At 54.8% G+C, this 57,671-nt stretch carries 55 protein-coding genes and 2 tRNA genes (2 of these 57 only partly in view); 21 read left to right on the top strand and 36 right to left on the bottom strand.

The features are described 5' to 3' along the window. Both rne and BUA49_RS09405 read left to right on the top strand, forming a co-directional pair. Positions 1–263 carry the final stretch of a ribonuclease E gene (gene rne, locus BUA49_RS09410; RefSeq protein WP_072796896.1) on the top strand. The gene continues 2,965 nt to the left of window position 1, outside the view, so the window shows 263 of its 3,228 coding nt (coding positions 2,966–3,228); its start codon lies off the left edge, out of view; the stop codon is at positions 261–263. Positions 264–266: 3 nt separating this feature from the next. Beyond that, positions 267–809 (top strand): YecA/YgfB family protein, encoded by a 543-nt coding sequence (locus BUA49_RS09405; protein WP_072796895.1) that lies wholly within the window; start codon positions 267–269, stop codon positions 807–809. On the opposite strand, the gene BUA49_RS09400 is transcribed toward BUA49_RS09405, so the two are convergent. Further along, on the bottom strand, positions 806–1,684 hold the full coding sequence (locus tag BUA49_RS09400) for a PHP domain-containing protein (RefSeq protein WP_072796894.1): 879 nt from the start codon (positions 1,682–1,684) through the stop codon (positions 806–808). The genes BUA49_RS09405 and BUA49_RS09400 overlap by 4 nt on opposite strands. Positions 1,685–1,813: 129 nt before the next feature. Here BUA49_RS09400 and BUA49_RS09395 point away from each other — a divergent pair, with 129 nt between their 5' ends. The 3 genes from BUA49_RS09395 (at position 1,814) to BUA49_RS09385 (ending at position 3,219) form a co-directional block, all read left to right on the top strand. After that, positions 1,814–2,113 carry a YciI family protein gene (locus tag BUA49_RS09395; protein ID WP_072796893.1) on the top strand — a complete coding sequence of 100 codons (300 nt, stop codon included), beginning with the start codon at positions 1,814–1,816 and terminating at the stop codon, positions 2,111–2,113. A 138-nt stretch (positions 2,114–2,251) separates the two neighbouring features. Next, the gene (locus BUA49_RS09390; RefSeq protein WP_072797800.1) at positions 2,252–2,923 is read left to right on the top strand and encodes a TIGR04211 family SH3 domain-containing protein; all 672 of its coding nucleotides are present in this window, start codon (positions 2,252–2,254) and stop codon (positions 2,921–2,923) included. A gap of 5 nt (positions 2,924–2,928) precedes the next feature. Further along, positions 2,929–3,219 (top strand): PilZ domain-containing protein, encoded by a 291-nt coding sequence (locus BUA49_RS09385; RefSeq protein ID WP_072796892.1) that lies wholly within the window; start codon positions 2,929–2,931, stop codon positions 3,217–3,219. A gap of 27 nt (positions 3,220–3,246) precedes the next feature. On the opposite strand, the gene rraA is transcribed toward BUA49_RS09385, so the two are convergent. Both rraA and ppsA read right to left on the bottom strand, forming a co-directional pair. Next, positions 3,247–3,726 (bottom strand): ribonuclease E activity regulator RraA, encoded by a 480-nt coding sequence (gene rraA / locus BUA49_RS09380; RefSeq protein WP_072796891.1) that lies wholly within the window; start codon positions 3,724–3,726, stop codon positions 3,247–3,249. A 31-nt stretch (positions 3,727–3,757) separates the two neighbouring features. Then, on the bottom strand, positions 3,758–6,130 hold the full coding sequence (gene ppsA, locus BUA49_RS09375) for a phosphoenolpyruvate synthase (protein WP_072796890.1): 2,373 nt from the start codon (positions 6,128–6,130) through the stop codon (positions 3,758–3,760). Between the two features lie 151 nt (positions 6,131–6,281). Here ppsA and ppsR point away from each other — a divergent pair, with 151 nt between their 5' ends. Beyond that, positions 6,282–7,097, top strand: coding sequence for a posphoenolpyruvate synthetase regulatory kinase/phosphorylase PpsR (ppsR, locus tag BUA49_RS09370; RefSeq protein ID WP_072796889.1), 816 nt, complete (start codon positions 6,282–6,284; stop codon positions 7,095–7,097). Positions 7,098–7,152: 55 nt separating this feature from the next. Here the strand turns inward: ppsR and BUA49_RS09365 are convergent, their stop codons facing one another. Beyond that, entirely contained in the window at positions 7,153–10,077 is a 2,925-nt protein-coding gene (locus BUA49_RS09365; protein WP_072796888.1) for an insulinase family protein, read from the bottom strand. A 99-nt stretch (positions 10,078–10,176) separates the two neighbouring features. Between BUA49_RS09365 and BUA49_RS09360 the strand changes: the two genes are divergently transcribed. The 3 genes from BUA49_RS09360 to BUA49_RS09350 all read left to right on the top strand — a co-directional run bounded on the left by BUA49_RS09360 (position 10,177) and on the right by BUA49_RS09350 (position 13,017). Further along, positions 10,177–10,638 (top strand): hypothetical protein, encoded by a 462-nt coding sequence (locus BUA49_RS09360; RefSeq protein ID WP_072796887.1) that lies wholly within the window; start codon positions 10,177–10,179, stop codon positions 10,636–10,638. Positions 10,639–10,751: 113 nt separating this feature from the next. Further along, positions 10,752–11,870 carry an MORN repeat-containing protein gene (locus BUA49_RS09355; RefSeq protein ID WP_072796886.1) on the top strand — a complete coding sequence of 373 codons (1,119 nt, stop codon included), beginning with the start codon at positions 10,752–10,754 and terminating at the stop codon, positions 11,868–11,870. Positions 11,871–11,919: 49 nt separating this feature from the next. Further along, on the top strand, positions 11,920–13,017 hold the full coding sequence (locus BUA49_RS09350) for a response regulator (RefSeq protein WP_072796885.1): 1,098 nt from the start codon (positions 11,920–11,922) through the stop codon (positions 13,015–13,017). On the opposite strand, the gene BUA49_RS09345 is transcribed toward BUA49_RS09350, so the two are convergent. Then, entirely contained in the window at positions 12,977–13,627 is a 651-nt protein-coding gene (locus tag BUA49_RS09345) for a nucleotidyltransferase family protein (RefSeq protein WP_072796884.1), read from the bottom strand. The genes BUA49_RS09350 and BUA49_RS09345 overlap by 41 nt on opposite strands. A 135-nt stretch (positions 13,628–13,762) precedes the next feature. Here BUA49_RS09345 and BUA49_RS09340 point away from each other — a divergent pair, with 135 nt between their 5' ends. Next, on the top strand, positions 13,763–14,614 hold the full coding sequence (locus BUA49_RS09340; RefSeq protein ID WP_072796883.1) for a 6-carboxytetrahydropterin synthase: 852 nt from the start codon (positions 13,763–13,765) through the stop codon (positions 14,612–14,614). Positions 14,615–14,702: 88 nt separating this feature from the next. Here the strand turns inward: BUA49_RS09340 and BUA49_RS09335 are convergent. From BUA49_RS09335 to gltX, 3 genes are all read right to left on the bottom strand, one after another. Continuing rightward, positions 14,703–14,778 (bottom strand) — tRNA-Glu (locus tag BUA49_RS09335). A gap of 7 nt (positions 14,779–14,785) precedes the next feature. Further along, a tRNA-Ala gene (locus BUA49_RS09330) sits at positions 14,786–14,861 on the bottom strand. A 113-nt stretch (positions 14,862–14,974) separates the two neighbouring features. Beyond that, positions 14,975–16,456 carry a glutamate--tRNA ligase gene (gene gltX, locus BUA49_RS09325; RefSeq protein WP_072796882.1) on the bottom strand — a complete coding sequence of 494 codons (1,482 nt, stop codon included), beginning with the start codon at positions 16,454–16,456 and terminating at the stop codon, positions 14,975–14,977. A gap of 184 nt (positions 16,457–16,640) precedes the next feature. Here gltX and BUA49_RS09320 point away from each other — a divergent pair, with 184 nt between their 5' ends. Further along, positions 16,641–17,591: a zinc ABC transporter substrate-binding protein gene (locus BUA49_RS09320; RefSeq protein WP_072796881.1), complete on the top strand. Its 951-nt coding sequence runs from the start codon at positions 16,641–16,643 to the stop codon at positions 17,589–17,591. Here the strand turns inward: BUA49_RS09320 and BUA49_RS09315 are convergent. The 3 genes from BUA49_RS09315 to BUA49_RS09305 form a co-directional block, all read right to left on the bottom strand. Next, positions 17,568–18,482 (bottom strand): AEC family transporter, encoded by a 915-nt coding sequence (locus BUA49_RS09315; protein WP_072797799.1) that lies wholly within the window; start codon positions 18,480–18,482, stop codon positions 17,568–17,570. The genes BUA49_RS09320 and BUA49_RS09315 overlap by 24 nt on opposite strands. 135 nt (positions 18,483–18,617) lie before the next feature. Further along, positions 18,618–19,760 (bottom strand): L-lactate dehydrogenase, encoded by a 1,143-nt coding sequence (locus BUA49_RS09310; protein ID WP_072796880.1) that lies wholly within the window; start codon positions 19,758–19,760, stop codon positions 18,618–18,620. After that, complete coding sequence (locus BUA49_RS09305; RefSeq protein ID WP_072797798.1) at positions 19,757–21,742, bottom strand: bacteriohemerythrin; 1,986 nt, start codon at positions 21,740–21,742, stop codon at positions 19,757–19,759. The genes BUA49_RS09310 and BUA49_RS09305 overlap by 4 nt, the downstream gene beginning before the upstream one ends. 245 nt (positions 21,743–21,987) lie before the next feature. Between BUA49_RS09305 and BUA49_RS09300 the strand changes: the two genes are divergently transcribed. Continuing rightward, entirely contained in the window at positions 21,988–22,389 is a 402-nt protein-coding gene (locus tag BUA49_RS09300; RefSeq protein WP_072796879.1) for a PA2779 family protein, read from the top strand. A 12-nt stretch (positions 22,390–22,401) separates the two neighbouring features. After that, the gene (locus BUA49_RS09295; RefSeq protein ID WP_084063523.1) at positions 22,402–23,247 is read left to right on the top strand and encodes a PA2778 family cysteine peptidase; all 846 of its coding nucleotides are present in this window, start codon (positions 22,402–22,404) and stop codon (positions 23,245–23,247) included. Here the strand turns inward: BUA49_RS09295 and BUA49_RS09290 are convergent. The 7 genes from BUA49_RS09290 to BUA49_RS09260 all read right to left on the bottom strand — a co-directional run bounded on the left by BUA49_RS09290 (position 23,244) and on the right by BUA49_RS09260 (position 33,462). Continuing rightward, positions 23,244–23,789, bottom strand: coding sequence for a DUF5610 domain-containing protein (locus BUA49_RS09290; protein WP_072796878.1), 546 nt, complete (start codon positions 23,787–23,789; stop codon positions 23,244–23,246). The genes BUA49_RS09295 and BUA49_RS09290 overlap by 4 nt on opposite strands. 106 nt (positions 23,790–23,895) lie before the next feature. After that, complete coding sequence (locus BUA49_RS09285; RefSeq protein ID WP_072796877.1) at positions 23,896–24,240, bottom strand: YdbL family protein; 345 nt, start codon at positions 24,238–24,240, stop codon at positions 23,896–23,898. 44 nt (positions 24,241–24,284) lie between these two features. Next, positions 24,285–24,500 carry a YnbE family lipoprotein gene (locus BUA49_RS09280; RefSeq protein WP_072796876.1) on the bottom strand — a complete coding sequence of 72 codons (216 nt, stop codon included), beginning with the start codon at positions 24,498–24,500 and terminating at the stop codon, positions 24,285–24,287. Between the two features lie 24 nt (positions 24,501–24,524). Beyond that, the gene (locus tag BUA49_RS09275; RefSeq protein WP_072796875.1) at positions 24,525–27,227 is read right to left on the bottom strand and encodes a YdbH domain-containing protein; all 2,703 of its coding nucleotides are present in this window, start codon (positions 27,225–27,227) and stop codon (positions 24,525–24,527) included. A gap of 60 nt (positions 27,228–27,287) precedes the next feature. Continuing rightward, complete coding sequence (locus BUA49_RS09270; protein ID WP_072796874.1) at positions 27,288–28,670, bottom strand: sodium-dependent transporter; 1,383 nt, start codon at positions 28,668–28,670, stop codon at positions 27,288–27,290. Positions 28,671–28,766: 96 nt separating this feature from the next. Continuing rightward, positions 28,767–29,948: an amino acid aminotransferase gene (locus BUA49_RS09265; RefSeq protein WP_072796873.1), complete on the bottom strand. Its 1,182-nt coding sequence runs from the start codon at positions 29,946–29,948 to the stop codon at positions 28,767–28,769. Then, positions 29,941–33,462 carry an indolepyruvate ferredoxin oxidoreductase family protein gene (locus BUA49_RS09260; protein ID WP_072796872.1) on the bottom strand — a complete coding sequence of 1,174 codons (3,522 nt, stop codon included), beginning with the start codon at positions 33,460–33,462 and terminating at the stop codon, positions 29,941–29,943. The genes BUA49_RS09265 and BUA49_RS09260 overlap by 8 nt, the downstream gene beginning before the upstream one ends. Before the next feature lie 156 nt (positions 33,463–33,618). On the opposite strand from BUA49_RS09260, the gene BUA49_RS09255 reads away from it, so the two are divergent. Further along, the gene (locus BUA49_RS09255; RefSeq protein ID WP_072796871.1) at positions 33,619–34,098 is read left to right on the top strand and encodes an Lrp/AsnC family transcriptional regulator; all 480 of its coding nucleotides are present in this window, start codon (positions 33,619–33,621) and stop codon (positions 34,096–34,098) included. Positions 34,099–34,106: 8 nt separating this feature from the next. Here the strand turns inward: BUA49_RS09255 and BUA49_RS09250 are convergent, their stop codons facing one another. Together BUA49_RS09250 and BUA49_RS09245 are read right to left on the bottom strand one after the other, a co-directional pair. Beyond that, on the bottom strand, positions 34,107–35,276 hold the full coding sequence (locus tag BUA49_RS09250; RefSeq protein WP_267283709.1) for an MFS transporter: 1,170 nt from the start codon (positions 35,274–35,276) through the stop codon (positions 34,107–34,109). A gap of 117 nt (positions 35,277–35,393) precedes the next feature. Next, positions 35,394–36,320 carry a DMT family transporter gene (locus BUA49_RS09245; protein ID WP_072796869.1) on the bottom strand — a complete coding sequence of 309 codons (927 nt, stop codon included), beginning with the start codon at positions 36,318–36,320 and terminating at the stop codon, positions 35,394–35,396. A gap of 114 nt (positions 36,321–36,434) precedes the next feature. Here BUA49_RS09245 and BUA49_RS09240 point away from each other — a divergent pair, with 114 nt between their 5' ends. Continuing rightward, complete coding sequence (locus tag BUA49_RS09240; RefSeq protein ID WP_072796868.1) at positions 36,435–37,298, top strand: LysR substrate-binding domain-containing protein; 864 nt, start codon at positions 36,435–36,437, stop codon at positions 37,296–37,298. A gap of 27 nt (positions 37,299–37,325) precedes the next feature. On the opposite strand, the gene BUA49_RS09235 is transcribed toward BUA49_RS09240, so the two are convergent. From BUA49_RS09235 to BUA49_RS09165, 15 genes are all read right to left on the bottom strand, one after another. Next, a complete protein-coding gene (locus BUA49_RS09235) occupies positions 37,326–38,549 on the bottom strand; it encodes a CaiB/BaiF CoA transferase family protein (RefSeq protein ID WP_072796867.1) in 1,224 nt (407 codons plus the stop codon). A 23-nt stretch (positions 38,550–38,572) separates the two neighbouring features. Further along, on the bottom strand, positions 38,573–40,036 hold the full coding sequence (locus tag BUA49_RS09230) for an NAD-dependent succinate-semialdehyde dehydrogenase (protein ID WP_323807515.1): 1,464 nt from the start codon (positions 40,034–40,036) through the stop codon (positions 38,573–38,575). A gap of 27 nt (positions 40,037–40,063) precedes the next feature. Continuing rightward, on the bottom strand, positions 40,064–40,756 hold the full coding sequence (locus BUA49_RS09225) for a TetR/AcrR family transcriptional regulator (RefSeq protein ID WP_072797797.1): 693 nt from the start codon (positions 40,754–40,756) through the stop codon (positions 40,064–40,066). Between the two features lie 45 nt (positions 40,757–40,801). Beyond that, positions 40,802–41,506, bottom strand: coding sequence for an ABC transporter ATP-binding protein (locus BUA49_RS09220; RefSeq protein ID WP_072796865.1), 705 nt, complete (start codon positions 41,504–41,506; stop codon positions 40,802–40,804). Next, positions 41,503–42,285, bottom strand: coding sequence for an ABC transporter ATP-binding protein (locus tag BUA49_RS09215; RefSeq protein WP_072796864.1), 783 nt, complete (start codon positions 42,283–42,285; stop codon positions 41,503–41,505). Before BUA49_RS09215 ends, BUA49_RS09220 begins: the two co-directional genes overlap by 4 nt. Then, the gene (locus BUA49_RS09210; RefSeq protein ID WP_072796863.1) at positions 42,282–43,229 is read right to left on the bottom strand and encodes a branched-chain amino acid ABC transporter permease; all 948 of its coding nucleotides are present in this window, start codon (positions 43,227–43,229) and stop codon (positions 42,282–42,284) included. Before BUA49_RS09210 ends, BUA49_RS09215 begins: the two co-directional genes overlap by 4 nt. After that, a complete protein-coding gene (locus BUA49_RS09205) occupies positions 43,226–44,095 on the bottom strand; it encodes a branched-chain amino acid ABC transporter permease (RefSeq protein ID WP_072796862.1) in 870 nt (289 codons plus the stop codon). Before BUA49_RS09205 ends, BUA49_RS09210 begins: the two co-directional genes overlap by 4 nt. Positions 44,096–44,173: 78 nt before the next feature. Next, the gene (locus BUA49_RS09200; RefSeq protein WP_072796861.1) at positions 44,174–45,397 is read right to left on the bottom strand and encodes an ABC transporter substrate-binding protein; all 1,224 of its coding nucleotides are present in this window, start codon (positions 45,395–45,397) and stop codon (positions 44,174–44,176) included. A gap of 91 nt (positions 45,398–45,488) precedes the next feature. Further along, positions 45,489–47,102, bottom strand: a complete 1,614-nt coding sequence (locus BUA49_RS09195) for a long-chain-fatty-acid--CoA ligase (protein WP_072796860.1) — start codon at positions 47,100–47,102, stop codon at positions 45,489–45,491. 3 nt (positions 47,103–47,105) lie between these two features. Beyond that, complete coding sequence (locus tag BUA49_RS09190; protein ID WP_072796859.1) at positions 47,106–47,471, bottom strand: DUF6285 domain-containing protein; 366 nt, start codon at positions 47,469–47,471, stop codon at positions 47,106–47,108. Beyond that, the gene (locus BUA49_RS09185) at positions 47,468–48,493 is read right to left on the bottom strand and encodes a phosphotransferase family protein (protein ID WP_072796858.1); all 1,026 of its coding nucleotides are present in this window, start codon (positions 48,491–48,493) and stop codon (positions 47,468–47,470) included. Before BUA49_RS09185 ends, BUA49_RS09190 begins: the two co-directional genes overlap by 4 nt. Positions 48,494–48,498: 5 nt before the next feature. Continuing rightward, positions 48,499–49,698 (bottom strand): acyl-CoA dehydrogenase family protein, encoded by a 1,200-nt coding sequence (locus tag BUA49_RS09180; protein ID WP_072797795.1) that lies wholly within the window; start codon positions 49,696–49,698, stop codon positions 48,499–48,501. Positions 49,699–49,711: 13 nt separating this feature from the next. Continuing rightward, the gene (locus tag BUA49_RS09175) at positions 49,712–50,512 is read right to left on the bottom strand and encodes an SDR family NAD(P)-dependent oxidoreductase (protein ID WP_072796857.1); all 801 of its coding nucleotides are present in this window, start codon (positions 50,510–50,512) and stop codon (positions 49,712–49,714) included. 90 nt (positions 50,513–50,602) lie between these two features. Then, positions 50,603–50,827 (bottom strand): ROK family protein, encoded by a 225-nt coding sequence (locus BUA49_RS09170; RefSeq protein WP_228704438.1) that lies wholly within the window; start codon positions 50,825–50,827, stop codon positions 50,603–50,605. 5 nt (positions 50,828–50,832) lie between these two features. Beyond that, positions 50,833–51,384 carry a hemerythrin domain-containing protein gene (locus BUA49_RS09165; RefSeq protein ID WP_072796856.1) on the bottom strand — a complete coding sequence of 184 codons (552 nt, stop codon included), beginning with the start codon at positions 51,382–51,384 and terminating at the stop codon, positions 50,833–50,835. A gap of 415 nt (positions 51,385–51,799) precedes the next feature. On the opposite strand from BUA49_RS09165, the gene BUA49_RS09160 reads away from it, so the two are divergent. Beyond that, on the top strand, positions 51,800–52,723 hold the full coding sequence (locus BUA49_RS09160) for a 5'-nucleotidase (protein WP_072796855.1): 924 nt from the start codon (positions 51,800–51,802) through the stop codon (positions 52,721–52,723). A gap of 92 nt (positions 52,724–52,815) precedes the next feature. Here BUA49_RS09160 and BUA49_RS09155 read toward each other — a convergent pair whose 3' ends face one another. Continuing rightward, positions 52,816–53,163, bottom strand: coding sequence for a hypothetical protein (locus BUA49_RS09155; protein WP_217650403.1), 348 nt, complete (start codon positions 53,161–53,163; stop codon positions 52,816–52,818). Positions 53,164–53,340: 177 nt separating this feature from the next. On the opposite strand from BUA49_RS09155, the gene dusA reads away from it, so the two are divergent. From dusA to BUA49_RS09130, 5 genes are all read left to right on the top strand, one after another. Further along, on the top strand, positions 53,341–54,411 hold the full coding sequence (gene dusA / locus BUA49_RS09150) for a tRNA dihydrouridine(20/20a) synthase DusA (protein ID WP_072796853.1): 1,071 nt from the start codon (positions 53,341–53,343) through the stop codon (positions 54,409–54,411). A gap of 139 nt (positions 54,412–54,550) precedes the next feature. Further along, positions 54,551–55,519: a transaldolase gene (gene tal / locus BUA49_RS09145; RefSeq protein WP_072796852.1), complete on the top strand. Its 969-nt coding sequence runs from the start codon at positions 54,551–54,553 to the stop codon at positions 55,517–55,519. A 32-nt stretch (positions 55,520–55,551) separates the two neighbouring features. Continuing rightward, positions 55,552–56,001, top strand: a complete 450-nt coding sequence (locus BUA49_RS09140; protein WP_072796851.1) for a tellurite resistance TerB family protein — start codon at positions 55,552–55,554, stop codon at positions 55,999–56,001. 24 nt (positions 56,002–56,025) lie between these two features. Continuing rightward, positions 56,026–57,153, top strand: coding sequence for a 3-deoxy-7-phosphoheptulonate synthase (locus BUA49_RS09135; RefSeq protein WP_072796850.1), 1,128 nt, complete (start codon positions 56,026–56,028; stop codon positions 57,151–57,153). Continuing rightward, on the top strand, positions 57,150–57,671 hold the 5' portion of the coding sequence (locus tag BUA49_RS09130; RefSeq protein ID WP_072796849.1) for a glycerophosphodiester phosphodiesterase. It continues 276 nt past the right edge of the window; the window shows 522 of its 798 coding nt (coding positions 1–522); its start codon is at positions 57,150–57,152; its stop codon lies off the right edge, out of view. Before BUA49_RS09135 ends, BUA49_RS09130 begins: the two co-directional genes overlap by 4 nt.

Raw genomic sequence — 57,671 nt, 5'->3', positions numbered from 1 at the left:
AGAACAAAGCAGCTCCTGCGAAGAAGCAAAGATCAGCACCCGCCAGAAGCCGGAGCAAAACTGCAGCGACGGATACATCTGCAGAGAAAATGCCTGCAGATAAGCCTGAGGCGGCGCAAAGTAATTCTGCTCCCGAAGCTGAAGAAAAGCCTGCAGCGGAAACACGCACTCCGGTAACACCCGGGCGCGCCTACAATGACCCCCGTGAGGTTCGTAAGCGCCAGCGAGCGGCCGAAGAAGCCAAAAAATCCGGGAGTAACTAACACATGCTGTCCAATTCCGACATTGAAGCACTGGAAGACATTCTGTTTGCCGAACCTTGGGGCGACGATGCCCTGGACTTTTTCGGCTTCCACGGCGCTGTTTGCGCCAGCGTCGTCGGGCCGGTCAAGCTGAGCGTAGAAACTGTCTTCCGTCTTGTTACAGGGGCCGATGAGACACCCGGTGGTGGCATTCCCGAAATCTTCCGCCAGTGCGTCACGCAACTGGCGGGAGACATGGCCCAGGCACTCGACATGGGCCAGGCCCTGGAGCTTCCGGAGCCGGAAGACGGCGAACCAATGAACGCACTTGAAAATTGGTGTGCGGGCTTTGTGGACACGTTTCTGGAGAATGAGGATGAGTGGCTGGACGCCGTCAGCGAAGAAGACACCGCCGATCTGATGGTGCCCATGCTGACATTGTCGGGCCTATTTGATGATGAAGACTTCCAGAACGTTCGCAATAGCGAAAAATTGTCACGTGAGATGGCAGACGCTATCCCCGACTCCCTGACTGACCTGTACCTGCTGTTCCACGCACCGGATTAAACTGGCGCCTCAATACCAGGAACCTGCCTGAAATGATGCCAGACCGGCTCCAGCCCGTCTGGCATTTTCATAATCCGGCCCAGCTCACACCAAGGGGCACCCGGAAAGTGAAAATCACTGCCCTGAGACGCCAGCAGCTTCTCCCGCACACATAATTCAGTCAGAAATCCGAGATCCCCGCTGGATTGTCCAGACGTAGACACCTCTATGGCCTGCCCGTCAGCACGGCGAAAATCAGCCGTCAGCTCCCGCAGCTTCGTTGCAGTCAGCTGGTATTTACGGGGGTGAGCCAGCACCGCAAGCCCGCCCGCCGAATTGATCCACTGAACGACCTCCTGCAACTCCGGCCAGTAAGCCTTAACATCACCTGTTTTGCCGGCACCGAGGTATCTCTTGAAGGCTTGAGCCGCGTTCTTTACGATACCCGACTCAACCATCACCCTTGCGAAGTGCGGGCGCCCGGGAACGCCCCCACCGGCCTCGGTGGTCGCGCGCTCCAGCAGATCTGGAATCGCAAGCTTACTCAAGCGTTCGGCGATCATAGCCGCCCTCGCCCAACGGTTGCGGTTCTGCCGCTCGAGCGCTTCGCGAAAATCAGCGTTGTCGATATCAAAATCCAGACCAACAATGTGTATTGTATGGCTGCGCCACAAACAGGAAAGTTCAATACCCGATATCAGCACTACATCGTTGGTTTTCGCTGCGGCCTGAGCCTCAGCAAGGCCTTTAACAGTATCATGGTCAGTCAGGGCAAGATGCGTAACCTTTTGTTCTGCAGCGCGTGTCACTAGCTCTGTGGGCGTGAGAGCCCCGTCTGAAGCGGTGCTGTGGCAATGCAGGTCAATGCACAAAAGAGGGTCTTGCGGTATAGTCACAAAAATTCCCGAGTGAAGTGAGTGGCAATACAAATCTGAACCAGACTGCGCTGGCCAGAGAGCTCAGTGTACCAGCCATTCCACTCCTTGCATTATTTAACAAGATCCGCCACAGAACCGGAGACCCTCATGTACTACGCCATTATCAGTGAAGATGTCGATAACAGCCTGCCCCTGCGCCAGACAGCTAGGCCCGCTCACGTCGAGCGGCTGCAGCAGCTGAAAGCGGAAGGTCGGCTGCTGGTGGCAGGGCCTCACCCTGCTATCGATACCGCCGACCCCGGAGACGCAGGCTTTTCAGGCAGCCTCGTCGTAGCAGAGTTCGATTCTCTGGACGCAGCTCAGGCATGGGCAGACGGCGACCCCTATGTGGATGCCGGTGTTTACCAGAAAGTTACCGTTAAGCCGTTTAAAGTCGTGCTGCCCTGAAAGCGCTCAACTTACTCCATGAGCTTTTTGTAATGACAGCTCGCTTGAACGACCAGGTATCTGTGACAAAATTGCGGCTTAGACAACAACATGCTTTTTAATCCGCTTTCTAACTTGAACACCGTGGGAATCTTGCCAGTGACGCTTTTTCGCCTTGCTATCAGTGCGCTTTTTATACTGTCTTCCATTGCCGCTGCTCAGGCGAAAACCGCCTGGGTTGACGATCAGCTCTATCTTCCCGTGCGGTCTGGTGCCGGCTCGCAGTACCGTATCATTGAGAATGCGGTTCCCAGCGGCACCGCACTGGAAGTTATTGAAACGTCAGATTCGGGCTATACTCGTGTACGCACCCCTAAAGGCAATGACGGCTGGGTCTCAAGCCAGTATCTCAGTGACACCCCGATTGCTGCAGACAGACTGAAAACCGTGAGCCGGCAGCTTGAGCAGGCCCAGACCGAGTTAGCCGCCCTGAAAGGGCAGCTTAACGAAGTCTCCAGCGAAAGAGACTCGCTGAGCAACGCAGAGTCCTCACTGTCTATACGTTCAGAGGAGCTGCAGCAGGAACTCAGACGTATTAAGAATATTGCCTCAGATTCGATTAACCTTAAGCGACGGAATGGTGAGCTACTGGAGGACAACCAGAAACTGCGCAACGATCTGGAAGTGCTGACCGCGGAGAACGAGCGTCTGGAAGCCAGCAAGGAGTCTGACTTCATGCTGGTGGGCGCCGGCCTCGTACTCGGAGGGGTACTCCTCGCTTTGGTTATTCCCATGCTCAAACCCACAAGAAAAACCGATAACTGGGCATAAACATTATGAAAGACTATTCGGAGAAGCGCGATTTCCATCGCATGCAGGTTGAGTCGGAGATTGAGATCACAGACAGCAAGGGGAATATCTTTAAAGGTACTTGCAAGGATCTCAGCGCAACGGGAATGCAGCTGCTTGTAAGGAACCCTGTGATGGTTGGAGAAGAACTGAGCACGGTGCTGCATCCGAGCAGTGATCAGTTCCCTCCATTGGAGACGATCTGTGAGGTAATCCGGTGCGAGCCGGAGGGTGACGGCTTTTTGCTGGGAACCAACATCAGCGAAGTCACCCGCTAGCCTACTGTCCTGACACTATACCAGGAGCTAAACCAAGGGCTTTTCTGACACAACGATGCCATTGTTGTCAGCGTATACGTAGCGGCCCGGGTGGAAGGTCACGCCGTGGAAGGTCACCGCAACATCCAGGTCGCCGAGGCCGCGCTTTTCACTTTTCCGGGGATACGTGGCCAGCGCCTGAACCCCCAGATCCGTTTTGCCGATCTCATCAACATCCCGCACACAGCCATAGATAATCAACCCGGCCCAACCGTTGCTCGCCGCTTTTTCAGCGAGCATATCGCCCAGCAGTGCATGCCGCATTGAGCCGCCGCCATCGACCACCATAACGCGGCCTTTGCCGGGCAAGCCGACCTGCTCCTTGACCACGGAATTGTCTTCAAAGCACTTTACGGTGACGATCTCGCCACCAAATGCCTTTACTCCGCCATAATTATTAAAGCCAGGTGCGACTACCTGAACTTCCGGAAACTCATCGCACAGGTCCGGGGTAATAATCGTTGTCACCTTATCGCTCTCCTTACGTGCAGAAATAAACTCAGTCGATTTTTTCGTCGGCCAGGAAGAACCAGGTATCCAGCACCGAATCCGGATTGAGGGATACAGTATCAATACCCTGATCCATCAACCATTTTGCAAGATCCGGATGATCAGAAGGGCCCTGGCCGCAGATGCCAATATATTTGCCTGCCTTTTTACACGCCTGAATGGCATTGGACAGGAGGACTTTCACAGCATCATTACGCTCGTCGAACAGGTGCGCAATAATGCCTGAGTCCCGGTCAATGCCCAGAGTCAGCTGAGTCAGATCATTTGAGCCGATGGAAAAGCCATCGAAGTGCTCAAGGAACTGATCTGCCAGCAACGCGTTGCCCGGCAGCTCACACATCATGATCACACGCAGGCCGTTGTCACCACGCTTGAGCCCGTTCTCTGCCAGCAATTTGACCACCTGCTCTGCTTCACCCACCGTGCGGACAAAAGGCACCATGACTTCTACGTTGGTCAGCCCCATTACATCCCGCACTTTTTTGAGCGCACGGCATTCCAGCTCAAAACAGTCACGGAAGGTTTCCGAGATGTAGCGCGATGCGCCCCGGAAGCCAAGCATCGGGTTTTCTTCATCCGGCTCGTACAGGGTGCCGCCAATCAGGTTGGCATACTCGTTGGATTTGAAGTCAGACAGCCGCACGATCACTTTCTTGGGCGCGAACGCGGCTGCCAGGGTGGAAATCCCTTCAACCAGCTTGTCCACATAGAAGTCAACTGGCGAGCTGTAACCGGAGATACGCTTTTCCACTGCCTGCTTGATGTCCCGGGGCAGGCCGTCAAAGTTCAGAAGGGCTTTCGGGTGCACACCAATCATGCGGTTGATAATAAACTCAAGGCGCGCCAGACCGACACCTTCGTTAGGCAGTGACTGAAAATCAAAGGCACGATCCGGGTTACCTACGTTCATCATAATCTTGAACGGAATATTCGGCATTGAATCCACGGTGTTTTCACGCAGTTCAAAGTCCAGTGCGCCTTCATAGATCAGGCCGGTATCACCTTCCGCACAGGATACGGTCACTTCCTGGCCATCCTTCAGTAGCTCTGTTGCGTCACCACAACCGACGACCGCAGGGATTCCAAGCTCGCGGGCTATAATGGCTGCGTGACAGGTACGGCCACCGCGATCGGTCACAATGGCGGAGGCCCGCTTCATGACCGGTTCCCAGTCCGGATCCGTCATGTCGGTTACCAGCACATCGCCGGCCTGCACGCGGTCCATTTCCTTGATGCTGGTAATGATCTTGACCGGGCCTGCGCCGATCTTGTGGCCGATACTGCGGCCTTCCACCAGCACCTTACCTGTTTCTTTCAGCAGGTAACGCTCCATAACGTTGGCCGAAGCCCGGCTTTTGACCGTTTCAGGGCGGGCCTGAACGATATAGATCCGGCCGTCGTCACCGTCTTTCGCCCACTCGATATCCATGGGCCGCTCATAGTGCTTTTCGATGACCATGGCCTGCCTGGCCAGCTCTTCCACTTCTGCGTCTGTGATACAGAAGCGGCTGCGCTCTTCCTGATCCACTTTCACGGTTTCCACAAGCTGGCCTTCACCAGGCTCAGAGTGGTATACCATCTTGATCGCCTTGCTTCCCAGATTACGGCGCAGCACAGCTGGCCTACCCGCTTCGAGGGTGGGCTTATGAACATAGAACTCGTCGGGATTAACGGCGCCCTGAACTATCGTTTCGCCAAGGCCATAGGAGGCAGTAATAAATACGACGCCCCGGAAGCCTGATTCAGTATCCAGCGTAAACATAACGCCGCTGGAGGCGGTTTCACTGCGCACCATCTTCTGGATGCCGGCAGACAAAGCCACAAGCTTGTGATCAAAGCCATGATGAACACGGTAGGAAATCGCACGGTCATTAAACAGGGAGGCAAACACCTCCTTAACAGACGTGCGTATCTGCTCAAGCCCGACAACATTCAGGAAGGTTTCCTGCTGACCGGCAAAGGAAGCATCCGGCAAATCTTCAGCCGTTGCCGAGGAGCGCACCGCCACGGCCATCTTCTCATTGCCGTTGAGTATTTTGCCGTATGCATCCTTGAGCGCGACTTCCAGGGCTTCCGGGAAGGGCGTATCAATAATCCATTTACGTATCTTCGCCCCTACACGGGCAAGTTCGTTTACGTCGTTTATATCGAGACTGTCGAGGACGTTATCAATCTTGTCCTTCAGGCCGTCTTTGGCCAGAAACTCACGGTAGGCGTGTGCAGTCGTGGCGAAACCACCTGGAACCGTTACACCTGCACTGGCGAGATTACTGATCATTTCACCGAGGGAGGCATTTTTGCCGCCTACCCGGTCAACATCGGACATTCCCAGGTGATCAAACCAGATTATGTAATCTTCCAAAGCGTGTCTCCCTTGAATCTGTAAGGCTAAGAATAAAACCGGGCCAGCGGTATCAAGCGTAAAAAGCGGACAACAACCACTGCGGAGTCTCGAACTTGGCGTGTATGATACTGTAACCTTCGGATTTTACCTAGGGAGCCGGACCAACACCATGAAACGTACAGCCTTCTTCATTTCCGACGGCACCGGCCTGACAGCCGAAGCACTCGGGCACAGCCTTCTGGCCCAATTCGAAAAAATTGAATTTGAGCGAGTTACCGTACCCTATATTGACGATGTTGAAAAAGCCCGGAACATGGTCAAACGCATTAACAGCGCAGCTGAAGCCGACGGCGCCCGGCCCCTTGTCTTTGACACCATTCTGGATGGCGCTATCCGCGAAATCATCACTGATGCACAAGGGTTCATGGTGGATATTTTCGGGACATTCCTGAGCCCGCTGGAACAGGAACTGCAGTCATCTTCGTCCTATTCCGTGGGTAAATCCCATGCCATCAGCAACGAAGGCGTCTATGAGCGGCGCATCCACGCCGTGAACTTCGCCCTGGACAACGATGACGGTGCGCGCACCCGGCATTACGATGAAGCAGAACTCATTCTGGTAGGCGCATCCCGCAGTGGTAAAACCCCCACCTGCCTTTACCTCGCACTCCAGTACGGTGTTAAAGCTGCCAACTACCCGATTACCGAAGAGGATCTTACCGACCAGCAGATGCCCAAGGCTCTCAGACCCCACAAGGAAAAGATCTTTGGCCTGACGATTGAACCCGAGAGGCTGGCTACCATCCGCAACGAACGGCGCCCCAACTCCCGCTATTCATCCATTCAGCAGTGCATGCACGAAATCGAAGAGATTGAGCTGATGTATCGAAGGGAGCGTATTCCATTTCTGAATACGACGGCCTATTCCGTAGAAGAAATTGCGACGCGTATCATGGTCGCCACCGGTTTGAAGCGGAACCGCTAAAGAACCCCTTACTGAACCATGCAGGCAGGCCATTAGCGACCTGCCTGCTCTTTACCTACAATTCCTGAATATTCAGACCAAGCCCTTCAACAAGATTGCGATGCTCGGGGCCCGTCACTACGGCGGTGCTGGCTTTTTCGGGCACCAGCCAGGTAGCAGCAACCCTCTTAAGGTCATCAAGCGTTACTGACAACACCCTTTCACGGAAACGTACCCGTTGCTCAGGACTGCGCCCGAACAGCTTGTTGTGAAACGCGTGACGCGCTGCACCAGCCGGCGAACGCGGGCGGTCGAGCTGGCCAATAACCCCGAGGATGGACTCTTCCAGCTCCTGATATTCATGGTCAGTTTCCTGAAGCCATACCAGCGACTTGTCAAAATCATCAAGAGTTTCAGCCAGACGTGGATCCCGGTAGGAGAAAAACCGGAAGTTGCCATTCACGCTGTCCTGGGAAGCTCCGCCACCATAGGCGCCACCTTTCTCCCGAATGGCTCTGTGCAGATAGCCATTGCGCAGGAAGCCACCGAGCACGGTGAGCGCAGCCGCATCGGGATGGTCAACCGGCACAGTGCTATATGCGCGAGCGCAGAAGCTTACCTGGGTGGACGTCAGCCATGCTTCGCGGGTTACGAAACTCACCGGCTCCAGCTTCCAGAGGGATGATTCGACACCATTATGACCCTGCCAGCAGGACTTAAGGTCGTCGATTAATGCTGGAAGCTGTTCTTCCTCACCGATGACCAGGAACTCGCGCGCCTGCTGACGAATCCTGCCATGCAGGTCCGTCAGTTTCTGGCAGAAAGCATCAAGTGCTGCAGGATCTTTCAGGGACTGATCCAACTCTTTGGTGCTGCGAATTCCGGCAAGGCCACCAAGACGGAAGGCCAACCAGGCTCCGGGGCTCACGCCCTGGGCTGCCGCACCCATGGCCAGCGCGTGACCACTGCCTGTTACCGCCTGCTCCCGGCGGGCGCGAATCTGGGCAACCAGTTCCCGGATACGACCTTTTTCATCAAACCGGGCGTTGGTGTATACGTCCCGAAGCAGCTTGGTCATCACCGTTCGATTACGTGACAACGCCTTGCCGCTGAAGATCATATAGCCAGTAAGATCCTGAACATCATCAATGCGACCTTTGGCGGTGAACGAGGCACCAATACCACCGGACTCCGCAGAGATTCGCTCCTGCATCTGCAGATAGTCCAGATCACCGCAACCAACTTCTGAAATCAGGGTGCCGTAATACGGCAACAGCGACAGCTCTTCTTCGGTCAGATCCGGCAGAGGAAGTACCACCTGCTCGTAAACCAGCCCGTTGGTACCCCGCGCAAAGACGGTTGCAGAAATATCGCCATCAAAGCTGGCTTCCGGCTCCGGCATTTGCAGCGGCACGTCGGTTAGATCCACTTTCGGCAGAATGGAATCGTCATCCTTACGCATCTGGCGATCTTCCAGCGCCTTGGCACGATCGACGATCTGCGCGATTTCCTCGCTGGTAAGCTCAGATTTGCGCTTGGCGAGAGCTTCGCGAATAGCCTGCTGGCGCCGCGCATCCAGCTTGTCATCCGGACGTAGAGTGAGCGTTACCCGGTGCGGGTTATCCAGCAGCTTGCGGCGAATAAGGCCAGGGATGTACTGCGGATCATGGATTTTCTCACGCAGGGTTTCCAGAACCGGGTCCAGATCAAGCAGCTCAACCGGGTCGCCACCGTGAACCATAGGTGCAATCGCACTCATGATCAGCTGAAGGCCGTAAGGGAAACTGTCGCCGGCAATTTCGCGCTGATGCAGTTCGAGCTGGTGAAGGATTGCTTCCAGGCGTTCCTCGCTGACGCCCTCATCCGCCACTTTCTGAAGCGTGCTCTCAATGAGCGCCTCCAGTTCTTTCTGCTTCTCCGGTTCGCTACCTTCAATGCCACAAAGAAAGGTCATTTCCCGGTTGGAATCTTCCAGCCCGCACATGGGTGAGGGCGCCTGGCCGATATCGGTTGTTTCCAGCGCCCGCATCAGCGGAGACGCGCTGTTTTCCAGCAATACAGCGGACAACAACTGCCCTTCCAGGTTTTCCTGCAGATCAAAACTGTGGCCTAGCAGCCAACCCATAACAATGTGGGTTTTGTTGGCGGTGTCTTCGCCCTCATTGACCCCGTAGCCCTGGTCCACACGAACCGGCGCGTACATGCGCTTTTCATCGCGCACAGGCAGTTCAATATCCAGTTTGTCAAAGCGCTTGAGTGCAAGCTCTTCAAACCGTTCATGGTGCTCGTGAGCCGGAATATTACCGTAGGTCGCAAAAATTGCGTTACTGGGGTGGTAGTGGTGCCGGTAAAAACCGATAAGATCTTCGTAGCTCAGATCAACGATATGATCCGGCTCACCACCACTGTTGTAGTGGTACGTGGTGGTCGGGAACAGGTGGCTGCTCAGATTCTGCCAAAGCTGTGAGGTGGGCGCACTCATGGCCCCTTTCATCTCGTTGTACACAATGCCCCGATACACCAGCTCCGTACTTGGATCGTCCGGCTTGTCAAACTCCAGCCGGTGGCCTTCCTGGGCAAAGTCCAACGGATCCAGTTTGGAAAAAAAGACCGAGTCCAGATAGACGGACAACAGATTATCAAAATCTTTGCGATTCATACTCGCGAAGGGATAAGCCGTCCAATCGCTGCTGGTGAACGCGTTCATAAACGTATTTAGAGAACGGCGAATCATCATGAAAAACGGATCGCGAACAGGGTAGCGCTCACTGCCGCACAGGGCCGTGTGCTCAAGAACATGAGCAACGCCAGTCGAATCCATCGGGAAGGTTTTGAGCGCAACAAAAAACACATTTTCCTCGTTATCCGCCGCGAGATGAAGATGGCGGGCACCGGTTTTTCTGTGGCGATACTCTTCGACGTCGAGATTAAGCGAATCTATCCGGTGACTGCGAAGCTTCTCAAAAGCCGGATGGGTTGCGTTATCGATCACTGCAGCCATTCAAACTATCCTGTCGTTAACAATTGGAGAATTACAGGGTAACACGTAGTATCAATTATCATGTATCCGTCCCCCAGCGATAAGGTAGCCCCCAGATCCATGAGCACATCTTCAGGCCCAGAAAGAGCCGCGCAAGCGCCCGAAATCGCAGCCTATTGGGCAGAGCGACGCCGGTACCTTGAGCGCATCCGGAAATCCCCGGAGGTAAGGCAGCGTTTCTGGCGCGAAGTCGCCATCTATCTGGCGCGCCGCCTGCTCTGGTCGTTCGGCTTCTTCCCTGTATTCATGGCCTTCTGGGTGCCGCTGGTACTGGCCAGTTTCAATCCGGTGGTCCTGGCGTCTGAGATGATCCCCCTACTCCAGGACTTCGTGAACTCAAACCCCGAAGTACAGGCCACAACACTCAGCACTTTTGCCATCGCCTGGGCGTCGGTTGGTTTTTTCTTTCTGATCTTCGATTTTGTTCTAACGCCTTTCAAGTCGCCTTACAAATACGAAGCCGATGTGTACATGAGCGCATGGGAGCAGCTCAATCATGATCAACTTCCGGCCAAAGTGTGATTTAGCCGGCATTCTCATCAAGTTCAGACACTTTCAGTTACATAATTCAGCTCTCGCTGGGTAAGATAAATCCGCAACCGAATTTGTAGAATGCAGGATCAAGAGGTTCCGCCATGGTCGATTTCAGACCACTTCTGTTTTTGAATGCTCTGGCCCTTATGCTTCTGGTGACGGCCGGTTTTGCTTCGGTTCGTGATGGACAGCCCGTCACTGAAGCTCCGACGCCTTCGACTGAAGCTGTTGCAGAGGCTCCGATACCCGCAATTGAGGGTGTTGCAGAGGCAGCGGCCGAACCGGAAGTGTCATCCGCGCCACCGGAGGTGCACACCGAGCCTTTCCGCATTGCCAAACTGCCGGAGGAAACCCTGGTGGTTGCCTCTGCCGAGCCGCCAGCAGCTCTGGCCACCTATACTGCCGATGCAGTCGAGCCCGCCCCGAAAACAGGCGCCCTTACCCTGCGGTCAAACGTGGCAGGTGATCAGGTGGAAATCAATGGTAAAACCTATGGCGCAACGCGTCTGGATCTTGAACTGGCTCCCGGCAAGTATGACATCACCATAAGCAAAGCCGGTTTCCGGCCCTGGCAGCAAAGCGTCGCTCTCGATGCCGGCAGTGAGCTGACGCTGGTGGGCAAACTGGAAGCCTATACCACCGTCAATTACCAGAACGGCGCCTGGACGGGTGGCGTAAAAACCGGTGACGGAACCTATGAAGACAGCGATGGCCTTCGATACGACGGCCATTTTGTGAATGGTGCGTTTCACGGCCAGGGCACACTCACTCTGGATAATGGTGACATCCTGACCGGAGAATGGTCGCAGGGGCAGCTTAACGGCCACGGCTCCCTGACGACGGCCGACGGCATGCTTTACGTAGGCGGCTTCCGCAACAACGACTTTCACGGGCACGGCACCCTCACCTATCCGGATGGCCGCAATTACGAAGGCGATTTTTCCAATGGAACCTTCCACGGCAAAGGCTCGGAAGTGTTCGCCAACGGCAAAAAATACGAAGGCGAATACATCGAAGGTAAGTTCCACGGAAATGGTTTGCTGCGCAACCCGAATGGCAGCTCCATCGAGGCGACATTCCGCCACGGTGAACCCTATGGACAGGTTCGCCTGACCACAGCGGCCGGTGAAGTATTCACTGCCCGCACCACAGAGCCCGGCGTGTGCTATCGGGACAAGAGCTACCGGGCAACACAGTGCCCGACACTGGAAGGCTGGTAATACCAGCCAAACAACCAACGCGATTGACGTAACAGTTTGAGGTAGTTAGATGGCGATCAAGAATGCTCTTCTGGTGGACGATTCCAAGGTAGCCCGGTTCGCTCTAAGCAAGCTGCTGGAAGGCCGCGACATGCATGTCAGTATGGCCGTCTCTGCCGAAGAGGCCCTGGAGTTTCTCCGCAGCCGCGAGCATCCAGACGTCATCTTTATGGATCATCTGATGCCCGGGATGAACGGCGTGGAAGCCACCAAAGCCATCAAAAGCAACCCGGAGACTGCCAACATACCCATCATTATGTGTACTTCCCAGAAGTCTTCATCGTTCACAAAAGAAGCGAGAAACTTCGGGGTTTATAACATCCTGACCAAGCCTACACAGCCTGACGGCCTCGGTCTGGTGCTGGATCAACTGGCAAACGACGTTACGCGAGGCACCCTGCCAGAGCCCCCTCAGATCGATCTGGAACCCGATACAGACGAATATCTGGCCGAAATGCCAGACAACGCAGCGTTAAAGATGTCACCAAAGCAGTCCGGAAACGAAACAGCCCAGAATGGCAGCAATCCGCCCAGCGTTGTCCCATTGACGAGCGATCTGATTGAACAGATTTCACGCTCCGCTGTGAAAACTCATATTAACAATCGCCTTCATGAGCTTCTCAACTCACTATTTGACGAACAGTTTGACCACCTGAAGCGCGCACTGGATGAGTCGCGCGGCAAGCAGGAAAATGCGATTGAAGAGCGCCTGACCGCAATGAGCGAGATGGTAGAAGAGCGCACCCGCAACCTGCGGGACGAAGTTGCAGCGGAGGTAAACCTCAACCTGAGCAGGGAGCTTGCGGATCTCAAAAAAGACCTCTCACGCAACTCCGGCTTCACCAGCAATCATATGGCCGAGCTGAAGGACCATATTACCAGCGTACAGACGATCGACACCGAGTTCTGGCAGACACTGCAGTCTGAAGCCATACAGCAGGCCCACGAGATTTCCCGTGAGACAGCTGAAGACATTGCCCAACGAACCATTGACCTTTTTGTGTCGCAGCAGCGTTCTGCATCATCAAAAATCTACACTATCGGGCTGGCCCTGAGCCTTGGAGTATTTAGCCTTGGAATTGCCTGGCTTGCAGGCCTGTTCGGGTAATTGCCTCACGAATCCTGCGCCAATCTTCAGGAGTGTCTATGTCGTCATGGACACCCGGGATATCCAGCCGGGTTGCATTGGCTTCAGTCAGTAGACGACCTGCGCCCTGGTCACCTTCCAGTGCCAGCACATCGGGCCACAGCCAGCGAGGCAGATAGGCCGGTACTCCCGGGCGATGGCCATAGCCCGCAGCAGCAGCCTGCGCGGGGAAACATCGCGCCGTCTCACCAAAAGCTCTAAGAGCCTCCCTGTCCAGCAGCGGCTGATCCGCAACCAGCACAAACACACCTTTCGCATGCGGGCCAAGGCTGCGAATACCCGCCGCCAGCGAGGCCGCCATACCCAATTGCCAGTCCGCCACAGGCACCCATCGAGACGGCTGCGCGCGGCAGCGAAAGCGAACCAGCGGATACCAGGCGCCATACACAACACGCACGTCCCGGCTTAGCAACCTGCCCTGACCAATGGCACAATCCAGCAGCGTGCGGCTCTGCCCACGCTGCTCACTCAGAGTTAATAAGGCTTTCGGGCGCCCAAACCGACGGGACGCACCCGCCGCGAGAACAAGTGCTGGAAAATCCTGATCGCGGTCTTGGCAAGAGGCAGTTATGATTTCGCTCCTGATAGAGAGATGAAAATGGAAATAGTGGCAAGAATCGACTCAGGCCAATAGCCTGACAGGTCACTCATCCGGGATTTTTGCTAGAATCCCCAGATCATTCAACCATACCCGCCCGGAAATTTAATGAATCATCTGTTTGTAGACAATCTCACCGTTATTGATTTCGCTTACCTGGATCCCACCCGCGGATTAGTAGGGGAAAGCTGGATTGCCGACGTTGTGCTTGGCGGCGAGCTTGATGACCAGGGCATGGTATTCGATTTCAGCAATGTGAAGCGCACCATCAAGCGCATTATAGACGAGCGCGTGGATCACCGGCTGGTCATACCCAGGGGCTACGAAGGCCTCTCGTGGAATCAGGACACGCCCGATACGTTTACCTGGAGGCTCAATGACGGCAGCCACATTGTGCACCGCTCGCCGGACGAGGCCATCGTATGGCTTTCGTCAGAACGCGTTGTTCCATCGGCGGTTGCGACCCTGCTTGAGCGTGAACTGATGGCGGTGCTGCCCGCGAATGTCACCTCAGTAGAGATCAATCTGCGGGAAGATGTGATTGAAGGCGCATACTATCACTACGTTCACGGCCTGAAAAAGCACCTGGGAAACTGCCAGCGCATAGCCCACGGCCACCGCTCCCCCATTCGCATTGATCGCAATGGTCATCGGGATTATGACCTTGAACGCACCTGGGCCAAGCTCTGGCAGGATATCTATGTGGGCTCTGAAGAGGATGTAGCGCGACGTCACGTGGGAGAAGATGGCGTTCCCTACATAACTTTCGAGTACGAAGCCAATCAGGGCGAGTTTGCGCTTACCCTGCCTGAGGCGCGGGTTTACATGATGAATACTGACACCACGGTTGAATTGATCGCCGCCCACATCGCCGACCAGCTCAAATTGCAGTCTCCCTCAGATACGATCCTGGTGAAGGCTTATGAAGGTGTTGGCAAGGGCGCTATTGCCTCGCGCTAACGCTTTTTCTTTTCACTTACGCACAAAAAAACCGCCCGAAGGCGGTTTTTTTGATGGCTATCCGGTGGACTAAACCGTCAAGCCGTATTGGCGTCCCCTAGGGGGTTCGAACCCCTGTTGCCGCCGTGAAAGGGCGGAGTCCTAGGCCACTAGACGAAGGGGACTAGAAATTGGTGGAGCCAGACGGGATCGAACCGTCGACCTCAACACTGCCAGTGTTGCGCTCTCCCAGCTGAGCTATGGCCCCCAACGGCGCGTATATTAAGGATCCGCCCCATGGGCGTCAACCTTTAGCCATACTTTTTTTCAGTTTTCTGAACTTCCCTGTCCAGACCGCTTATTTCTTCACCAAAATAGTTATTAAGCGCCCAGTGCAGCGTATTCTTTTTCCACTTTCTTGGTTTCTTTCTTGGAGAAACCCCCAAGCACTTCCAGCGCCTGACGCAAACGGGCGCGGGTCATGTCCGGGCCCAGCAATTCCATGGAGTCCATAACAGACCAGGAGTTCGGAGTGCCGGCAATGGCTACGAATACAGAAAACATGAAGTCGCCCATTTTCAGATCCATAGCTTTGGCCAGGAATTTGATATCGGCAAAGATCGTGCTCTTATTCCAGTGGCGCTGAGCTTCGAGCTTCCATAAGGTGAACTGGAGTACCCGCTTGATCTGGCCTTCTTCCAGTTTGTTGTGCGCAAAGTCTTCCGGCTTCAGGTCCAGCATGCCTGAGAACATGAACTGGGCCATGGGGGCTACATCGGAGAACACCTCTGCCCTGCCCTTGATATGTGGCACCAACGCCTTAAGTGCGTCTCCGTTGAACCACCACTGGCGCATACGCTCGACAAACTGATCTTCCGTGAGCTCGTCGCGAAGCCACTGGCCATTGAGCCAGCGCAGCTTCTCTACGTCAAAGACCGGGCCACCGAGGGATACACGCTGGATATCGAAGTTTGCGATCATTTCATCCAGCGTGAACTTTTCGCGCTCATCCGGCATGGACCAGCCCATACGGCCAAGGTAGTTGGTTACCGCTTCCGGCAAAAAGCCCATACGCTCGTAAAAATTGATGCTGGTCGGGTTCTTACGCTTGGACAGCTTGCTTTTGTCCGGGTTGCGCAGCAGCGGTAGGTGACAAAGCACCGGCATATCCCAACCGAAATACTGGTACAGCAATTTGTGCTTGGGCGCAGAGTTGATCCACTCTTCGCCGCGCAGCACGTGGGTGATTTCCATCAGATGATCGTCAACCACGTTTGCAAGATGGTATGTCGGCATGCCGTCAGATTTCAGCAAAATCTGACAGTCCACCTGCGACCAGTCGATTTCAATGGTGCCCCGGAGCATGTCTTCAATTTCGCAGACGCCTTCGTCGGGCACTTTCATGCGGATCACATAAGACTCACCCGCATCCAGGCGGCGCTTCACCTCTTCTTGAGACAGCTCAAGATCACCTTTGATGCCCGGGTTAAGGCCCTTGGCTTTACGCTCCTCACGAATGACATCCAGCTCTTCGGGAGTACGAAAACAATAGAATGCATGGCCATCGGTGACCAGATCTTCCGCGTACTGTCCGTAGGAATGTTTGCGTTCAGACTGGCGATACGGCCCGTGAGGCCCACCTACATCGGGGCCTTCATCCCAGTTAAGACCGAGCCAGCGCAACGCCTTGAGAATGTCCTGTTCGGATTCCGCAGTACTGCGCACCTGATCCGTATCTTCAATACGCAGAATGAACTGCCCTCCGTGCTGCCGGGCAAAACACAGGTTGAACAGGGCCACGTAGGCGGTACCAACGTGTGGATCACCGGTGGGTGATGGAGCAATTCGGGTACGTACAGTCATGAAACCTTCCTGAAAATCGGTGGCCGTTTGATAAACCCGGCATTATACCGGCCCGGGCATTATTTCGCATGATCGCCAAGCGTATCATTGCGCTGATCTCCTGACGCACATCAGATTTTGCGATTCTCTTGCCATTGATGTTATATTATAACATTGCAACCATACACCAGGACTCAGATCACCCATGCGCATTCTAAAAACAGCCTTTTCTTTAACCCTGAGTGCCAGCGCCCTTCTCTATGGCAGTAGTACTTATGCCGATGCCCGCATTCTGGCCTCAATCAAGCCGCTGGAACTTCTGGTACGCGCGGTTGCAACGGAAGATATGCACACAAGCACCTTGGTTCCTCCAGGCTCCAGCCCCCACAATTATTCAATGACGCCGTCGAAGCGCCGGGCACTGGAAAGTGCCGATATCGTTTTCTGGGTCGGCCCGGAAATGGAAACGTTTCTGAGCCGCCTGTTAACCGGCAGTGAGTTTGGTGGGCGTTCAGTCGCACTTATGCAGCCAGATGCCCAAGCCGGGAGTGCTGAAAAAGAGGACAACGACCACGATTCTCATGACGAAAGCCATGACGATCACAGCCATGAGCATGATCACGGCGACGGGGACGATCCGCACATCTGGGTAGACCCGCAAATGGCGCTTACCATGGCAGTAACCATCCGGGATGCCCTGGCGCAACTGGACGGGGCAGACAAGCCGGCCCTGGATCGCAATCTGGAAAGCTTTCGGGCGTCTATTGGAAAGAAAGAAGAACAGATTCGCGAGCAACTGGAGCCGCTGCAGGATATCAGCCTGTTTGCGTATCACAGCGCCTTCACTCGGTTTGCAGAGCACTACAACCTGAAGGTTGAGGGCGTGTTGACACTAAACCCGGAGTTATCGCCGGGGGCACGGCACATTGCAGACGTTCAAAATCTCCTGCGCGGTGCGAATCACCCATGCCTGTTGACTGAGCCGCAATTCAACCGGCAGTGGTGGCACTCCATCACCGATGGGCTGGATGTGACGTTCAGCACTTGGGATCCGCTGGCCACGGATATTGATGCAACCGCGAACGGTTATGAGGCATTTCAGCAAAGCATCGCCGATGCCGTGCTCAAATGCCTACCAGAGAATACTGAGTATTAAAGGAATGGACACCATGGCCAGAAGCGTCTGGCCACTGATTATACCCGCCATCAGCGGTGCATCACCGCCTAACTGCCGGGCAAGAATATAAGCCGATGTCGCCGTTGGAAGGCTGGCCAGAAGCACTGCTACCTGCACCAGCGTGCCTTCAAGACCCAGTAAAATAGCAAGACCTGCAGCCATCAGCGGAAGCAGCAACAACTTCAATAAGGACGACACCATAAACGGCACGGATCCGCCTCTCAGGGCTTTGAGCTGGAGTCCTGCACCAACCGTCATCAGCCCCATAGGCAAAGCCAGATTGCTCAGCGGTTCAAGCGTGCCAGCAAGGAGCGGGTGAAAGCCAATTTCGAAAAAGCTCCATGTCACGCCGAGTATCGACCCGATGATCAAAGGGTTTGATGCAATCGCGCGTAGCACCGGCGCCACCCGCACAGGGCCCTGCGCTGCCACCAGTGAGAACATCAGAATGCACAACAGATTCAGCATTGGCACCATGATGGCGACAGCAATCGCTGTGAGGGACAGGCCCTCATCACCCAGTAGCATTCCGCCTGCAGCAAGGCCCACGTAGGAATTAAACCGGATAGCGCCCTGGAATACCGAGGAGAAAACCGGCCCGCTCCAGCGCCAGAAAAACTGCACGGCGACCAATAGCAACGTCATCGCCAGAATCATGGAACCAATAAGTAAGGCAATATCGCCATAAGCTGAAGCTGGCAGTCGGGCCTGGCCCAGCTTGAACACCAGCATCGCGGGAAAGAGCACGTAGTAGGTAAAGCGCTCCGCCTGAGGCCAGAAGTCGATCGAAGGAAAGGCCCAGCGCCTGAACAGGTGCCCCAATACAATCAGCGCAAAAACAGGTACCAGCGCCTGAACCATAACCGGCATACCGAACTCTCCAGCATCAGTCATTCATAATGGGTAACAATTCTGTCAACCAGAATACCTGGACCACGGGAGCGCGCGGCGTCTTCACAAGCTCTTTTGATTCGAATTTCCATCATCAAGCCTCCGTTTTGTCGCTCAGACAAGATCATCCGGATTTAACTGTTCTACCGAATTTTTACCCAGCAGTGCAAGCGTCAACTCCACCTCATAACGGAAGTTTTCCAGCATCCGTGAGACAGCCGCCTCGCCACCTGCTGCCAGTGCATAGGCCCATGCACGGCCCACCAGGCAAGCGCTCGCGCCCAGGCAAAGCGCCCGTACAACATCCTGGCCAGACTGCACGCCACCATCAAACAGAAGCTCGGTTTTTCCTGATACAGCTTCCACAATGGCCGGCAACGCCGAGATGGTTGAAGGTGCGCCATCCAGTTGTCTCCCGCCATGATTGGAGACAACAATGCCGTCGGCCCCCACGTCCACCGCGGAACGAGCGTCATCCGGGTCCATGATTCCCTTGATCACCAGCTTGCCTGGCCAATGCTGTCTTACCCAGTCGAGATCCCTCCAGGTAACGGACGCATCAAACTGCTGGTCAACCCAGGCTTTGAAATCCTCAGGGTTACGACCCGATGGAACCGCATCAGAGAGATTACCAAACGTCAGGGGTTTGCCCTTGATGGCAACGTCCCAAAGCCAGAGTGGATGAGAAAGCAGGTCTGACAGCTTCTGAATTTTCCCCCAAGGGGAGAGACCACCACTCATCCCGTTACGCACATCCCGGTACCGCACGCCAAGTTTGGGAAGATCCACCGTAAAAACCAGCGTGGAATACCCTGCTTTATAAGCACGATTAAGCAGAGCTTCGGAGTAGCCTCTGTCCTTTAGCACATAAAGCTGAAACCAATTGGCGGAGCCCGTTGCCCCGGCAACTTCCTCCAGCGAACAGATAGAGACGGTACTCAGGCAAAACGGCACGCCGCTTTTCTGTGCGGCCCGGGCCGCCTGAACTTCTCCCCGCCGTGCGAGCATGCCGGCAAGGCCAACAGGTGCGAGCACCAGCGGCAGCGAAACATCCTCACCAAGTATCCGGGCCATGGCAGAAGCGCTGGCAACATCCCGCATAACCCGCTGACGAAAATGCAGCTTCTGGAAATCTCCGGTGTTCTCTCTGAGAGTTTGTTCGGAAAAGGCACCACCATCAAAATAGTCGAACATCATCCGGGGTAACCGGGCTTTGGCAAGTTTGCGGTTATCCGTTGTATTGGCAGGTGTAATCATGGCGTTGCGTATTCTCCGGCAGACCATTCAGGATAAGGTCGCCACTGGTTTTTCCAGGCTGCTATTTTTTCCGGTTTCATCGGCCTGGCAATGGCATAACCCTGTGCATCGTAGCAGCCAAGGCTGATCAATAGCTCCCCGTGCTCTCTGGTATCCACGCCCTCAGCGACCAGCTTCCTGTCAAATGCCTTAGACAAGCCGACTATGCCTTTAAGTATGGCAATGTCATCCGCATTCGAAAGTGCGCCTCTCACAAACCCCTGATCTATTTTCAGGGTTTTAACCGGTAACTGCTTGAGATAGGAAAGCGATGAGTATCCCGTACCAAAATCATCCAGAGAAAAAGTGACGCCAAGGCTTTCGCAGTCCCGGATAATGTAGTTTGCCTTATCTAGCTCGCCAAGAGCCGCCGTTTCAAGTATTTCGAGGTCGAGCCGTTGCGGGACCACATGCGGGTAGCGTGCCAGAATCCCCGCCAGGCTATCCGTAAAGCCCGGTTGCTGAAGATGCATTGCCGCGATATTTACGCCCACATCCAGAGTTAACCCTTCGCTATCCCAAGTTGTCATCTGCCTGAACGCCTGCTCGATAACCCATTCGCCAATATCGATAATCAGCGGGTGGTGCTCTAGTGCCGGCAAAAAGTCTATCGGGCTCAAGGTACCTTTTATCGGGTGCTCCCAGCGGATAAGTGCTTCCACACCAATTACGTTACCTGACCGCATGCTTACTTTGGGCTGATACACCAGCCTGAACTGATTGTCGGCAAGCCCTGTTCTGATGTCGGCCAGAAGCTGCTGACGCTCCACGGATTGGCGCTGTTCATCGGCATCCAGAAACAGCCAGTCGCCTTTTTGCTCCTGTTTGGCACGAAACAGTGTGTGATCAGCCTGCCGCAGCACTGTATCTGCATCACCAGCGCCATCATGGGGAAACAGAACAACGCCGGCAGTGAAGGCCATGGAAATACTGCCACCATCCAGAATAAACGGTTGCCCCGCTGTGAGTCTCAGGGCTTTTAACTGGGCTTCCACTTTTCCGCTATCCGCCAGCAGCACTACAAATTCGTCCCCACTGATCCGGGCAAGCTGTCCACCGTGGGCCATGGCTTCCCGCCAGCGCCGGGCGAGCAACCCAAGCAATCGGTCGGCAGACTCTTCACCAAAGCGGGCATTCACTTTATGGAAGTTATCCAGATCAATGGAGATCAGCGCAGCAGATCCGACGGGCACTTGTTTCTGCCGCATAACACCACGAATCTCCCTGAGAATTCCGTTTCGGTTCATCAGACCGGTAACAGGGTCTGAATACGCCAGAAACTGAAGCTGTGCCTCATGGTCTGACGCCTGCTGCGCCAGTGCAACATAGAGTTTGTCATGCTGCAGCCGGGCCAATTCGTCCTCGGCTCTGAGCCTTGCCATTTTCTCGCGCATCAACTGTACGGTGCTGACCGAGAGCTTGTCGTAGATCTCCAGCAACGCCGAGACCATGACAGAAATCGCCCCACTCAGCTGGCCATCAACTTCTTTCCTGGCTTCAGAAATGGGAACACCGTGCTCTAACGCCTTGAGGGTCAAAGCCATTCGACGATCCGATTCCAGAATATGAGAAGCCAACCAACGGGTCAGATAGTTGAACAAGTCTCCCATCACTTTCTCTTCCGGCTCATCACTCGAGCGGTACATCTGAATCTGAACAAAGAACATCTGGTGGCCATCATGATGGTTCTGTACCATTTCCTGCATGCCAAGAGCTGTTTCCCAGACTTTCTCCTCCGCTTTGAAGTGATAGGCAGCATAAGAAAGCAGCTCATCAAGAACATGTCTGCATTCAAGCTCCGAGGTGCTGGAAGCGCAGTGCCAGGCGAGCCGGTTCAGAATTTCAACAAGCACCTTATGTTGCTCGTCAATCTTCTCGATACCCGTTTCGAAATTTTGGTTCCACGGAAAAATCTCAAAAGCTGTAGCAGCTGCATCAGACATGCTGAAAGGTCCGGAATAATAAATATATATGAATTCGATCATTAGCATAGTTCAGTTATGCCGGCACCCCATAAGTTTGCTGACCGGAATACGGCATATCAAAGCACAATCGGAAACTGGGCACGGAGTTGGCATTAATAGCTATTAATTCGATTTTGTCAGCACTTTGCGCGCGAGCGTTTATACTTGGTTGATCTCTGATCCATAAACACGAACCTGAACAGGTCAATAACAGGAACAGTCCGATGCAAGCAATCCGATCCTATACCCAGTCCGTCTCAGCGATCATGACGCTGGTAATGATTTTGAGTTCAATGTGGGCGATTCCCGCCTCTGCAAGTATCGTCGGTACCGGCGAACTCCTGACCGAACAGCGCGCAGACATCGACCGTGAGGCTCTGATGGGCATGCTGGAGCGTGAGGACGTCAAAACCACTCTGGTGAATATGGGAGTGGGCGAGCAGGAGGTAAGAGACAGGATTCAGAGCCTCACGCCTTCCGAACTGGCAGATTTCAAGCAACAGCTTGCGGAAGCGCCTGCCGGTGAGGGTGTCGTTGGCATAATCGTACTGTTCTTGCTGGTATTCATCATTACAGACATGCTGTGCGCAACGAATATCTTCCCGTTCATTAAGTGCATACGCTAAGCAAAGATTACCGTGCATGAATTCTGGCTGAGGCCAACCCGGCTTCTTTTGGCGGCGTTCCTGGGAGTTCTGCTCTCAGGCTGCGCCAGCCAGCCGCAATGGCCAGACTCTTTCGACACTGCCACTCTCACCGAAGTGCCTTTTCATCCACAGGAGCAATACCAGTGTGGCCCTGCCTCACTGGCAATGATGCTGAACGCCCAGGATGTAGACGCTACGCCGGATGAGTTGGTAAGCCGAGTATACCTGCCGCAGCGCAAAGGAGCCCTGCAAGTCGAGATGGTGGCAGCAGCTCGCCAATACGGGATGCTTGTTTATCCGCTGCCGCCCGAGCTGGACAGTGTCCTGGAAGAGGTGCGGGCAGGTCACCCGGTTCTGGTTCTTCAAAACCTGCGCTTCGGCTGGTGGCCGCAATGGCATTTTGCAGTGGTCACTGGCTATGACAGCGCAAATAAAGCGCTGATACTTCACACCGGTACAGAAGAGAATGATCGGCAGCCTGCCAGCGTGTTTATGGCAACGTGGGACCGCTCCGAGCGCTGGGCGAGAGTCATTCTGCCGCCAGAGCAGATTCCGGCAACGGCCGAACCTCTCACCTTCCTGATGGCCGCCCATGATCTGGAAACAACGCAGCAGACAGCCGCAGCAAAAGCCGCATACCAGGCAGCAGCAGAAGCCTGGCCTGACCAACCTGCAGCGTTATTGGGATTGGGAAACATTGCCTACCAGCGAGGCCAGTGGTCAGAAGCGGAGAAATACTATCGCGCCATGACAGAGAAATTCCCAGGTATTGACGCTGGCTGGAATAATCTGTCTGAGGCTTTGTCCAGACAAGGCAAACCCGAGGAGTCTAATTAACCAGTTTCGGTGGGGTTGTCCGCTTCCGGCTCTTTACCTAAAAACAACCTTTCCAGATTCAGAAGACCGTCCTGGATAAGGTTGAAACCTTCGTCGATTTCTCCGGAGAGCGTCTCGTTCATCATGCCCAGAACCACAATCTGGTCTCGCGCTTCCGCATAACCTTTTTCGATTCCGGCGCGAGCTTGCGACAGCAAGTTCGTCAGCTGCTCAACATCCGCGCCGCCATCGGCCTCCTGTTGCAGACGATTCTGCACGAACCCAAGAATCACACTGGCAACATCAGAGGCGGAAGGTGGCTGAGCCTGCTCAGCGTACTTATCAGCACCCGATACGGCTTTGCTCTGACCGCCCATGGCTTCCTGTAGCCGCTGCTCCATGCGTGTGCGCATCACATTGATGGCATCTGCGGGCGTGCGGATAGAAGCCTGCTTGTCGGCAAGCACTTCAGCGGTTACCCGGCCAGCGGGCCTGGTTTCAGACGGGCCCGTATTCACACGACCGGTCACATCCGGCCCGCGACCAATTATTGGCGTTACCATAGCCTTTATCTCCTGCAAGGACTTATGTGTAACGGTTATCGGCAGATCTCGACTTGGCATTAAGACCGATTGGTTATAAACCCATCAAACAGCTGCCGATTCGTTCCTACTTTTTCACCCAGCGATCTTTCACCTGAATATACTGGCCTGCAGGCGTTTTCTCGACCGCTTTCTGACCCGCTACTGTCTCTACCTTTGTAACCGCAATACCATGCTTTTCAGCAATCTCTTTATAAGCCTCGCGCCGGGCATCGTTGATTGCATTCGCAATCTCCTGAGCTTTCTGGTCGGAACTTACAGCCGCCAGATAACCGGTCGGCGTCTCACCAACCAGGCCCTGGTTTTTTGCAGAATCGAGAGCGTTCTTCGCTTCATCCAGGCTCATGGCCATGGCCGGTAGAGCAAGGCATAACGCTAAAATCAGGGCACTGAATCGCGCAAATAATGTCATGGTTAACTCCTTAATAATTCGCTAAGTACAAAACACCAAGGCAATCAGAACAGGCCCTTTTCGCTGAACAATTCGTCCACATCTTTATCGACCTTTACGTAAATTTCATGCTGAATTTTTACGTTCAGGTTCACAGTAATCGGCTCCTTCGGCGCTGCCATCTGAACGGTCGGGGTACAAGCTATCAGTAAGCTACCCATAATCAGACCCGCAAACAGGGCGGACACACGCCGGGGAAACCTGGAACCAAATTGCGTCATATCGGTGTACTCCTTTGTTACTCTCTACTCTAACAGGTCGGCTGAATCACGCTCACGTTTCTGCAGTACTTTTTTGACTCGTTCTGAGACGGCATCGCTTACCCTGCCGCTTAACTGCAGGCTGGTAAGCAGCGCAGGAATATTCTCTTCCAGATTGATATTCAGCACCACCGGCTGGCCTTTTCCGACCGCCGGGCTACTGCCCTCAAGATGTAGCTTCAGCACCAAGGTACCGTCCTCATCATAATCGATACCGCTATCCAGAACAGAGTAGCGAAAGTCCTCGAGCGCCTGTGCAACAAGTTTCATGGACTCGTTCTGGCCGGCAAGCGCCTTCAGCCGCTCCGCCGTCACCTGTAATCGCCCACCTGGTTTGAGCGCATCGATACGGCCCTGCTCCACCCGAACCCCGGTCGCGGGATCAAACAACAAAGGCACGGTTCCACTAAGAATACCGGTACCTGCCAGCCCCTCGGTCGGGTACAGCTGCAAAAGGTGCGCAAGACTGAGCTGGTTGAGCTCGACGGGAATAGTCACCGGCGCCTGCGCCAGATCCCAGCTTCCGGGCTGGATCTGCATCTCTCCGCCCAAAGCGCCAGAGCTAGCCCGCTCCAGAGTCAGCCGCCCAGCAGCCAGCTGTGCCAGAGGTGCTTCATAATGCCCGGCCAGGAGAACTGGCCCGACCGGCAGCCCGGAATTCAACTCCTCTAAGGTCAGCTCCGGTGTCGCTACCCTGATGCGGTCGTTCTCAAAAAGGAATTCAGCGGCACCATTCATCCTGGTCCAGGCGGTGCGATTGTATGTGCCACTCCAGTCGGCGAACACCAGCTTTCCAGACACCCCTATCGCCCCGTTTTTCGGTTGTTTGTACGTGGCATTGGCGCTAACCGTGCCGCCCGATACCGAAAGCAGTGGTGGCCAGGCTGAGAAGATGCGAGACAGAGTCTCAGCTTCCTTCTCTCCGCTCACCCGCATCTTGCCATCAAGCCGGAGAGGCCCCTGGTTCGGGAAAGTCAGATCAAGATTCACGGTTGTTCCGGTTTTGGCCATAAGCAAACCCGAAACATCCGTGCGAGCCAGATTGTTGTTCACTTCTCCATTGAACTGCCAGGACTGCGGTAGCAACTGCGGATGCTTGACCTGCTGTGCCTTCAGGCCGATCGGCCCGACAAGGCTTAGCTTATCCAGTTCGCCCTGCTCCAACCGATAGCTTGCCTTCAGCGTACCTCTAGCGAGGTCGGCGCGAAGGCCTTTGAGCAGTGTTTCATTCGGCGTCGTGGCGGTCGCTCCGGAAAGTGGTTCAAGCTTTTCGACCTCCAGAACCGTCGGCTCACCAAATTTCAATGCCGCTGCGGTGGTATCCAGCCAGCCGGTCAACGAAATTTGCACACTGGGTTTCGTCAGCAGCCAGTTGTCCGCCTTCAGCTCTGACAGAGCTGCGGTTAATCGGGTTTTCCCCAGTTGAACAGCCCACGGAGCTTTGGTGGTTACGGCAAGGTGAGAGTTCATGGAAATATTTGCGCTTCCACGGCTACTCAATTCCACATTCAGCGGCAACAGGATTTGCGCCGAGCCTGTTTTAGCCAAAGGCGAATCTGGAGAAGCAGGCGCCATCGCCTTACCAGGCCGGACTGACAGCGTCAGCGAATCTGGCCGCATCAATTCCGGCACCTTTCTGATCCATGCCGCCGGATGACTGAGTTCCAGATCAGCCTGCAGCGTCTCAGGCTGCCACTGGCCTTGTTCAGCCTTCAGTGCGACTTCCAGATTACCTCTGATTTTTCCCAGTCCGGGCGCTGGCCATGGCTGGGGCAATCGCGCCTGGACGTTCACATTACCCGTCACCTGCGCCAGAAAGCTTTTGTCTCCAGGGCCCTGCAACTGCCAACTGGCTTCTATTGAACCTGTCTCCGGCTGATCTGGCCACTGTTCAACAGGCATGCTCTGCCAGGTTTGCAGCCAGGCCAATAGCCAGTCCGTCTGGGGCAAATCCGGCATTTCGACAGAGCCGCGCCAGGACACCACACCCTTCGCATTCCGGTTTCGGTAACCCGACTGCGCGGATAGATACTGTGTTCCGTCAATCGCCAGCTCTGCGGAAAAACTCAGATCATCGTTCCAGGAGCCATCAAGGGTTGCCAGCACATCAATCTGATGGCCTTCATGGTCAAGCTGCAGATTGGCTTTAATGGGAAGTCGAGCGTTTCCGGCCAGGCCAGAAGCAGAATCAGGTTGCGAGCTGGTAAGCGACAGGTTTCCTGCCAGAGAGCAGCGCCCTGCCTCACACGGCAGGGTCATCTCAAACTGCTGAATGGCAATCTCAGAAGGCAACCATGCCGGCAATGCCGGCGGCAACTGGTTCTTTTGTTGCGATTCCGCTGCGGGCTGCCCTCCCGGTTTTGTGTGCCAGTTCAGTTCCAGATATTTGACTGTCAGCGTATTCAGCCAAGGCTGCCACCCTTGCCCCCATTCAGGCCAGCGCCAACCCAGTGCCAGCTCTCTGCCCTGCAACGCAACATCCCGCGTCGGCAAGGACTGGGTGAGCTTTAGCTCGCGCACAGATACCCCACTGAACGATAGATCCAGCCCCTGCCAGTCCAGCGTTTCAATACCGTTCTGTTGCAGCGCATCGTTCCATAACTGGCGAAGCGTCAAAGCCCCGAACAGCACAGCTAGCGCCAGAAAAGCGAATATCAACCACCCAAAGGGTTTCAAGGCAATGCGCATGGCTTACTATCTCCAGACCACTCGCACCCAATATAACGGCCAAGCTACCCGAGGAACACCTCAAACCAAGTTATAGAGGAACACGATCGCGATACCCGCCGGGGTTACAAACTTCAGTATCACCATGAAAGCTTTGAAGGCGCCGCCTTTCAGGCCCATATCCTCAGCCAGCCCTTCGCGCCTGATGGCCCACCCTGCAAACAGGGCGATCGCAAGCCCGCCCAAAGGCATCATGACGTTAGAGACCAGAAAATCGAGTAAGTCGAACACCGTCTTGCCTTCGAAGAAGCTGATGAAGCCCAGCGGATGAACATCGCCCCACAGGTTGAAGGACAATACCGTGCCGATGCCGATGAACCAGGCAGCGAAGCCGCCCGCCAGGGCGCTTTTGACCCGGTTTGCGCCTTTGTGTTCCTCAAGCCATTCAACGACTGGCTCCAGCATGGAAATGGCAGAAGTGATGGCCGCCACCAGCAGCAAGGCAAAGAAGAGAGCGCCAAACACAATACCGCCGCCCATCTGACCGAAGGCTAATGGCAGAGTCACGAAAATCAGCCCCGGCCCGGCACCGGCTTCCAGACCGTTGGCAAAAACCAGCGGGAAGATCGCAAGCCCGGCAAGCAAAGCCACACTGGTATCCAGCACGGCTATGGTCATGGCGGTTTTGGCAATATTGATGTTTTGGGGCAGGTAAGAACCGTAGGCCATCAGCACGCCTATACCGATACTGAGCGTAAAGGCAGCGTGGCCAAGGGCGATTAAAACACCTTCTGTCGTCAAGCGGCTGAAATCCGGAGAAAACATAAAGCTGACAGCACGGCCAAAGCTGCCGCTGCTCATGGCGTAAAACACCATCACGATAAGCAGCAAGAACAGCATTGGCATCAGCATGGTGACCGCTTTTTCAAGGCCCGAGCGTATGCCCCGGCCAACGATAAACACCACAATCGCCATGAAAACCGTGTGCCAGAGCAACAGTTCCCAGGGGTTCGCCAACAGGTTGTTGAACTGCCCGCCTATGGCTTCTGCATCCGCGCCAACGAACAAGCCGAGCGCCGCTTTGCCGATGTATACCAGCGACCAGCCACCGATGACCGCATAGAAGGAAAGCACCAGGAAGGAAGCAACCACACCGTTCCAGCCGATGATGCGCCAGCCTTTGGAGGTGCCCTCGGTGTTTGTAAGGGTGCGCATGGTTGCGACAGGGCTTTGACCACCCCGGCGGCCAATCATGATTTCTGCGATGAGAACCGGCACACCTATAAGAAAAATACAGGCGAGGTAAACCAGTACAAAAGCACCACCACCGTTTTCACCGGTGATGTATGGAAACTTCCAGATATTGCCAAGCCCCACGGCCGAGCCGGCTGCAGCCAGAATAAATGCCATTCTGGAGGTCCAGAGACTACTGGCCTGCTGATGGGGGTGAACCGTCTCACTCATTGCGTTCTCCGAATAGTTGTTTTTGTCGGATCGTCATAATTTAAAGCCTCTGTAAAAGAGGCTCTGATTTTGTGCTGCGAGGGGAATAACTGATCGCTACATAACGCTACGAATCGCGCTGGCAACTGTTGGCAATACCCGGTCATTCAGGCCTGCCACGTTCACCCGGCTGCTTTCCAGCATGTAGATGCCGTGCTCTTCCCGTAACTGGCGAACCTGTTCCGGTGTTATACCCAGGAACGAGAACATGCCTCGCTGCCGGGCAATGAATCCAAAGTCACCCAAAGGAGCCAGTGCGTCCGCAAAGGCATGCCGCAGGCCAAGGATGCGCTCACACATACCGCGCAGTTCACTCTGCCATCCAGCGCGCAATGCGTCGTCACCCAGAATGGTTTCGACGATAGCGGCGCCGTGGGCCGGGGGCATGGAATAGTGGGAACGCACAACGCTCAACAGCTGGCTGGTTGCCGCCGTGTTAATTGCGCCGGTGGCCGAGATCAGCATCAGGGCACCCGTGCGCTCCCGGTACAGGCCAAAGTTCTTTGAGCAGGAAGCGGCAACGACCATTTCCGGTACCTGGCCCGCCAGATACCGCAGGCCAGCTGCGTCTTCCTCAAGCCCCTCGCCCAGACCCTGGTAAGCCATATCCACAAAGGGCAGCAGCCCCTTGCGCTGGATCAGCTGGGTAACCGTCTGCCATTGCTCAAACGTCAGGTCGGCACCGGACGGGTTATGGCAGCACCCGTGAAGCAACACGACATCCCCTGCTTTAGCACCTTCCAGCGTCTCGAGCATGGCGGGGAAATCTACCGTTAACGTCTCTCGATTGAGATAGGGATATTCGCGAATGTTCAGGCCGGCACCGCCCAGCAACGGCATGTGATTTGCCCAGGTGGGCGTGCTGACCCACACCGTTGTGTCCGGCTGGCACAGCCGGAAAAACTCGGCCGCCATGCGCAGGGCGCCGCAACCGCCCGGCGTTTGAATCACCGAGGTACGGCCATCGCGGATCAGGCTGTTACTGTTCCCCAGAATAAGGCGCGCCATGGACTCATTGAAACCAGCGGATCCCGCAGGCCCCACATAGCTTTTGGTGGTTTCACCTTCAAGCAGGCGCCGCTCGGCTTCATGAACCGACGCCATGATGGGCGTTTTGCCTGCGTCATCCTTATAGACTCCGATACCCAGATCGACCTTGTCGGGCCGGGTATCGTCGCGGAACGTCTGCATCAGCTGCAGGATCGGGTCCTGAGGTAACTGCTTGAGCGTCTCAAACATGATCTGCCTCCTTGTTATCTGCCTGACTGGTTCGAATCAGTGTCGGGCGACCTGTATCCAGCGCTTTGATCAGCTGTGACTGCTTTTCCTGAACAGCTTCTGCTGCCTGCTCACGAACCGGGCCATAGCCCCGTACCTCACTGGCCAGCTCCGCCAGCTGAAGGAACGTGTCGTAATTGCTGGCATCCAGCTCACTGACTATCCGCTGCACCAGTTGCTGGTAGTCTTTCAACTGCGCCCGATCCATCTTCCGGTCGGCGGAATAGCTGAACGGATCGATAGCGGTGCCGCGCAGCATCCGGAACTTCGCCAGCAGTTTGAACGCCCGGAACATCCAGGGGCCAAACTGGCGTTTCCTGGGCCTACCCTGAGCGTCGGTGCCACGGTTCATGATGGGCGGAGCCAGGTGGAAGTGAACCTTGAAGTCACCCTCGAAGGTATTATTCACCTCCTTCATGAAGTCGGTTTCCGCGAACAGGCGGGCCACTTCGTATTCATCCTTGAAAGCCATAAACCGGTATAACTGCTGGGCTACGGCGCGGGTCAGCAAATTGTTGTTCTCGCCCAGTGTTTCTTCTGCCTCACGCACCTGCTTTACCAGCTTGGTATAGCGATCGGCCCAGCGACGGTTCTGATAGTTCACCAGATGCTTGTGGCGGATGTTAATCAGCTCATCCAGCCCCTGCTCCGGTTTCACTTCCTCTACCCGTGCCTCGCCGGTGTTCAACAGATCGGTGATGACTTTTACATCCGTCGCGGCCACTCGACCCCAGCCAAAGGCTTCCTTGTTGCGTTCAACCGCCACGCCATTCAGCTCAATGGCTTTCATCAGCGCGGCTTGTGACAGTGGCAACAACCCCCGCTGCCAGGCAAAGCCCAGCATCATCACGTTGGAAAATACCGTGTCGCCCAGCAGCTTCTCGGCAATACCATTGGCATCCATCTGTGCAAAGTTGTTATCGCCAACAGCGTTACGGATCAGGTCCAGACGCTTGTCTGCCTGCATGTCCGCATCCCGGAACAGCACATAATCTGCAGTAGGCAGCTCGGCTTCGTTGGCCACAACACGGGTGTGATTGGGCCGCAGAACGCTCAGCGCTTTCTGGGAGGAAGCAACCACCAGATCACAAGCGATCACCGCATCGGCCTGGCCGTTACTGATACGAACCTGGTGCAGTTTGTCCGGAGACGGCGCCATGCGAACGTAACTGAGTACCGTTCCGCCCTTCTGGGCAAAGCCGGTGAAATCCAGCACCGAGGTGCCCCGGGATTCCAGATGAGCTGCCATGGTGATGAGCTGGCCCACAGTTACTACGCCTGTGCCACCCACGCCACCGACCAATAGATCGTAGGATCCCTTAAGCTCTGGCAGAACCGGCTCCGGAATATCAGTAAGTTTGCCCGTGAGCAAAGAGCCCGTGTCCATGCCGCGGGATTTGCGCAGCTGGCCACCTTCGATGGTCACAAAGCTCGGGCAGAAGCCATTAACGCAGGAGAAATCCTTGTTGCAGGACGACTGGTCAATCTTGCGTTTGCGGCCAAGTTCGGTCTGACGCGGCACCACAGAAAGGCAGTTCGACTGCACAGAACAATCGCCGCAACCTTCGCACACGTGATGGTTTATAAACGCCCGTTTGGCGGGGTCCGGGTACAGGTTGCGCTTGCGCCGGCGGCGCTTCTCAGCGGCGCAGGTCTGGTCGTAAATCAGGATGGTACAACCGGGAATATCCCGCAATTCTCTCTGTACGTTATCCAGCTCCGTGCGGTCATGAAAGGTTACGTCATCCGGAAACAGCTGCTTGTGGCCGTCATACTTCTCCGGCTCATCACTGAGCACAACCACACGGCGCACGCCCTCGGCGGCGACCTGTTGCGCAATCATCGGTACGGTGATCTGACCGTCCACGGGCTGGCCGCCAGTCATGGCCACCGCGTCGTTGAACAGGATCTTATAGGTGATGTTGATGCCGGCCGCAACGGCCTGGCGAATAGCCATGGACCCGGAATGAAAATAGGTGCCCTCACCCAGGTTCTGGAATATATGGGGATTGCCGATATAACGGCTTTTGCCAACCCAGTTGACCCCTTCGCCGCCCATCTGGATCAGCGATTCCGTGTTACGACCCATCCAGGACGCCATAAAGTGGCAACCGATCCCGGCCAGCGCCTTGCTGCCTTCCGGCACTTTGGTGGAGGTGTTGTGGGGGCATCCCGAACAGAAATACGGCAGGCGCTTTACGCCACCCGGATCCTGGGCGTTGCTCATACAGTTTATGGCCGCCAGGCGTTCGCTGAAATCTTCACCGAAGAAGCGGCCAAGGCGGGCTGCCAGAAAGCCGGCTACTAATTTGGGGCTCAGCTCACCAACATAAGGAATCAGTGGGCGACCCAGCTCATCCTGCTTACCGGTAATCAAAACCTCGCCGGGGCGATCCGGTTCCGACATAGCCTCTTTGATCTGGCTCTCAATAATCCCCCGCTTTTCCTCAACAACCAGCACTTCTTCCTTGTTGTGAACAAAGTTGAGAATACCGCGCCGCTCGATCGGCCAGACCAGACCCACTTTGTAGATATCCAGCCCCATTTCACGGGCCCGGTCTTCATCAATGCCCAGCAGGTCAAGCGCTTCCAGCAGGTCAAGATGGCCTTTACCGGTGGTCACAATGCCAAAGCGCGCCTGGGCATTATCAAACAGGCAACGGTCGATCGGGTTGGCTCGGGCAAACGCCTGCACAGCCGCCAGCTTATGCTCAATGCGGGTTTCCAACTGAGGCCCCGGCAGATCCGGCCAGCGATAATGAAGGCCGGTTTCCGGTGGTGTAAAATCGTCCGGGGTCACAAACTCCGGCAACGGCGGCAGCTCTACCGACGCAGCACTTTCCACGGTTTCAGAAACCGCCTTGAAGCCGACCCAACAGCCGCTGTAACGCGACAACGCAATGCCCCAAAGCCCAAACTCCAGATACTCGGCAATGTTGGCCGGGTTGATCGTGGGCATGAAAAAACTCATAAACGCTACATCAGACTGATGCGGCATGGAGGACGACACACAGCCGTGGTCATCTCCTGCAACCACCAGCACACCACCGTGGGGGGAACTGCCGTAAGTGGTGCCGTGCTTCAACGCATCCCCCGCGCGGTCAACTCCGGGCCCTTTGCCGTACCAGATCCCGAACACGCCATCCACCTGGCGATCGTCATCAGTCTCTACCTGCTGGGTACCCAGCATAATGGTCGCCGCAAGATCCTCATTGATCGCGGGTACAAAATCGATGCGGTTTTCATCAAGATGTTTTTGCGCCTGCCATAGGGCAACGTCGTAAGCACCCAGGGGTGAACCACGGTAGCCACTCACCATGCCTGCGGTGTTGAGCCCCAGCTTGCGATCCAGCGCGGCCTGCATCAAAGGAATGCGAACCAGCGCCTGGGTTCCGGTGAGGAATACCCGGCCAGAGTCCCGCAGGTAGCGATCTTCAAGCGTGTAATTATCTAGCTGAGAGATGTCGGTGGACATGGAGCCCTCCTTTTGTCGATTTTATAACCAAAAGTCTAGAGGGAAGTTCGCAAAAGGTGCTTGCGTATTAGGTGGCAATTACCCCTAGTTGCGAAAGATTCTTTGATAAATGACAATAGAACAGAAGATCCTTTGGAAAAAATCAGGTGTTACCAAATGAAACAGGTAGAACTGGACAAACTCGACCAGCGCATTCTTGCCGTACTGCAGCAGGATGGGCGAATCAGTAACCAGCAACTGGCGGAACAGATCGGGCTATCACCAGCGGCCTGCTGGCGTCGGGTAAGAACACTTGAGGAAACCGGCGTGATCACGGGTTACAGCGCGCAGCTCGCCCCGGAGCGCATCGGCCAGGGGTTGTGTGTACTGGTCAACCTGTCACTTCAGAGACATACCATAGACAGCACGGCGGAGATCGAACAGCAGGTGAGCAGCTACCCGGAGGTGCTTCAGTGTTTCGCGGTTACCGGGAATGCGGATTTCGTATTGCGGGTGATCGTGCCGGATATGGCCAGCTATGACCGGTTCCTGAACGAAAAGATATTCACCTTGCAGGGCATCGCACAAGTTAACTCCAACTTCTCACTGCGCGAGATCAAGAATACCCAGACGATACCGGTAGGGAGTGTTGAATGACCTTGCGCTCACCCAGGAGTGCCAGGCTCGGAATCCCGGTGTCGGGTTTGTAACCGGAGCAGTACAACGGCCACCAGTGCTACAAACATACCCGAAAGCCCGAACGAAACGCCAAAGCCACTCGTACCAAGAACTGCGCCGAACATGAGAGGGGCAAGAAAGTGAACAGCCCGATTGGCCATCAGGCGCATACCCAGAGCGCCGGACCGCTGCTCCCGCCTTACACTCTCTGCCAGAACCACCATCGACAGGGGTTGCGTGAGACCTCCGCCCAACCCCACCAGAACTGATAACAGCGCAATAGCAGGCGCATTCACCGCGAATCCCAAGCAGGCCAGTCCCACAGACACCGTGCACAGCGCCAGGATTGTTGCTCGCTCGCGTCCGCCAACGGCGCCAATAATCCGGGGAATAAACGGCCGTATCACCATGGAAACACCGGATCTCAGGCTCACCAGCACGCCGATCATCACAGCGCTCATTTCCAGGCTATCAAGATAGACGGGCAAATAACTGCCGTAGATGCCCAGAGCAAACATGCCCGCGACCGTAATTGCGATAGAGACCTGAACGCCGGTATTGCGGCGCATCAGTGAGGCCTGGGCACTGAAACCGGTCTGTTTGCCGGTCACCGACATGCCCAGAGTCGCATCACCGGTCAGCGCAAGGCCTGCGAGCCCGCCCAGTAAAGCAATACCGGCCATAACCAGAAACAGATTATCGACGCCACCCACCCAATGAATCCAGCCCCCTGCCAGCAAGGGGCCAATCACCTGCCCGCCAGACAGCCAGGTGGCATACCAGCCAAAATAGCCTTCCAGCTTAGGCCCGGCTGCCAGCGATGAGATAATCGTCTGGGCCGACAACACCATCTGAAGGTGCGCCAGCCCGACTAATAGCTGGCCACCAATGAGCCCGTAATAGCCAGGTAAAACCTGCATCAGCAGCAGCCCCGCAGTCATCAGAAGCGCGCCTGCCAGCAGCGTGATCCGGCCACCATGGCGCGCCACCACGCCGCCAAGAGGAATGGCCAGCAAAAAAGGAAGCAGGTACTGAGAACTCAGAACAACACCCAGCATAAGGGGCGAAGCTCCGAGCTCAAGGCCGTAGACCGGCACGGCTACCAGCAGCATCGAATAAACAACAAAGCAGAAAGTGAGCGATACACACACGGCCACGAAGTTCTGGCCAGCTTCATCAGCCGGCCGTCTCAGGAGATTTTGCAGCGTTGGTCTTTTAATAGGTCACCGGGTTGCAGCGATAAATCCGTCAACATGCAGTCTATTACTTTTGCATCAACATTTCAGACGATCATCGCCCCGCTTCATGGATGCTACAACCGATCCGGCAACCACCAGCAGAGCCGCAAGTGGTAACCGCCAGTCCGGAGCCGTAACGCCGGCAATCACCAGGAATGCAGCCGCCAGCACCGGCACGCCATAGGCAAGGCTGCCCACCAGCGCTGCCGGCCCGTTACGCAGCGCCAGGTCCCATGCCACCATGGCAATCCCATAAGGCCCAACGCCAAGAGCAATGCCGGCAACAAGAGCCAGGCCGGATGGCAACCCGAAAGCACTGCCGGAAAGAACATCCGCTATCCCTGCTCCCACAGCCGCCAGCAGAAAAAGGCCGGGCATAATTGGCGCAATTGCAACGGGCGCCGCCTGGCAAATCCACGAATACAATGCCCAGCAGCAACCCGCCATCAACGCCAGCGCATACCCTGCCATGTATCCTGAAGCTCCCTCACTCCCCGCTTCCGAGGAAAGTAACACCGCAGCGCCAGAGAATGCGATGAGTGCGCCACACAGAACAGGAAGCGGAATCCTGCGATGGAAAAGCCACTGGCTCATCACAATGAACATGACCGGCCAGGTATAGGTAATCAGCGCTGCCTCGGCGGTCGGCGCCATTCCAATCCCCGTCAGATAACCGCCAATAGCCCCAAGTATCAACGCCGGCACCAGGCCATAAATAGCCAACTTCCATTTCAAAGAAATCGGCGCATTAGCCTTCTGGCGACCTTGATTTCGCCACGAGCGGATACTTGTGGGCAGAGCCGCTAACGCACCACTCAGAAGAGCAATAGCAGTGAGCTGGAAGGGCGGTACCGAACTTGCCAGGTCCACCAGCAAAGGCGCGCCGGACCAAAGCACAACGGCAAAAAGAGCAGCGATAATACTGATAAAAATTGGACGAGAGGGGCTTGTCAATATGCGCACTATCGATACTCCTGTTGCTGCGGGTGAATTGGATTCGACAGTCACAGGCTATACACCTAAGATTCATCACAACATCAATGGTTTTTGATAGGTAACATCAACAGGATTGATACATTGAGAACGCGCGTACTCGACTTGAACATGCTCCTCACGCTGGTGACCATTGCAGACACCGGAACCGTGACGGCAGCAGCGGAGCGCCTGGCCTATACCCAGTCCACAGTGAGCATGCAGCTGAATCGCCTCGAAGCCGCGCTCGGCGTTCCGCTTCACGAAAAGGATGGGCGACGCATTCGGTTTACGGCCGAAGGCCAGAAGCTGGTGGGGTACGCCAGAAAGATGCTCGAACTGAATAATGAAGCCGTTGATGACGTACAGCAGCGCCAGATCTCCGGGCAGCTGAACCTCGGCATTCCGGAGGATTATGCGTTCCTGCTGACCTCGGTACTCTCTCACTTCAACCGACTGTTTCCCGCTGTGCAGTTACAGGTTACCTGCAGATCAAGCGTCGAGCTGGTAAAGCAGGTACAGGCGGGAAACATGGATCTGGCGGTGGTGACCCGCCAGTCACGATCCCCGGGAGGCGAAGTCATCCGGCGCGAGCCTCTGATGTGGGCCGTCGGCGCCAACGCCCAGCCATCGCTAACCGACCCGATACCTCTGGCACTCTACTCCCCCGGCGCCGACGTATTCCGGGAGGTTGCCGAGCAGGCTTTGGCAAACGCAGGGCGGGATTGGCGAATGGCCTATTCCAGCCAGTCAATGACCGGCCTCATGCCGGTAGTCGCAGCAGGGCTGGCAGTGGCTGTTATCACGCGGAATATGCTCACACCCCAGCTGCGAGTGATCGACGAACGCAGCGGTATGCCTGCGTTACAATCCGTGGAGATTGCCCTGCACCGGCCATCCGGCAGGCCTTCGGAGCCGGCGAAGCAGTTGGCTGAGCTGATTCGAAGTCATTTGTCGACGGCGGAGTAAACTGAATGCACGATCCAACTCACCGCGTCATGAAATAACATGACTCGCCCTAAGTGCTTCAATCTCCTGCTCAGAAAGGCCGATAATTCGATGCAGGATTTGAGCCGACTGCTCCCCCAGGAGTGGCGGTGCCCTGCGATACTCCACGGGCGTCAGTTTCAACTTGATCGGATTTGCGACCGTTGGCACCATTCCCAGGTTCGGGTGAGCTATCTTCTGGCACATCTCTCTTGCCACAACCTGTGGGTCGTCAAATACCTGATCTATTGTGTTTACGGGTCCGCAAGGCACTCCTGCACTTTCCAGGACATCAACCCACTCCCGGGTTGAACGCATGACGGTCGCCTGTCTCAACTTGGGGATCAGCTCTTTCCTATTAGCCACACGGGCCCGGTTTGTCGCAAACCTTTCGTCGATGGCCCACTCAGGATTTCCGAGCACCTCACAAAGCCGAGCAAATTGCAGGTCGTTGCCGACCGTCAGTACCATGTTGCCGTCTGCCGTTGGGAAGTCTTCATAAGGGACAATATTGGGATGAGCATTTCCCATTCTGGCCGGCGCTTTACCCGTAGTCAGGTAATTCATCGCCTGGTTAGCCAAACAGGCTACCTGAACGTCCAGCAGCGCGGTCTCTACATGCTGCCCCTCTCCCGTCCGGTCCCTGTGGGTAAGGGCGGCAAGTACACCGATGGTGGCATAGAGCCCGGTCATAATGTCCGTCAATGCTACCCCTACCTTCATTGGACCAGACCCGGGCTCACCGTCAGGGTGCCCGGTGATACTCATCAATCCACCCATAGCCTGAATCAGAAAATCATAGCCGGGCCGATTTGAATAGGGCCCGTCCTGACCAAACCCCGTAATCGAGCAATAAATCAGTTTCGGGTTGATGCGTTGCAGGCTCTCGCAGTCCAGACCGTATCGCTTGAGACCACCCACTTTGAAGTTTTCCAGCACCACATCTGACTCGGCTACCAGCCTACGAATCAGCTTCTGCCCTTCAGGATGCGTCAGATCAATGGCAAGGGACTGCTTATTGCGATTGGCACTCAGGAAATAGGCAGAAATCTCGGCGCTGCCATCATCCCCCTGAAAAAAAGGCGGGCCCCACGAGCGTGTGTCATCGCCGGTTTGTGGTCGCTCCACCTTGATGACATCTGCTCCCAGATCTCCCAAGATCTGGGAGGCCCAAGGGCCAGCCAGAACTCTGGAAAGATCAAGTACACGAAGGTGAGACAGGGAGCCTGACATCCAATTTTCCTTTAGTTGGGCACCTAACGCATGCCACCGAGGCAGAGGTATTTGAGTTCCATGAACTCATCCAGGCCGTATCGTGAACCTTCCCGGCCCAGACCGCTTTCCTTAACACCGCCAAAGGGCGCCGCCTCTGTAGAAATAATCCCGTCGTTGATACCAATCATGCCGGTTTCAAGAGCCTCGGCCACATGCCATATGCGTCGTACGTCATTGCTGTAGAAGTAAGCAGCCAGACCAAACTCCGAATTATTGGCCATGGCAATCGCCTGCTCTTCAGTGTCAAACCGAAACAGCGGTGCCACCGGGCCGAACGTCTCTTCACTGGCCACCACCATTTCCTGTGTTACATCGGTAAGGATGGTCGGCTCGAAAAAGGTTCCGCCAAGCGCGTGCGCCTTCCCCCCCAAAACGACTTTCGCTCCCTTAGCCGTCGCATCGGAGATATGCCGCTCAACCTTGTCCAGAGCCGCCTGATTGATCAGCGGCCCCTGGTGGGTCTCACCTTCGAGACCGGCACCGACAACCATCTTGCCGACAGCCGTCTTCAGTTTCTCAACAAACGCATCATAGACTCCAGACTGGACATAGATACGGTTGGCGCAGACACAGGTCTGCCCGGTGTTGCGATATTTGGATGCCATAAGCCCGGTTACTGCCGCATCAAGATCGGCATCGTCGAAAACGATGAATGGGGCATTGCCACCCAGTTCCAGGCTCACTTTCTTGACAGTGCCACTAGCCTGGCGCATCAGCAACTTACCAACCGGCGTTGAGCCGGTGAACGATACTTTGCGAACGATTGGGTTGGTCGTTAACTCTTCACCCACCTCCGGCGCTCGGGCTTTAGAGCAGGTTATGATATTGAAAATTCCTGGAGGAACCCCCGCCTCCTCAGCCAGCACTGCCAACGCAAGGGCGCACAAAGGGGTATCTTCAGCAGGCTTGACGACAACCGGACAACCGGCCGCAAGCGCGGGAGCTACCTTGCGAGTAATCATAGCCACTGGAAAGTTCCATGGTGTGATCGCTGCCACCACCCCTATAGGCTGCTTAATGACTATAATCCGCTTATCCCGGCCGTGACCGGGAATCACATCGCCATAGGCCCGCTTGGCTTCCTCGGCAAACCACTCAATGAAACTCGCTCCGTAGCCTACTTCACCCCGTGCTTCCGCAAGCGGTTTGCCCTGTTCGGCGGTCATCAGTCGAGCCAGGTCTTCCTGATGATGCATAACCAAATCAAACCACCGGCGAAGGATACCCGCACGCTCCTTAGCTGTTCGGGCGCGCCACTCAGGCCACGCAGCCTCCGCCGCTCGGATTGCCAATACCGTGTCTTCCGCGCCCATGTCTGGCACTGTGGCCAGGCTCTCTCCATTCGCAGGGTTGATAACTGAGAAAACCTTACCGGATTGGGCCTGAACCCACGTTCCGTTGATGTAAGCGCTTTCACACAAGAATTTCGGGTTTGCCAAACTAATAGTCATCACAGTCCTCACAAGGGAAAATCAACGTTTCCAGAGCAAATAATTTTCAATCACATCCCTGACAAATACAGCGTAGTCATCAACGCCAATATTTTGATCACGATACTTTCGGCGTTTCAAATACCAATCCTGCAACAAGGCTTTTGTCATCAGGGAAACCAAACGGGCGTTTTTGGCTTCGTATATCTCTGCTTTTATGCCGTCTTCAATCAAATTCAGAAAAATTTCCTCAATTTCAAGCTCGATCGCGACAGCGTCGCGCTTTTCCGGAGCCGGCAAACTTTTTGCCTCCATGTAAGAAAAATAGAACCAGGCCCGCATTTGTTCGCTCAGATACAGGTGCGCCTTGATGGCGGCGAACAATCGATCGCGTATATCCTCGACCTGACTCGTGTAATGGAGAAGCGTTCGGCGCGTGATAATAAAACCATGGCTTTGAATCAGATGAATCAGGTCGGCTTTGTTACTAATGTAGGCGTATAACCCACCCATGCTCATCCCTGAATCCGCGCACAAATCCCTCAATGTCATCGCGTGAAAACCCTTGGAATTAGCCAAGCGAAGCGTTGACTCAATGATCCGTGTCAGATTCTTGACCGCAGTTGCCTCCTTTTTGATGCTGATACGGTCTTTGTTCTGACGGTAAACATCACGGATCACATCCTCCTTCGACAGGCTCAGTTCACTGCGGAATGCTTCATAGTCTTCAATCATAATTGCCACGCATATCTGCTCCTTCAGCGGTTATCCCAGGCCAGATTACGCGACCGACAAGAACCTTTCCTGAGTTGCCTGATCAGCTCGCAGCTCGTCACTACTGGCCTGATGGACAACCTGCCCCTTTTCCAGGATGTAGGCGCGCTGGGCATGTTTAAGTGCGAATTGAACACTCTGGTCAGTGAACAGTATGGTCGTGGTTTGACTAAGATCGTCAATCAGCTCCCCAATCTGCTTCACAATAACGGGGGCCAACCCCTCGTTGGGTTCATCCAGCAACAGCAGTCTTGGCTGAATCATCAGCGAACGAGCTACTGCCAGCATTTGCTGCTGTCCGCCGGACAAAGTAGCTCCGTCCTGATCTTCTCGCTCTCCCAGCATTTCGTATTTCCTGAGGATATTGTCCACTGTCCAACGGGCGGCACTCCCCTTGCGCTGATAAGCGGCCACTTCGAGGTTGTCCCGGACACTCAGGCTGGGAAAAATCCGGCGATCCTCCGGCACATAACCAATGCCTGAACGGGCAATTCGGTGCGGCGGCAAACCCTGAATCTGCTTGCCGTCGAAAATCACTTCACCGGACCGCGGAGGCGTTAAGCCAATAATACTTTTCAGTGTTGTACTCTTTCCTGAACCGTTACGGCCTAGTAGACAAACAGTCTCACCCTCTTCCAGCTGAAGAGTAACGCCCTGAAGCGCCTGGCTTTCGCCATAGAACGTCTGGATATTGCGAACATCAAGAATCATGCGCCGGTCTCCTCGGTCACTTCGTCTTCTTCCTCACCCAAGTAGGCACGCCGAACCTCCGGATGGATCTTCACTTCAGATGGAGTGCCAGCAAACAACTTTTCGCCACGGTGCATCACCAGAATACGATCCGCCACATCGAAGACCACATCCATATCATGCTCAGTGATCAGGAACGTATAGTCGCCACTCTCTGCCAGACTCTTGATCAGCCGTGTGGTTCGCCGGGTTTCATCCGGCGTCATTCCCGCAGTAGGCTCGTCCAGCAAAACGAGTTTTGGTCGCGTTGCCAGAACCATCGCTATCTCCAACAGACGCTTGTCACCATAACTGATGACCTCGGCACGTTGATTCTTGAGGCTATCGATACCCAGGCGCTTGAGGAGCTCGACCGCCTCCTGCTGAATACCGGTATTGCGAGACGCAACATTAAACAGCTTGCGACTATGGCCATGGTAGGCCGACAACACGACTTCGACGTTTTCCTGAACCGTCATCTCAGGAAAAATGTTGTTGATCTGGAAAGAACGTGAAACTCCCAATCTGCTAATTTTATGGGGCGGCAGACCAGTGATGTCTCTACCATCAAGCGTGATACTGCCCTCAGAGGGCTGCATACGGCCAGAAACCATGTTGTAGAACGTCGTCTTGCCAGCGCCGTTGGGGCCAATGATGGCCATGGTTTCCTTCGGCATAACTTCCAGATTGATGCCCGAGACCGCTGCGTTTCCGCCAAACCGTTTGGTAAGATTCGATATGGTGAGAATTGGATTAGTCATTTCTTTATCTCCATCCACCAGTCAAGGACGGTACCCAGCAAGCCCTTGCGGAAGAAAATAACCATCAGGGCGAGAATGATACCGAGAACAAGCATCCAGGACTCTGTAAAGCTGGTGATCCAGGTTTCCAGCAGCACAAACACCGCAGCGCCAATGAACGGACCCAGAAAATAGCCGGTACCACCCAGGATAGCCATCAGTATCGGCTCCGCAGACATCGACCAATGCAGCAGTTCGGGGCTCGCTACGCGAAGGAACGGAGCAATCAAGCCACCTGCCAGGCCAGCAAAAGATCCTGCAATCACGAAGGCCGCCAACCGATAAGTGCGCACATTCAGACCAGCAAATGACACCCGCTCGGGATTCTGGCGAATAGCTCTCAGGATCATGCCGAATGAACTGCGACAAATCAGATATAGCACCGCCGAGGCAATGGCAACGATTGCCAACACCACATGATAATAGACAGCTGGATTCCCCAGAGTCAGATCAAGCCCGAGACCGAATGAGCCCAGAGAAAAGCCAGCCAGCCCATCACTGCCATTGGTGACAGAGCGCCACTGGTATGCAATAGCAAAAACCATCATGCCAAAGGCCAGGGTCAGCATGGCGAAATACACTTCATTCAGCCGGACGCAGAAAAAACCAATGACCAAGGCCAACAGAGCGGAGACACCCATGGATACCAGAAGGCTGACGACGAACGGCAACTCCAGATGTATTAACACCAGTGCCATAGCGTAGGAGCCGATACCGAAGAAGGCGGCATGGCCGAAACTCAGCATTCCTGTATAGCCAAAAATGAGATTAAAACTGGCGGCGAACAAACCCAGAATAAGAATTTCGGTGAAAATGAAAACATAAAAATAAGAGGCAATCCAAGGCACCGCAATCAGCCCAGCAATCACCAAAGCCAGCAAGGCCCATAAAATCCTGATCTTCATGCGGCCGCCCCTTTACCCATAATGCCATTAGGTTTGAACAACAGAACCAGCGCCATTCCCAGGAATGGCAAAAGCATGTTCACCTCAGGAAAATAACGACCACCAAAGCCATGGATCAGCCCAAGAATAATGGCCCCGAGCAAGGCGCCTGGAAAACTTCCAAGACCACCAATAACCACCACAATAAAGGATTCGATAATAATCTTGTCGCCCATGCCGGGATCCAGTGCACGCATCGGTGCGGCAATCACACCGCCGACAGCCGCAAGCCAGGCGCCAAAGGCAAACACACCGGTCACCACCAGCCGGGTATTGATACACAAGACCTCTGCCATATCGCGGTCCAGCGCGGCAGCACGCATGATTCGACCGATTCGGGTCCGGTTAAACAGGAACCAGAGCCCAGCCAGTAGCACCAGACCCATGACAATCACAAACAGGCTGTATGTCGGTATGGAGCTACCGATAATATCAATCGACCCGGCCAGCAACTGCGGTGGCTGAACGACCTGAATTCCACTCCCCCAGATCATTCGCACGCTCTCGTTAATGATTAACAGAAGCGCGAAAGTGAGTAACAAGCTGTCTCCTATATCCCTGGAATAAATATACCGTAATAAAAACCGGTCAATGAGGACCGCCAATATAGCCACGCCAAGCGGAGCCAAGAGCAACGCTGCCCAGAATGGCATTCCTACTATGTTGATCAGGGTAAATGCCAGGTACGCCCCCAGCATGTAGAGCGCTCCGTGAGCAAAGTTGATGATGTTCAGAACACCAAACACGATATTAAGTCCCACTGCGATAATGAACAGCAGAAGCCCGATATCAAGACTATTCAACAACGCCGATCCGATGCCAGACATGGAATACCTCGTTTCGTTAGGGCCGGTGCCGTGACGCACCCAATGGGCGCCACGGCAATCGTTCAGGCAATCTCTAGTTCAGAGACTGCAACCGGTCTCTTCGATAGAACGGGCCACATCTTCGCCGTCAAAGATCTGCAGATCAGTCAGTGTGCGGATACCATACTTAGAATTCATTGGGCCTGAAATACCCCAGTTCGGACTGACCATTGCCTGGTTATCGCCTTTGCGGAACGTAATCGTGCCGTTCGGGGCTTCCATGCTCATCCCACTAAGTGCCTTTGCAACTGCGGGGCCATCAGTAGTGCCCGCTGCTTCCATTGCCTTTTTATAGGCATAAATAGCTGCATAGGCACCTTCAGCGTTATAGCTGGGCGGGACGCCGTAGGCATCGATATACGCCTTAACAAAGTGGACATTGACGTCGTTATCATAAGCGTCGTACCAGTACCGGGTAGAAAGGTGAACGCCTTCCGGCATCTCGTCGCCAAGAGCAGATAACACTTCGGTCGCTGCACCCACGGTAAACAGCAGTTCATAGTCTTTTTCAAAGAATCCGCGATTGTTGGCCTGACGAACGAAGTTGACCAGATCGCCACCCCAGACAGAGATAAGAACACCGTCAGCATCAGAGTCCATAACCCGATCAATGAACGGAGTAAAATCTTCAGCTCCAAAACGCGGGAAATTGGTCTCCGACATCAGGTTGACATCAGGCTTGATGTCTTTCAGGTAGTTTCCGAAGAACTCCCAGGACTGGTGACCAAAAGCATAGTCCGGGCCGATAGTCGTCCAGTTAGTGGCATCAAGTTTTGCAGCCACCAGAGCAGCTGCCTTCATATTCTGGGCAACGTTTACGCTGATACGGTAGGTAAGCGCATTACACAGTTTTCCGGTAACGTCGGGCGTGGCTGCGTGGGTAATAATGAGTGGTTTCTGCAACTCGGGTATTGTCGGCACCATGCCCTGGGCAACACCGGAACTATCCAGCCCTACCAAGGCGTCAACACCTTCGGAGTAAACTAATTTCCGGGCTGCTTGTATGGCCACCGACGCTTTACCCTGGCTATCTTCATAGACCATCTCGACTTGACGGCCCAAAATTCCACCAGAACCGTTGATTTCATCGACCGCGAGGTTAATGCCCTTCTGGGCAAACTCACCATAGGTCGCAGCGCTGCCAGAGAGAATGTAGATTCCCCCTATACGGATTGGCTCTTCCGCGTAACTGGTGCTTGCGGCACCAATCGTAGCGGCTGCGGTCATCGCAACCAGGATTTTTTTTGCGCATATTTTTATCATTGTAATGCCCCTTCGTTGTTGTCATTGTTTTTAATGGTTAAAAAACCTTCTGGACGCTATCGCAACCTCCTTCTGACCGCGGTCAGACCTATCATGGGACCAACGAATCCCGGAGAATATTTTTGCGGATCTTCCCTGTGGCGGTTTTCGGCAACTCACCAAACACCACCTTCCTGGGCGCCTTAAAATGCGGCATGTGCTCCCTGCAAAAAGCTATAATGTCTTCGGATCTAATCTCTTCACTATCTTCAATCAAACTGACAAAAGCACAAGGTACTTCGCCCCACTTTTCGTCAGCCATTGCTACTACAGCAGCCTCGGAGACCTGCGGGTGCCGGTAAAGCACTTCCTCAACCTCAAGGCTGGAGATGTTCTCTCCGCCGGATATGATGACATCCTTGGCCCGGTCCCGAATCTCGACGTAGTGGTCAGGGTGCATGACCGCCAGGTCGCCCGTGTGAAGCCAGCCATTACTGAAGGCATCGGCCGTGGCTTCCGGATTTTTCAGATAGCCCTTCATCACGGTGTTTCCCCGAATACAGATCTCACCCATGGTTTTGCCATCAGCAGGCACGGATTCACCACTGACAATATCGAGAACAGCGATCTCATCCAGCCCATGTGTGGAAACGCCCTGACGGGACATTTTCAATGCTCTTTGTTCCAGCGGAAGGGCCTGCCACTCGGGCTGAGGCACGCACAATGCGGACGGGCCAAATGTCTCGGTTAAACCGTAAAGGTGAGTAATCTGAAAACCGATCTCTTCCGCTTTTCGAATCACACTGCTCGGGGGCGCGGCACCACCCAAAGCGAACTGGGTCGAACGGGACAGCTTCAGCTCCTCTCGCCCGAGCTCCTGCAGCAACATATTCATTACCACCGGCGCCCCGCACATATGAGTCACTCCGTAAGTCTCGATATGGCGATAAATTTTCATCGGATCCACGTCCCTGAGACAAACGTGGGTTCCACCCACTGCCGTTATCGCCCAGGTGTAGGCCCAACCGTTGCAATGGAACATCGGAAGAGTCCACAAGTAGACCGTCTCAGGCGTCATTTGAAACACCATGGAGTTGGTCATCGCGGCCAGAAAAGCACCACGATGGTGGTAAATCACACCTTTCGGATTGCCCGTGGTACCCGATGTGTAGTTCAGAGCAATAGCATCCCACTCGTCACTGGGACGCTGCCAACTGGCCTCCGCATCCCCCTCTAGCAGGAGGCTTTCATAGTCCTGTTGCGCAAGCCCATCACTCACGCCTGCTTTACTCTCGATAGAAATCAGAAGCGGCGGCACTTCCAGCTCCGAGACCGCAGCACGCACCACATTCTCCCAATCTGTGTCATAGAACAGAACACGGGCCTCGCCATGCCCCAAAATGAAAGAGAGCGTTGCGGCATCCAGGCGAATATTAATCGTGTTGATGACGGCACCTGCCATCGGCACAGAGTAGTGGGACTCAAGCATCTCGTGGCTATTCGGGCTTAGTATGGCGACCGTATCCCCAGGGTTAACACCTCTGCGCCTCAGCGCATCGCCCATTTGGCAGCAGCGCCGGTATAGCTCTCCATAGGAAAGCTCCAGGTCGACATCGATTACGGCCTGTTTATCCGGATACACGGTTGCCGAGCGCTGCAGCAACGTAAGTGGCGTCAGTGCTGAAAAATTTGCGCGTGTTCTGTCGAACTTTTTGTACTTATCCATGCTTCACCGTTTCAGGTAGCCCGGGCTGTTTATTCCCAAACGAGCCTCCGTTAAAGTTCGGAGCACTTCACGCAGGGCCTTATCTCTACCATCCAGCCGACGCTCGCGAATCGCCTCAGCAAGAGATTCCTCGCATTCAACATTATAATTTGGTTGAGATTGCACCCCCAAGAATGCGCTAACGGCTCGATCGGCCTCCTCCACCTTGGCCTGCTCACTCTGCCCAAGTTCACGGATTGCCATTCCCATGGCGTTAGCAATCATCAGTGCTTCGTATTTTCGCGTGCCTGTAAGCTCTGGTGTCAGCGAGTTCATTAGCACCTGGCGAGCTTCCGTCAATAGATCATGAATGTCCGGTTTATTGATCACTGGTCGTCCTCCAGTTCCTGAATCTGAGCCAACAAATCACACTCCATCTGCGCAACCATTCGACCGGTCAGCGCCAACTCTAACGAGCGCTGTTCGCCTGAGATGTGCCGGCGCGCCTGTTGAAGCGCGATCATGGCCCAGCGCACGAGAGCCATCACTTCCCAATAACTAACGGCCACCGGATCAATCTCAGCGCCACCCGCTTCGCGGTAACCGTCCAGAAAATCCTGCTTATCACCGACCCCGCCCGCTTCCCGCTCATTCGCACCAAACCGCCAGCTGCGGCTGCAAAACCAACCGAGATCCTCCGCAGGATCACTCCAGGCCGCAAACTCCCAATCCAGGATAGCGGTCAGCTTTTCACCAGCCATCATGTAGTTTCCGGTTCGAAAGTCGCAATGACACAACACCGTTGGACCCGGTTCGGGCGTTTTGTCTTCCAGCCAGTTCAGTGCCCATTCCAGAACGGGATGGGGTTCCGCAATTTCTCGGAGGTGCCGCCGGTAAATCGCTACACGGCTCAGCGCCGCATCACCTTGATCGGGCAATGTCAGGAAGCCCAGAGAGCGCACCGGTGGTCGCACCGTATGTAATTTGGCAAGCTCTGCACCTAGCCGTCGCACAATAGTGCGGCGCTGCTCACTTGTTAAATCCGACTTGACCAACTTACGTGGTGATGCGCTCCCGTCCGCCCGGGTCATGACATAAAACAGCTGCCCGCTGACATCAGGATCTTCGCAAAGCCAAAGCGGTTCCGGGACGGTAACTCCCGCTTTAAACGCAGCTTCCAGCACCCGAAACTCTTCGGGCCTCGACAGGCTTTCCGCAACGCCTGAAGGGGCATCCTGGCGCACCACAAATTTCTGAAGACCTGATCGCTGACCACCTTCGATTTCCAGGCTCAATCCGAAGTTGTCCTGAATGGCTCCCCCGGAGAGCTTTTCAAACTCGATCACTTTGGCGCTTCGAGCACCGGATTGGTGAGCGACAAACCGGCTGAAGACCTCCGCAAGCTCAGACATCAGCCCTACACTCCCCAACGCCAGAAGTCGGCGCGCTCGGCCAACAATGTTTTTGAGAACACCATCTTATGAATCTCCGATGCGCCATCAACCAGCCTCGCCTGGCGCGCATAGCGATAGATCCATTCCAGCGGAGTGTCTTTGGAGTAGCCTCTCGCACCACACAATTGAATTGCGGTGTCTACGGCCTTGTGCAGGGTATCGGCAACCGCCACTTTGGCCATGGAGACTTCTTTTCTGGCAAAGTCGCCTTGGTCGAGCTTCCAGGCAGCGTGCATGGTCAGTAAGCGACCGACCTGGATATCCATTGCAGCCTCGCCCAATAGCCATTGCACACCTTCGCGCTGAGCCAAAGTCTGACCGAAGGACTCACGCGTATTGACATATTCGGTAGCGATTTCGAGGGAACGCCGCGCCAAACCAAGCCAGCGCATGCAGTGAGTAAGCCGCGCAGTCCCAAGTCGAATCTGGGTAAGCTTAAGGCCGTCGCCAACCTCCATCAGACGGTTCTCATCCGGGATTTCCAAACCATCAAACCGGATTTCGCAGTGCCCGCCATGCTCTTCCGGCCCCATGATGGGAATGCGCCGAATAATTTCCCACCCCGGATCATCCTTATGGAACATAAAGGCGGTTAAACCCTTTCTGGCATCGTCTGAGGTTCGAGCAATCAGAATGAAATGAGAGGCTGCGGCGGCGCCCGTAATATAGTGTTTATGCCCATTGACAACCCACTTGTCACCCACACGTTTTGCGCTTGTCTGCATCATGCCGGGGTCTGAACCACAGCCAGGAGGCGGTTCCGTCATTGCAAATGCGGAGCTCACTGTTCCCTCTACAATGGGCTTTAGCCAACGCTCCTTTTGCGCCTCGGTACCCACCTTCGCCAATACCATCATGTTGCCATCATCGGGCGCCGCAGAATTGAAAACCACCGGACCAAAAATTGAACGGTTCATTTCTTCGTAACAGGCCGCCATACCCGAAATATCAAGCCCTTTCCCGCCAAGGTGTTCGGGGATCTGCAAACACCACAGGCCCTCATGCTTTGCCTTGCCACGCATAATTTCCAGATGCCCAAGCGCAATATTCTCATGCTCGTCGTAGGCTTCGGGATTACTCTCCAGCGGCAACAGATGCTGTTCCACAAAGTCTCTTATCCGCGCTCGATAAGACTCGTTTTTGGCGTTGAGATTGAAATCCACAGGGAGAACCTCTTTAAAGTGAAGATTGCAGATGACCGCCATCCACCACTAGGGTGCTGCCGGTCATGTAGTCAGAAAGCTCCGATGCCAGAAGCAGCAACGGGCCACACAGATCGTCTGGCTGCCCAAGGCGCCGCTGTGGAATGCGATGAATCATCTTCTGGCCCGGCTCAGTGGCAAAGAAATCTCGGTTCAGGTCGGTTTCTATATAACCAGGTGCTAACGCGTTAACCCGAATGCCATAGCGAGCCCACTCCAAGGCAAGAACGCGAGTCAGTTGCTCAACACCGGCCTTAGCGACCGCATAGGGTGCAACATTGCCCGCCGCACGATGCCCGAGAATGGAGGAAATCATTATGATGCTTCCGCGCCGCTCCTCGCTGGACAAGCGGCGGGCCGCCTCAGTGGCAACCAACCAACAGCCTTTAAGGTTCGTGTCGATAACGCTATCCCAGTCGTCACCGGTGCAGTTCAGAGCTTTTTTGCTGACGGCAACACCCGCATTGGCAACCACCACATCTGGAATGCCAACCTCACCGGCCATCACATCGAACGCTTGTGTAACGCTGGCTTCATCACTGACATCCATGGGTACAACATGAATGCGATCGGCGTGGCTGGGGAATGCTGACTTGAGGCTTTCAAGTGCCTCACGGCGCCGACCGCTCACGATGACGGTAGCGCCAGTATCGAGCAAACAGCGGGTAAAGCTTTGTCCCAACCCGCCTGCAGCGCCTGTGACAAGTGCGATCTTGCCATCGGTACGAAGAAGCCAGTTAGCGTTATCAGGATTCGTTTTTTTGGAATTGTTCATTTTTTAAACCCTCCACTCACAAAATAGACCGAGCGCTCGCTTTATTCAAGGAGGGAAACAATAAAGATTTTGCGGATCAGATTAGTTCAATTATAGCTGGGGTTTCGCCAACCTTGGCGGCAGTTTCCGGTAGATTCGTTCGGCATTACTCATACCGCCTCCCAGCACAATAATGTCCGGGTCCAGCACATTGATAACGGCCGCCAAGCCACGGGCCGGATGTTCCAGATACTGATTCAGGGTTTCAGCAGCCCCTGCGTCACCTTTGCAACAGGGCGCACAAGTCGTCCTGCATGGCGCTCCCCTTTCTAACACGGTGCTCAGGAAAATGGCGACGGCGCCGCCTTGAACTCCGCATAAAGCTCCGGATAATCCTCCCGGAGCCGTGACAGGTTGGTTTGTGCGCTGTCTGGCAACATCTTGAGTAAGTCCTTCTGCTCCGCATCAGTCAGATGTTCACGAAGGAATGGAAACAGCTGCTCACGCTCGACCTGTAAGTAAGCCAGATGGGCATCGAGATAGGTTTTGAGGTCGTCGATAAAGCGCTCCATAGGCACCACGGCATCCATCAGGATCATATCGAGAGTCTCGGAAAGCAGGTTCAGGCGCTTACGCAAGGCTTGGTAATCCTCGGCCATTCGACGGCTTAATGCCTCGGCTTCGGGCGCCTTGGCCAGCAGATGTTCGCTGTACAGATGCTCCAAGGGCATGATGAAGCCGTCCATGTATTCGAGAATGTAGTCCACGACCTCACGTATCAGATGAAAGTCTGGGCGCTCGCCCTGCTCCAGGTTCTTGTGTCTGAGCAAGAGTATGTGCAGCAACCGCGCCATGTTGGCGTGATCGCGCCGCAATTGGTTAAGACTAGCCATGATAAAGCCTCCTTTGCTGGTAAGTCGTGTCGTGGTTATCCCTCAGAGTCTTATATTGGATTGTTCGTTATTGGAATACCAGAGCTAGACAATCATAGCGATTTCACAGTAATCCTTATGCAGTAAGAGTCCACAATCACATACCCAACCAGTTCGCGGTAAATTTGTTATGCAGGTGCTCGAGGTTGGCGGAGGTAACGTTGCGTTAGCCCATAACCATGAGAACTTTGTCGCCGGGCATGGCGACTGCGCTAAGCAGCATGTCGGTTTTGACATTATCAATCATAAGCCCCCTCCTGTTTGATATAGTGATCGTGCAATGCGCACATGAAAAACGGTGTCGCAAAGTGCATTTATAGTTTGGATTCCGGTGACTTGAAGCCTGATACCTGCCAAGAAAAGGAACGCTCTGCCGATGCCTTATCCCATCGAACAAAAGCTCGTTATTGCGGTTGCGTCCAGCGCTCTGTTTGATCTGTCCGGGTCTGATCATGTATTTCGCGAACAGGGTGAAAAGGCCTATCGAAAGTATCAGGAAGCTCACTTGGGTGAACCCTTGCGCAAGGGCGTTGCCTTCCCGTTCGTAAAGCGCTTTTTGAGCGTGAACCAGAAGTTTCCGGAGCAGTGCCCCGTGGAAGTGGTTTTGCTATCCCGAAACTCGGTGATTACCGGCAAGCGGGTGTTTCATTCTATTCACCACCACGGCCTGGACATTACCCGCGCGGCATTCCTGGAGGGCAAATCGCCCTATGCCTACATTCCAGCATTCAATGCCTCGCTGTTTCTCTCGGCTAATGCCGTCGATGTGTCGCAGGCGCTAGACTATGGCTATGCGGCTGGCACGGTTCTGCCGAGCAAGGTAGTGGATGATCAAGGTGATACGGAGCTGCGCATTGCTTTCGATTTTGATGGCGTGATTGCAGATGATGCCTCTGAGCAGGTATACAAAGCCGGCTCGCTGGAGGACTTTCAGAAACACGAGACGTCCCGCTCGCAGATTCCCCACAGCCCCGGCCCTCTTGCGGATTTATTCCGCAAGCTTTCACATCTGCAAAAACTGGAAGACCAGGCTGTGACGGACGATCCCGATTATCGGCGGATATTGAGAATCGCCATTGTGACGGCCCGCAATGCCCCTTCCCATGAACGAGTGATTACAACGCTGGAACATTGGGGCGTGGATGCCAATGAGGTTTTCTTCCTGGGTGGTATGAAGAAAGACCGGATTCTGAACGTGCTTAAGCCCCATATGTTCTTTGATGACCAACGGTCGCATCTGGAGTCGGATGCGGGGGATATTCCGATGGTACATATTCCGTTTGGGGTGGCGAATTTGTGAGGCTGAGGTGCACCACTGCGAGGGCATTGCAAGGCTACCTTTCGCCGGGGTACTGGATGTTATTCGGCGTTGGTTTAGTGAGTAACTCTCACTTATAGATAGGCAAGTATCTCAACAAGGACCCAGGCGCTTGTCAGAACGCCCAACCAACCGAGCACCGTGGCAATCTTCGCCAAAATAGCCCAAACCTTGCGGCCCTGATACCTGTCTGCTGCGCGCCATATCCCCAGCAAAGCCAGCGCCTGATAGACAATAGTCACAGCCAGAACCACCGCCAAAATACCTACCGAGGGAATTGCTCTGGTAACAGCGTTAACAATCAGGCCGACCAAAACGCCATAGAGCCAATAGGTTTTGGCCAGACCAAAGTCGCCGCTGGCCAACTTTGAAAAGAATCCTTTCTGCTTCACTCCGCTTGGAGTATTTCCAGTTTCAGACACAGATATCTCCTTAAGGTACCGGGTGCCAGGGCTTCAATCTCACCCCTCAACCACTCAGGTTCCAGTATGTCGCTGTACTCTATACCACAACGAACAAACCCGATAAGCCAAAGAAGCCGCTTTCCTGATAGAATTAGCGCTTCAAACACGCAGCAATGAGTAAGAAACGAGCAAGAAATGAGCAAAGACGCACCTTCCGAAAACGCCGAAAATACCACGGGGGCTACCGGAAAAACTGGCCCAGAGCCATCCCGCCGCTTCTGCGTTGCGCCGATGATGGACTGGACTACCCCCCAATATCGCTACCTCGCCCGCCTGTTGAGCCGGCATACTCTGCTCTATACCGAGATGGTCACCACAGGTGCGCTGATTCACGGCGATACTGAGCGCTTTTTGCACCACAATCCGGCCGAGTATCCCCTGGCTCTCCAGCTTGGCGGCAGTGATGCCGGAGAGCTGGCCCATTGCGCGCGGCTGGCGGAGCAGTTTGGGTTCAGTGAGGTAAACCTGAACGTTGGCTGCCCCAGCGATCGGGTTCAAAACAATATGATTGGCGCCTGCCTGATGGGACACCCGGATAAAGTGGCAGAGGCCGTGAGCGCGATGATTGCGGCCACGAGCCTTCCGGTAACGGTAAAGCACCGTATCGGCATTAATGGCCGGGAGTCCTGGGACGATCTTTGCGAGTTCGTGGATAAGGTTAGTGCTGCGGGCTGCCGTACATTTATTGTGCACGCGCGTATTGCCGTGCTTGAGGGCCTGAGCCCGAAGGAAAACCGGGATGTGCCGCCGTTAAAATACGATTGGGTGTACCGCCTCAAGCAAAAATACCCGCACCTTGAGATCATTATCAACGGCGGCATCAAAACGTTCGAAGAGTGCCATGAACATCTGGAACATACGGATGGCGTGATGCTGGGCCGTGAGGCCTATCACAACCCCTGGCTGCTGGCTGGTGTGGATTCGGAGTTCTTTGGTGACGAGGCTCCCACGGCCTCCCGCCACGACGCGCTCAGGGCCATGTATCCGTTTATTGAGAGCGAGCTGGAGCGCGGTGTTTTCCTCAGCCACATATCCCGGCACTTACTGGGGCTTTTCCACGGTATCCCCGGCGGCCGTCAGTTCCGTCGCTATATCAGTGAAAACGCGCATAAGTCCGGTGCTGGTCTGGAGGTGATTCAGACCGCTCTGGAGAAGGTCCGCGAGCCCGCACAGCCTGTATTGACGGAAGCGACAGCGAGCGCTTGACCGCGACCTTAACGCATTATTGCCAGAACCTTACTTTTTGCTGTCTTGTTCCTGTCTTTGCAGCCCGCTATTGTAGATGTATAACCCGCATCCGGGATTCGGATGTGTTGATAAAAAATCAACTCGGACGACAGCACGAATGGCCAACAAGCTCGACCAATTGAAAACCATGACCACGGTAGTGGCGGATACTGGCGATATTGACGCCATAGCCCAGTGGCGCCCGCAGGATGCCACCACAAATCCATCACTGTTGCTGAAGGCAGCTGCTTCCGATGCCTATCGCCCCATGCTCGACAAGGCGGTTGCCATGGCTCGCAAACAGGGCGGTTCCGATGCCGAGCAGTTAAAAGTGGCAACCGATATGCTGGCGGTTTTGGCGGGCCAGGAAATACTCGGCCTGATACCGGGAGTGGTTTCTACAGAAGTTGATGCCCGATTGTCATTTGATACCGATGCCACGCTCAAACGTGCACGCCGCTTGTTGGAACTCTATGACCAACAGGGCGTGGATACTCGCCGGGTTCTGATCAAGATTGCGTCTACCTGGGAAGGCATCCGAGCCGCGGAGATACTTGAACAGGAAGGTATCCACTGCAATCTGACACTGCTGTTCTCATTCGTGCAGGCTGCGGCCTGCGCACAGGCCGGTGCCTTCCTCATCTCACCTTTCGTAGGTCGCATACTGGACTGGCACCTTGCCAGCACCGGTCGCGAGCAATTCCCTGCCGCCGAGGATCCCGGCGTGCTTTCGGTCGCCCGGATCTACAATTACTACAAGGCCAATGGTTTCAGTACGGTGGTTATGGGCGCGAGCTTCCGCAATACCGGAGAAATTGAAATGCTGGCAGGCTGCGACCGTCTCACCATCAGTCCTGCGTTACTGAAGGAACTGCAAGACGACAATGGAAGCCTGGAGCAGAAACTTTCAGCCACCGGAGCCACTTCGACAGATGGGTTCGGAACCCTGGATGAAAAACGCTTTCGCTGGGAATCCAACGAAGATGCCATGGCCACTGAAAAGCTGGCAGACGGCATTCGCCGCTTCACCGCAGACCAGATTGAACTGGAGAATAGGGTTCGGCAGCTGGCCAGTAAAGCGGCCTGATTTTCAATGCACCTGAATGATCGTGTCTGATTATGATTAAGAGCCTGAAAAAACTGTTTAGCGCACCGGAAACAGAGCACGATAAACCCGATGCCCGCGATCTTGCGATTGCTGCAACCGCTTTGATGGTGCAACTTTCGCGGGTTGATAACGATGAAGATGAGCGAGAGCTGCAAGCTATCGTGGACTGCTCGATAAAAGCTCATCAGGTAACCCGGGAAGAAGCGGAGGAAATTCTCAGCCATGCCCTGGATCATGCGGAGGATGCCACCTCACTGTATGAATTTACCGGGCAGCTCAACGAGTACCTTGATCAGGAGGGCAAACAGTTGCTGCTGGAGAGTATCTGGCATGTTGCTCTCGCGGACGACCGCGTCGACAAATACGAAGAACACCTTATTCGCCGTATGGCAGACCTGCTGCATCTTAATCACCGGGAGTTCATACAGGCGCGACACAAGGCAGAGAGCGCACGCTCCTAGCCGGCACATAACAAAGGAAATCGCATGTTAGCCATTCTTCATCCCAACACACCTCTGGACAGTGAAGCCTACCGCCAGACGATGCACTTCCTGGAGAATCTGCCGGGCGTATCTGTGCGGGTGCATGAGATTCAGGGAGCCAGTCAGCGGCTGACCGAGGTTTACCTTCTGGGCGACACCAAGCCGCTCGACATGGCAGAAATCGAAGCACTGCCGGCTGTTGAGCGCGCCATCCGCATATCTGAAGATTACCGGGTTCTGGGGCGCCATAGAGATGATAACCGGCAGACAGGCTTTAGCTACAACGGCGTAGACTTCAACCAGTCCAATCTCAACATTTTCGCCGGGCTCTGCGCTGTAGATATTCCTGAGCATGTCGAAATGATGTTGAAGGCTCTTGAGGAAAACGGTCAGGTTTGTACCCGCATGGGTGCCTACAAGCCTCGCACCAACCCTTATTCATTTCAGGGGCATGGTAAGGGTTGTCTGCCGTGGGTTTTTGAAAAAGCTGGCAAACACGGTATCAAAGTGGTGGCCATGGAAATCACCCATGAAGGCCACATTGAAGAAATCGATACCTGCCTGGAAAAGCTCGGGCGGCCAACTGGCGTTATGCTTCAGGTGGGCACACGAAATACCCAGAACTTTGAACTGCTGAAAGCCATCGGTCGCCAAAGCACCTACCCGGTACTGCTAAAGCGCGGGTTCGGCATCACTCTGAACGAATCCCTGAATGCGGCGGAATACCTGGCCAGCGAAGGCAACGCCAACGTCATTTTCTGCCTGCGCGGCATGAAAACCGAAGCCGGTCAGCCGCACCGCAACATGGTGGACTTTGCTCACGTACCAGCCGTTAAACGGCTGACGCGCATGCCTGTCTGCGTCGACCCTTCTCATTCGGTAGGTACCCGTGAGAAGGCTCCGGACGGCATCCTGGATGTTATGCACGCAACAGCACAGGGCGTGATCGCAGGGGCCAATATGGTTCTGGTGGACTTCCATCCCAAACCGGAAAAGGCACTGGTAGACGGGCCTCAGGCACTGCTTATGAACGAACTGCCGGCCTACCTTGAAGATATACAGCTGTGCCACGATACCTGGAAAAAACGCCAGGCCATTTACCAACGTCTAAAAGGTGTAACATCGGAATGATCGTCTACGGACACCGGGGCGCCAAAGGTGAAGCCCCAGAGAATACCCTGCCCGGATTCAGGCACGCCTACCGGCAGGGCGTTCGGCATTTTGAGCTGGATATCGTGCTGTCGAAAGATGGCAAGCCCGTGCTGGTGCACGATCTCACGACCGACCGCACTACGGACCAGAAAGGCAATGTGAGCCAATATACGGCAGCAGAGCTTGCCGCCATGGACGCCCGTCGCAACACAACCTCATGGCCGGTAAAAACCGGTATCCCTGCGCTGGAAGATCTGTTGGATCAGTTCGGTGATATTGAGCACTTCCAGCTGGAAGTGAAGAAGGATACTCGCGCCAGACTGAATATTCTCTGTAACCGCCTAACGGAAATCATCCAACACCGCAATCTCTATCAGACGGCAGCGATCACTTCGGCGGACACCTGGTTTCTGAAAGAAATACGCAGAAGAAATAAACGCATTCGCACAGGGCTGGTAGCAGAACGACGGTTCCCCCGGCCACTCGGCATCGCAGCG

Source organism: Marinobacter antarcticus, from assembly GCF_900142385.1.
GTDB classification, from domain to species: domain Bacteria; phylum Pseudomonadota; class Gammaproteobacteria; order Pseudomonadales; family Oleiphilaceae; genus Marinobacter; species Marinobacter antarcticus.
Note: the sequence above shows the minus strand (reverse complement) of the source record. Positions and strands in the feature narration are given on the sequence as shown.

Bases quoted from the DNA above. Each gene is read 5' to 3' on its own strand.
- BUA49_RS09280 (WP_072796876.1), bottom strand. From the start codon at position 24,500: ATGACGCAATTTGGTTCCAGGTTTCCCCGGCGTGTGTCCGCCCTGTTT.
- BUA49_RS09365 (WP_072796888.1), bottom strand. From the start codon at position 10,077: ATGGCTGCAGTGATCGATAACGCAACCCATCCGGCTTTTGAGAAGCTT.
- BUA49_RS09225 (WP_072797797.1), bottom strand. From the start codon at position 40,756: ATGATTGAAGACTATGAAGCATTCCGCAGTGAACTGAGCCTGTCGAAG.
- dusA (WP_072796853.1), top strand. From the start codon at position 53,341: ATGAGCAAAGACGCACCTTCCGAAAACGCCGAAAATACCACGGGGGCT.
- BUA49_RS09260 (WP_072796872.1), bottom strand. From the start codon at position 33,462: ATGTCCACCGACATCTCTCAGCTAGATAATTACACGCTTGAAGATCGC.
- BUA49_RS09215 (WP_072796864.1), bottom strand. From the start codon at position 42,285: ATGACTAATCCAATTCTCACCATATCGAATCTTACCAAACGGTTTGGC.
- BUA49_RS09255 (WP_072796871.1), top strand. From the start codon at position 33,619: ATGAAACAGGTAGAACTGGACAAACTCGACCAGCGCATTCTTGCCGTA.
- BUA49_RS09285 (WP_072796877.1), bottom strand. From the start codon at position 24,240: ATGACATTATTTGCGCGATTCAGTGCCCTGATTTTAGCGTTATGCCTT.
- BUA49_RS09205 (WP_072796862.1), bottom strand. From the start codon at position 44,095: ATGTCTGGCATCGGATCGGCGTTGTTGAATAGTCTTGATATCGGGCTT.
- BUA49_RS09355 (WP_072796886.1), top strand. From the start codon at position 10,752: ATGGTCGATTTCAGACCACTTCTGTTTTTGAATGCTCTGGCCCTTATG.
- BUA49_RS09140 (WP_072796851.1), top strand. From the start codon at position 55,552: ATGATTAAGAGCCTGAAAAAACTGTTTAGCGCACCGGAAACAGAGCAC.
- BUA49_RS09360 (WP_072796887.1), top strand. From the start codon at position 10,177: ATGAGCACATCTTCAGGCCCAGAAAGAGCCGCGCAAGCGCCCGAAATC.
- BUA49_RS09220 (WP_072796865.1), bottom strand. From the start codon at position 41,506: ATGATTCTTGATGTTCGCAATATCCAGACGTTCTATGGCGAAAGCCAG.
- BUA49_RS09270 (WP_072796874.1), bottom strand. From the start codon at position 28,670: ATGAGTGAGACGGTTCACCCCCATCAGCAGGCCAGTAGTCTCTGGACC.
- BUA49_RS09395 (WP_072796893.1), top strand. From the start codon at position 1,814: ATGTACTACGCCATTATCAGTGAAGATGTCGATAACAGCCTGCCCCTG.
- BUA49_RS09165 (WP_072796856.1), bottom strand. From the start codon at position 51,384: ATGGCTAGTCTTAACCAATTGCGGCGCGATCACGCCAACATGGCGCGG.
- BUA49_RS09290 (WP_072796878.1), bottom strand. From the start codon at position 23,789: ATGGTAACGCCAATAATTGGTCGCGGGCCGGATGTGACCGGTCGTGTG.
- BUA49_RS09300 (WP_072796879.1), top strand. From the start codon at position 21,988: ATGCAAGCAATCCGATCCTATACCCAGTCCGTCTCAGCGATCATGACG.
- BUA49_RS09320 (WP_072796881.1), top strand. From the start codon at position 16,641: ATGCGCATTCTAAAAACAGCCTTTTCTTTAACCCTGAGTGCCAGCGCC.
- BUA49_RS09350 (WP_072796885.1), top strand. From the start codon at position 11,920: ATGGCGATCAAGAATGCTCTTCTGGTGGACGATTCCAAGGTAGCCCGG.
- BUA49_RS09310 (WP_072796880.1), bottom strand. From the start codon at position 19,760: ATGATTACACCTGCCAATACAACGGATAACCGCAAACTTGCCAAAGCC.
- BUA49_RS09305 (WP_072797798.1), bottom strand. From the start codon at position 21,742: ATGTCTGATGCAGCTGCTACAGCTTTTGAGATTTTTCCGTGGAACCAA.
- BUA49_RS09160 (WP_072796855.1), top strand. From the start codon at position 51,800: ATGCCTTATCCCATCGAACAAAAGCTCGTTATTGCGGTTGCGTCCAGC.
- BUA49_RS09135 (WP_072796850.1), top strand. From the start codon at position 56,026: ATGTTAGCCATTCTTCATCCCAACACACCTCTGGACAGTGAAGCCTAC.
- BUA49_RS09195 (WP_072796860.1), bottom strand. From the start codon at position 47,102: ATGGATAAGTACAAAAAGTTCGACAGAACACGCGCAAATTTTTCAGCA.
- BUA49_RS09275 (WP_072796875.1), bottom strand. From the start codon at position 27,227: ATGCGCATTGCCTTGAAACCCTTTGGGTGGTTGATATTCGCTTTTCTG.
- gltX (WP_072796882.1), bottom strand. From the start codon at position 16,456: ATGACTGTACGTACCCGAATTGCTCCATCACCCACCGGTGATCCACAC.
- BUA49_RS09175 (WP_072796857.1), bottom strand. From the start codon at position 50,512: ATGAACAATTCCAAAAAAACGAATCCTGATAACGCTAACTGGCTTCTT.
- BUA49_RS09185 (WP_072796858.1), bottom strand. From the start codon at position 48,493: ATGTCTGAGCTTGCGGAGGTCTTCAGCCGGTTTGTCGCTCACCAATCC.
- BUA49_RS09385 (WP_072796892.1), top strand. From the start codon at position 2,929: ATGAAAGACTATTCGGAGAAGCGCGATTTCCATCGCATGCAGGTTGAG.
- BUA49_RS09265 (WP_072796873.1), bottom strand. From the start codon at position 29,948: ATGTTTGAGACGCTCAAGCAGTTACCTCAGGACCCGATCCTGCAGCTG.
- BUA49_RS09235 (WP_072796867.1), bottom strand. From the start codon at position 38,549: ATGTCAGGCTCCCTGTCTCACCTTCGTGTACTTGATCTTTCCAGAGTT.
- ppsR (WP_072796889.1), top strand. From the start codon at position 6,282: ATGAAACGTACAGCCTTCTTCATTTCCGACGGCACCGGCCTGACAGCC.
- BUA49_RS09315 (WP_072797799.1), bottom strand. From the start codon at position 18,482: ATGCCGGTTATGGTTCAGGCGCTGGTACCTGTTTTTGCGCTGATTGTA.
- BUA49_RS09405 (WP_072796895.1), top strand. From the start codon at position 267: ATGCTGTCCAATTCCGACATTGAAGCACTGGAAGACATTCTGTTTGCC.
- BUA49_RS09210 (WP_072796863.1), bottom strand. From the start codon at position 43,229: ATGAAGATCAGGATTTTATGGGCCTTGCTGGCTTTGGTGATTGCTGGG.
- tal (WP_072796852.1), top strand. From the start codon at position 54,551: ATGGCCAACAAGCTCGACCAATTGAAAACCATGACCACGGTAGTGGCG.
- BUA49_RS09340 (WP_072796883.1), top strand. From the start codon at position 13,763: ATGAATCATCTGTTTGTAGACAATCTCACCGTTATTGATTTCGCTTAC.
- BUA49_RS09200 (WP_072796861.1), bottom strand. From the start codon at position 45,397: ATGATAAAAATATGCGCAAAAAAAATCCTGGTTGCGATGACCGCAGCC.